At 62.6% G+C, this 56,585-nt stretch carries 51 protein-coding genes (1 of these 51 running past the window's edge); 22 read left to right on the top strand and 29 right to left on the bottom strand.

The features are described 5' to 3' along the window. Positions 1-142: 142 nt before the first annotated feature. The 5 genes from cysC to cysG form a co-directional block, all read right to left on the bottom strand. A complete protein-coding gene (gene cysC, locus G5134_RS19125; protein ID WP_421232133.1) occupies positions 143-736 on the bottom strand; it encodes an adenylyl-sulfate kinase in 594 nt (197 codons plus the stop codon). Positions 737-883: 147 nt separating this feature from the next. Then, entirely contained in the window at positions 884-2,608 is a 1,725-nt protein-coding gene (locus G5134_RS19130) for an SLC13 family permease (RefSeq protein WP_421232134.1), read from the bottom strand. A gap of 4 nt (positions 2,609-2,612) precedes the next feature. After that, a complete protein-coding gene (gene cysN, locus G5134_RS19135; protein ID WP_421232135.1) occupies positions 2,613-4,040 on the bottom strand; it encodes a sulfate adenylyltransferase subunit CysN in 1,428 nt (475 codons plus the stop codon). Between the two features lie 24 nt (positions 4,041-4,064). Beyond that, positions 4,065-4,973, bottom strand: a complete 909-nt coding sequence (gene cysD, locus G5134_RS19140; protein WP_054543456.1) for a sulfate adenylyltransferase subunit CysD — start codon at positions 4,971-4,973, stop codon at positions 4,065-4,067. Positions 4,974-5,077: 104 nt separating this feature from the next. Beyond that, a complete protein-coding gene (gene cysG, locus G5134_RS19145; RefSeq protein WP_421232136.1) occupies positions 5,078-6,496 on the bottom strand; it encodes a siroheme synthase CysG in 1,419 nt (472 codons plus the stop codon). A gap of 197 nt (positions 6,497-6,693) precedes the next feature. On the opposite strand from cysG, the gene G5134_RS19150 reads away from it, so the two are divergent. Both G5134_RS19150 and G5134_RS19155 read left to right on the top strand, forming a co-directional pair. Continuing rightward, the gene (locus G5134_RS19150) at positions 6,694-7,614 is read left to right on the top strand and encodes an SPFH domain-containing protein (RefSeq protein WP_011707311.1); all 921 of its coding nucleotides are present in this window, start codon (positions 6,694-6,696) and stop codon (positions 7,612-7,614) included. Beyond that, complete coding sequence (locus tag G5134_RS19155) at positions 7,611-8,066, top strand: NfeD family protein (RefSeq protein ID WP_029304862.1); 456 nt, start codon at positions 7,611-7,613, stop codon at positions 8,064-8,066. The genes G5134_RS19150 and G5134_RS19155 overlap by 4 nt, the downstream gene beginning before the upstream one ends. 82 nt (positions 8,067-8,148) lie before the next feature. Here the strand turns inward: G5134_RS19155 and G5134_RS19160 are convergent, their stop codons facing one another. Beyond that, the gene (locus G5134_RS19160; RefSeq protein WP_011707313.1) at positions 8,149-8,559 is read right to left on the bottom strand and encodes a CBS domain-containing protein; all 411 of its coding nucleotides are present in this window, start codon (positions 8,557-8,559) and stop codon (positions 8,149-8,151) included. A 153-nt stretch (positions 8,560-8,712) separates the two neighbouring features. Here G5134_RS19160 and G5134_RS19165 point away from each other — a divergent pair, with 153 nt between their 5' ends. The 3 genes from G5134_RS19165 to G5134_RS19175 are packed head-to-tail and all read left to right on the top strand — an operon-like array spanning position 8,713 to position 11,925. Further along, a complete protein-coding gene (locus tag G5134_RS19165; protein ID WP_421232137.1) occupies positions 8,713-10,623 on the top strand; it encodes an ABC transporter ATP-binding protein in 1,911 nt (636 codons plus the stop codon). Continuing rightward, the gene (locus tag G5134_RS19170; RefSeq protein ID WP_017785885.1) at positions 10,616-11,077 is read left to right on the top strand and encodes a DUF2390 domain-containing protein; all 462 of its coding nucleotides are present in this window, start codon (positions 10,616-10,618) and stop codon (positions 11,075-11,077) included. The genes G5134_RS19165 and G5134_RS19170 overlap by 8 nt, the downstream gene beginning before the upstream one ends. Next, a complete protein-coding gene (locus tag G5134_RS19175; protein ID WP_017780500.1) occupies positions 11,071-11,925 on the top strand; it encodes a 23S rRNA (adenine(2030)-N(6))-methyltransferase RlmJ in 855 nt (284 codons plus the stop codon). Before G5134_RS19170 ends, G5134_RS19175 begins: the two co-directional genes overlap by 7 nt. Positions 11,926-11,991: 66 nt before the next feature. On the opposite strand, the gene G5134_RS19180 is transcribed toward G5134_RS19175, so the two are convergent. Further along, positions 11,992-12,222 (bottom strand): hypothetical protein, encoded by a 231-nt coding sequence (locus G5134_RS19180; protein ID WP_421232142.1) that lies wholly within the window; start codon positions 12,220-12,222, stop codon positions 11,992-11,994. A 186-nt stretch (positions 12,223-12,408) separates the two neighbouring features. Between G5134_RS19180 and G5134_RS19185 the strand changes: the two genes are divergently transcribed. Continuing rightward, the gene (locus G5134_RS19185) at positions 12,409-12,771 is read left to right on the top strand and encodes a DUF2061 domain-containing protein (protein WP_323884863.1); all 363 of its coding nucleotides are present in this window, start codon (positions 12,409-12,411) and stop codon (positions 12,769-12,771) included. A gap of 117 nt (positions 12,772-12,888) precedes the next feature. Then, positions 12,889-13,500 (top strand): MliC family protein, encoded by a 612-nt coding sequence (locus tag G5134_RS19190; protein ID WP_065017842.1) that lies wholly within the window; start codon positions 12,889-12,891, stop codon positions 13,498-13,500. Positions 13,501-13,555: 55 nt separating this feature from the next. Here the strand turns inward: G5134_RS19190 and G5134_RS19195 are convergent, their stop codons facing one another. Then, positions 13,556-14,734, bottom strand: coding sequence for an aspartyl protease family protein (locus tag G5134_RS19195; protein WP_065017841.1), 1,179 nt, complete (start codon positions 14,732-14,734; stop codon positions 13,556-13,558). Between the two features lie 556 nt (positions 14,735-15,290). On the opposite strand from G5134_RS19195, the gene rdrA reads away from it, so the two are divergent. The 3 genes from rdrA to rdrD are packed head-to-tail and all read left to right on the top strand — an operon-like array spanning position 15,291 to position 21,443. Then, positions 15,291-17,861, top strand: coding sequence for an antiviral RADAR system adenosine triphosphatase RdrA (gene rdrA, locus G5134_RS19200; protein WP_421232138.1), 2,571 nt, complete (start codon positions 15,291-15,293; stop codon positions 17,859-17,861). Further along, entirely contained in the window at positions 17,861-20,626 is a 2,766-nt protein-coding gene (rdrB, locus tag G5134_RS19205; protein ID WP_065018813.1) for an antiviral RADAR system adenosine deaminase RdrB, read from the top strand. Before rdrA ends, rdrB begins: the two co-directional genes overlap by 1 nt. Positions 20,627-20,636: 10 nt before the next feature. Then, positions 20,637-21,443: an antiviral RADAR system accessory protein RdrD gene (gene rdrD, locus G5134_RS19210; protein ID WP_156560001.1), complete on the top strand. Its 807-nt coding sequence runs from the start codon at positions 20,637-20,639 to the stop codon at positions 21,441-21,443. A gap of 76 nt (positions 21,444-21,519) precedes the next feature. Here the strand turns inward: rdrD and putP are convergent, their stop codons facing one another. From putP to G5134_RS19260, 10 genes are all read right to left on the bottom strand, one after another. After that, complete coding sequence (putP, locus tag G5134_RS19215) at positions 21,520-23,037, bottom strand: sodium/proline symporter PutP (RefSeq protein ID WP_065018812.1); 1,518 nt, start codon at positions 23,035-23,037, stop codon at positions 21,520-21,522. Positions 23,038-23,327: 290 nt separating this feature from the next. Continuing rightward, positions 23,328-24,254, bottom strand: coding sequence for a L,D-transpeptidase family protein (locus G5134_RS19220; protein ID WP_065018811.1), 927 nt, complete (start codon positions 24,252-24,254; stop codon positions 23,328-23,330). A 186-nt stretch (positions 24,255-24,440) separates the two neighbouring features. Further along, positions 24,441-25,682 (bottom strand): mechanosensitive ion channel family protein, encoded by a 1,242-nt coding sequence (locus tag G5134_RS19225; protein WP_005304793.1) that lies wholly within the window; start codon positions 25,680-25,682, stop codon positions 24,441-24,443. Positions 25,683-25,805: 123 nt separating this feature from the next. Continuing rightward, complete coding sequence (locus G5134_RS19230) at positions 25,806-27,005, bottom strand: acetate kinase (RefSeq protein ID WP_005304795.1); 1,200 nt, start codon at positions 27,003-27,005, stop codon at positions 25,806-25,808. Between the two features lie 174 nt (positions 27,006-27,179). Beyond that, on the bottom strand, positions 27,180-27,650 hold the full coding sequence (locus tag G5134_RS19235; protein ID WP_065018810.1) for a YhcH/YjgK/YiaL family protein: 471 nt from the start codon (positions 27,648-27,650) through the stop codon (positions 27,180-27,182). A gap of 309 nt (positions 27,651-27,959) precedes the next feature. Beyond that, positions 27,960-29,066 carry a 1-acyl-sn-glycerol-3-phosphate acyltransferase gene (locus G5134_RS19240; RefSeq protein WP_005304801.1) on the bottom strand — a complete coding sequence of 369 codons (1,107 nt, stop codon included), beginning with the start codon at positions 29,064-29,066 and terminating at the stop codon, positions 27,960-27,962. A gap of 156 nt (positions 29,067-29,222) precedes the next feature. Next, positions 29,223-30,842, bottom strand: a complete 1,620-nt coding sequence (gene cueO, locus G5134_RS19245; RefSeq protein ID WP_065018809.1) for a multicopper oxidase CueO — start codon at positions 30,840-30,842, stop codon at positions 29,223-29,225. 126 nt (positions 30,843-30,968) lie between these two features. Beyond that, entirely contained in the window at positions 30,969-31,661 is a 693-nt protein-coding gene (locus tag G5134_RS19250) for an aspartate/glutamate racemase family protein (RefSeq protein WP_065018808.1), read from the bottom strand. Positions 31,662-31,790: 129 nt separating this feature from the next. Beyond that, entirely contained in the window at positions 31,791-32,381 is a 591-nt protein-coding gene (locus G5134_RS19255) for a LysE family translocator (RefSeq protein ID WP_010636219.1), read from the bottom strand. 124 nt (positions 32,382-32,505) lie between these two features. Further along, positions 32,506-33,102: a LysE family translocator gene (locus G5134_RS19260; RefSeq protein ID WP_005304811.1), complete on the bottom strand. Its 597-nt coding sequence runs from the start codon at positions 33,100-33,102 to the stop codon at positions 32,506-32,508. Positions 33,103-33,219: 117 nt separating this feature from the next. Here G5134_RS19260 and G5134_RS19265 point away from each other — a divergent pair, with 117 nt between their 5' ends. From G5134_RS19265 to G5134_RS19285, 5 genes are all read left to right on the top strand, one after another. Further along, positions 33,220-34,596: a PLP-dependent aminotransferase family protein gene (locus tag G5134_RS19265; RefSeq protein ID WP_421232139.1), complete on the top strand. Its 1,377-nt coding sequence runs from the start codon at positions 33,220-33,222 to the stop codon at positions 34,594-34,596. A 42-nt stretch (positions 34,597-34,638) separates the two neighbouring features. Next, positions 34,639-35,103 carry a hypothetical protein gene (locus G5134_RS19270; RefSeq protein WP_065018806.1) on the top strand — a complete coding sequence of 155 codons (465 nt, stop codon included), beginning with the start codon at positions 34,639-34,641 and terminating at the stop codon, positions 35,101-35,103. 93 nt (positions 35,104-35,196) lie between these two features. Then, positions 35,197-37,257, top strand: coding sequence for a hypothetical protein (locus G5134_RS19275; protein ID WP_065018805.1), 2,061 nt, complete (start codon positions 35,197-35,199; stop codon positions 37,255-37,257). Beyond that, positions 37,227-38,009 (top strand): DUF3142 domain-containing protein, encoded by a 783-nt coding sequence (locus G5134_RS19280; protein WP_065018804.1) that lies wholly within the window; start codon positions 37,227-37,229, stop codon positions 38,007-38,009. Before G5134_RS19275 ends, G5134_RS19280 begins: the two co-directional genes overlap by 31 nt. 67 nt (positions 38,010-38,076) lie before the next feature. Next, positions 38,077-39,702, top strand: a complete 1,626-nt coding sequence (locus G5134_RS19285) for a hypothetical protein (protein ID WP_024941675.1) — start codon at positions 38,077-38,079, stop codon at positions 39,700-39,702. Positions 39,703-39,733: 31 nt separating this feature from the next. Here the strand turns inward: G5134_RS19285 and G5134_RS19290 are convergent, their stop codons facing one another. Next, a complete protein-coding gene (locus tag G5134_RS19290) occupies positions 39,734-41,047 on the bottom strand; it encodes a sodium-dependent transporter (RefSeq protein ID WP_195879633.1) in 1,314 nt (437 codons plus the stop codon). A gap of 431 nt (positions 41,048-41,478) precedes the next feature. On the opposite strand from G5134_RS19290, the gene G5134_RS19295 reads away from it, so the two are divergent. Next, a complete protein-coding gene (locus tag G5134_RS19295; RefSeq protein ID WP_421232143.1) occupies positions 41,479-42,198 on the top strand; it encodes a substrate-binding periplasmic protein in 720 nt (239 codons plus the stop codon). A gap of 5 nt (positions 42,199-42,203) precedes the next feature. On the opposite strand, the gene G5134_RS19300 is transcribed toward G5134_RS19295, so the two are convergent. Both G5134_RS19300 and G5134_RS19305 read right to left on the bottom strand, forming a co-directional pair. Next, a complete protein-coding gene (locus tag G5134_RS19300) occupies positions 42,204-43,517 on the bottom strand; it encodes a sodium-dependent transporter (RefSeq protein ID WP_005304835.1) in 1,314 nt (437 codons plus the stop codon). Positions 43,518-43,731: 214 nt separating this feature from the next. Beyond that, a complete protein-coding gene (locus tag G5134_RS19305; protein ID WP_268009642.1) occupies positions 43,732-44,571 on the bottom strand; it encodes an isopenicillin N synthase family dioxygenase in 840 nt (279 codons plus the stop codon). Positions 44,572-44,780: 209 nt separating this feature from the next. Between G5134_RS19305 and G5134_RS19310 the strand changes: the two genes are divergently transcribed. Then, positions 44,781-45,344: a DUF2799 domain-containing protein gene (locus tag G5134_RS19310; protein ID WP_005304852.1), complete on the top strand. Its 564-nt coding sequence runs from the start codon at positions 44,781-44,783 to the stop codon at positions 45,342-45,344. Positions 45,345-45,404: 60 nt separating this feature from the next. Here the strand turns inward: G5134_RS19310 and G5134_RS19315 are convergent, their stop codons facing one another. Both G5134_RS19315 and G5134_RS19320 read right to left on the bottom strand, forming a co-directional pair. Next, positions 45,405-46,226, bottom strand: coding sequence for a Cof-type HAD-IIB family hydrolase (locus G5134_RS19315; RefSeq protein ID WP_268009644.1), 822 nt, complete (start codon positions 46,224-46,226; stop codon positions 45,405-45,407). Between the two features lie 379 nt (positions 46,227-46,605). Continuing rightward, complete coding sequence (locus G5134_RS19320) at positions 46,606-47,847, bottom strand: MFS transporter (protein WP_421232140.1); 1,242 nt, start codon at positions 47,845-47,847, stop codon at positions 46,606-46,608. Positions 47,848-48,000: 153 nt separating this feature from the next. On the opposite strand from G5134_RS19320, the gene G5134_RS19325 reads away from it, so the two are divergent. Further along, positions 48,001-48,624, top strand: a complete 624-nt coding sequence (locus tag G5134_RS19325; RefSeq protein WP_065018802.1) for a helix-turn-helix transcriptional regulator — start codon at positions 48,001-48,003, stop codon at positions 48,622-48,624. A gap of 307 nt (positions 48,625-48,931) precedes the next feature. Further along, positions 48,932-49,408: an Lrp/AsnC family transcriptional regulator gene (locus G5134_RS19330; protein WP_005304871.1), complete on the top strand. Its 477-nt coding sequence runs from the start codon at positions 48,932-48,934 to the stop codon at positions 49,406-49,408. 93 nt (positions 49,409-49,501) lie between these two features. On the opposite strand, the gene G5134_RS19335 is transcribed toward G5134_RS19330, so the two are convergent. From G5134_RS19335 to G5134_RS19345, 3 genes are all read right to left on the bottom strand, one after another. Beyond that, positions 49,502-49,819, bottom strand: a complete 318-nt coding sequence (locus G5134_RS19335) for a hypothetical protein (protein WP_005304873.1) — start codon at positions 49,817-49,819, stop codon at positions 49,502-49,504. A 145-nt stretch (positions 49,820-49,964) separates the two neighbouring features. Further along, positions 49,965-50,192, bottom strand: a complete 228-nt coding sequence (locus tag G5134_RS19340) for a hypothetical protein (RefSeq protein ID WP_005304875.1) — start codon at positions 50,190-50,192, stop codon at positions 49,965-49,967. A gap of 32 nt (positions 50,193-50,224) precedes the next feature. Beyond that, the gene (locus G5134_RS19345) at positions 50,225-50,650 is read right to left on the bottom strand and encodes a MarR family winged helix-turn-helix transcriptional regulator (protein WP_005304877.1); all 426 of its coding nucleotides are present in this window, start codon (positions 50,648-50,650) and stop codon (positions 50,225-50,227) included. Positions 50,651-50,854: 204 nt separating this feature from the next. On the opposite strand from G5134_RS19345, the gene G5134_RS19350 reads away from it, so the two are divergent. The 3 genes from G5134_RS19350 (at position 50,855) to chrA (ending at position 53,913) form a co-directional block, all read left to right on the top strand. After that, positions 50,855-51,859 carry an NADP-dependent oxidoreductase gene (locus G5134_RS19350; protein ID WP_065018801.1) on the top strand — a complete coding sequence of 335 codons (1,005 nt, stop codon included), beginning with the start codon at positions 50,855-50,857 and terminating at the stop codon, positions 51,857-51,859. 157 nt (positions 51,860-52,016) lie between these two features. After that, complete coding sequence (locus G5134_RS19355; protein WP_005304883.1) at positions 52,017-52,460, top strand: nucleotide triphosphate diphosphatase NUDT15; 444 nt, start codon at positions 52,017-52,019, stop codon at positions 52,458-52,460. Between the two features lie 292 nt (positions 52,461-52,752). Continuing rightward, positions 52,753-53,913, top strand: coding sequence for a chromate efflux transporter (gene chrA / locus G5134_RS19360; RefSeq protein ID WP_421232141.1), 1,161 nt, complete (start codon positions 52,753-52,755; stop codon positions 53,911-53,913). Positions 53,914-53,993: 80 nt separating this feature from the next. Here chrA and msrB read toward each other — a convergent pair whose 3' ends face one another. The 3 genes in view from msrB to glgB are tightly spaced (at most 56 nt apart) and all read right to left on the bottom strand, a layout consistent with a single transcriptional unit that may run on beyond the window. Beyond that, positions 53,994-54,386, bottom strand: a complete 393-nt coding sequence (msrB, locus tag G5134_RS19365; RefSeq protein WP_017780474.1) for a peptide-methionine (R)-S-oxide reductase MsrB — start codon at positions 54,384-54,386, stop codon at positions 53,994-53,996. A gap of 56 nt (positions 54,387-54,442) precedes the next feature. Next, on the bottom strand, positions 54,443-56,584 hold the full coding sequence (gene glgX, locus G5134_RS19370; RefSeq protein WP_017780473.1) for a glycogen debranching protein GlgX: 2,142 nt from the start codon (positions 56,582-56,584) through the stop codon (positions 54,443-54,445). Continuing rightward, positions 56,584-56,585, bottom strand: partial view of a 1,4-alpha-glucan branching protein GlgB gene (gene glgB / locus G5134_RS19375; protein ID WP_065018797.1) — a 2-nt sliver only. The gene runs 2,176 nt beyond the window's last position; a 2-nt sliver of its 2,178-nt coding sequence is all that appears in the window; its start codon lies beyond the right edge, outside the window; the stop codon is cut by the window's right edge — 2 of its three bases fall inside, at positions 56,584-56,585. The genes glgX and glgB overlap by 1 nt, the downstream gene beginning before the upstream one ends.

The raw sequence follows: 56,585 nt of genomic DNA on the forward strand, positions 1-56,585 counted from the left end.
TTGTTATCCGGTTTGAAGCCGTATGACCACTCCCTTTTGTGGGCAACTGTCAGGTGAATACCATCTCCATACAATCTATGAAATGCAATATCCGAGGGGCTCTTTCCCCTCGGATATTTATATTCGATATCAGCCATTCCCCCTAATCGATCAGCCCCCGCTGCCTCAGGGCAGTCAGCAACCCATCCACCAGTACCTCTACCGGCTTGCCGGCATTAAGCAGATGAATTTCCGGCTGCTCCGGTGCCTCGTAGGCGGAGTCGATGCCGGTAAAGTTGCGGATCTCCCCGGCACGCGCCTTCTTGTAGAGCCCTTTGGGGTCGCGCTCTTCACAGATGGCGAGCGGCGCATCGACAAAGACTTCGACAAACTCCCCTTCACCCACAAGATTGCGCACCAGGCCCCGCTCGGCACGGAACGGTGAGATAAAGGCGGTGAGCACGATAAGTCCCGCATCCACCATCAGTTTTGCCACTTCGCCGACCCGGCGGATATTCTCCTGACGGGCGGCGTCATCGAAGCCGAGATCACCACAGAGGCCGTGGCGCACGTTGTCCCCATCCAGCAGATAGGTGTGCTTGCCAGAGGCCGCCAGCGCCTGCTCCAAGGCTCCCGCCAGGGTGGACTTGCCCGCCCCGGAGAGGCCGGTGAACCAGATCACCAGCGGCTTCTGTCCCTTCTGCTCGGCCCGGCTCCGTTTGTCCACGGCATGGGCATGCCACACGATATTGCTCATCCAAAACTCCTTGCTTGGCGCTCGCGCCTCAATGCTGAAACGGTCTGGCTCCTTGAGCTCAGCCTCTGGCCACTCGCCACTGACGGGGGCCATGGTCGTCGTGTATTCCTATTCCCTGCAAGGCACCAGGCCCCCAATTGCGCCGCCTTAAAACGGAAACAGCAGGGGCACCATGACGATCACCCCGAGGCTGTAGGCCAGGGAGACCGGCAGGGCTAATTTAAGGTAATCCGGCATCTTGTAGTTGCCCGCGGCATAGACCATCAGGTTGGTCTGGTAGCCGTAGGGCAGGATAAAGCTGGAGCTCGCCCCGAACAGCACCGCCAGAATGAACGGCATGGTGGAGACATCCATGCTGAGCGCCAGCTGGTAACCCATGGGGAAGGCCAGCGCAGCCGCGGCGTTGTTGCTCATCAGCTCGGTCAGCACCAGGGTAAACAGGTAGATGCCGATAAAGGCGATGATGGGGCTGGCGCCGTTGAACTCCCCCATCAGCCAGTCGGCGATGAGCTTGGCCAGCCCGCTTTTTTCCAGTTGATCGGCGATGGCCAGCGCCCCGCCCACCACCAGCCAGATATCCAGCGGAAAGCGGCGGCGGATCTCGTCCAGGGTCAGGATGCGGAAGAACAGCAGCACCACCAGCATCACCAGCAGCCCCTTGAAGAGCGGCACCAGATCGAGCACCGACAGGGTCAGCACCCCAAGGAACCCCGCCACCACGGCGGCGCTACGCGTGGCATCGAGCCGGGTGGAGGCCTCCAGCCCGCTCACCACCACGAACTCGCGGGAGAGGGACTTGTTGCCCGCAAACTTGGGGCCGGGGGCCAGCAGCAAGGTGTCCCCTGCGTGCAATTCAATCTGGCCGAGGCCGCCGGTGAGCTGGGTCTCACCCCGGCGCACCGCCAGCACCACCGCATCGAAGTGGGTGCGAAACTCCGCATCCTTGATGGTCTGCCCCACCAGCCGCGAGCTGTGGCTGACGATCACCTCCACCAGGTGCTGGCCGTTGAGGCGGTGCTGGCCGTAGAGATCCAGCCCCTTGAGCTCCTGCAGCACGCCGACGCTCTCCACGTCACCGCAAAACAGCAGCATGTCCCCCTCATGCAGCTCGTGTTCCGGCTGCACCGGGCAGATCACCTGATTGCCCCGGATGATCTCGGCAAGATAGAGGCTTTTCAGGCTGCGCAGGCCGTTCTCCTTGACGCTGCGCCCGGCCATGGGGGAGCCGGGGCCCACCTTGGCCTCGAGAAAATAGCCGGATTCCCGGCTCATCTCGGTATCCTGCTCCGGCAGGTGGCGGGCAAACAGCAACACGGCGATGAGGCCGGTCAGCAGGGTCCCCGCCCCCACCATGAAGAAGTCGAACATGCCGAGCGGCTTGGCCCCCATCTTGATGAGGAAGCTGTTGACGATCAGGTTGGTGGAGGTGCCGATCAGGGTCAGCACGCCGCCAAAGGTCGCCGCGAAGCACATGGGCAACAGCAGCCGGGAGGGCGCATGGTTGGGGTTGCGTTTGACCGCCCCCAGCATGGACGCCACCACGGCGGTGTTGTTGACGAACGCCGATAGGAAGGCGGTGGAAAACCACACCTTCACCAGCACCTTGTTGAAGGAGCCGGTGCCCACCAGGTTGGCAAACCAGCTCATGACCCGGGTCTTCTCCACCGCGAGCGACACCAGCAGCAGCAACACCAGGGTCAGCAGGGCGCTGTTGGTGTAGCCCGCCACCACGGCGTTGATGTCCGCCAGGCCGCTCAGGTAGGTGATGAGCACGGCGCCTGAGAAGAGCAGCGCCGGCCGGAGTTTGCCCTGGATCAGCAGGGCGACGAGGGCAGCCAGCAGACCCAGCACCAGGGATTGTTGCCAGGTCATGGGCTTACTCCTTGCCGGAATCGTTGCTGATGGTCAGCGCCTGCCAGTGGGGGAAGTGCTTGCGCACCAGGGCGTTGAGTTCCACTTCGAACTCGCTGTATTGCCCTGCCATAACCTTGGTCGCCAGCCCTTCCACTATCATGCCGGCACCGACGGTGACGTTGGTCAGCCGGTCGATCAGGATGAAGCTGCCGGTATCGCGGATCTCCTGGTACGGGTCGAACGCCACCGGGTCGGTCAGGCTGAATTCGCACAGGCTGATCTCGTTGAGCTTGAGCTCGGAGGCCGGCAGCTCGTCGAGCTTGTTGATCTCGATGCGGTGGCGGATGGCCTCCACCTGACCGCGGCTCTTCTTGGTGGCCAGCTTGACGTCATAGACCCGGCCCGGTTGCAGGGACTCCTCCCCCATCCAGACGATGTGAGCCAGCACGTTCTGGGTCACCTGGGGCTTTTTCGCCGCGTCCACCAGCAAGTCGCCGCGGCTGATGTCAATTTCGTCCGCGAAGGTGACCGTGATGGCCTGACCCGGCAGGGCGTACTCCAGATCCCCGTCGAAGGTGACGATGCGAGTCACAGTGCTCTCCTTGCCGGACGGCAGCACCGCCAGCTTGTCGCCCACCCGCAGGATGCCGGAGGCCAGCGTGCCTGCGAAGCCGCGAAAATCGAGGTTGGGGCGGTTCACGTACTGCACCGGCAGGCGCACCGGGTGACGCTCCAGCTCGCGCTCCACTTCCGCAGACTCCAGCAAGGAGAGCAGGGTCTCGCCCTGATACCAGGCCAGCTTGTCGCTTGGGTTCACCACGTTGTCACCGTCCAGCGCCGAGACCGGCACGATATGGATGGTGTCGACGCTGAGCTTCTTGGCAAATTCGCGATACTCCAAGCTGATGCGCTCGAACACCTCCTGGCTGAACTCCACCAGATCCATCTTGTTGACCGCCACCACGAACTGCTTGATGCCGAGCAGGCTCGCGATAAAGCTGTGGCGACGGGTCTGATCCAGCACCCCCTTGCGGGCGTCGATCAATATGATGGCCAGATCGCAGGTGGAGGCGCCGGTGGCCATGTTGCGGGTGTACTGCTCGTGGCCCGGGGTGTCCGAGATGATAAATTTGCGCTTGGCGGTGGAGAAATAGCGGTAGGCCACGTCGATGGTGATGCCCTGCTCGCGCTCCGCCTGCAGACCGTCCACCAGCAGCGCCAGGTCCAGCTTCTCTCCGGTGGTGCCAAGCTTCTGGCTGTCAGACTCCAGCGCTTTGAGCTGATCTTCATAGATCTGCTGGGAGTCGTGCAGCAGGCGGCCGATAAGGGTGCTCTTGCCGTCGTCCACGCTGCCGCAGGTGAGAAAACGCAGCAGGCTCTTGTGCTGCTGGGCGTGCAGGTAGGCTTCAATGCCCTGTTCGCTGATGGCGGTCTGAATGTGGTTGTTCATGTTGCGATTCCTTAGAACATTTTTTTAGAAATAGCCCTGACGCTTCTTCTGCTCCATGGAGCCGGCCTGATCGTGGTCGATGAGCCGCCCTTGCCGCTCGCTCGAGGTGGTGATCAGCATCTCTTCGATGATCTCCGGCAAGGTGGTGGCATTGGATTCGATGGCCCCGGTCAGCGGGTAGCAACCGAGGGTGCGAAAGCGCACCAGCTCCTGCTTCACTTCATCTTCCGGGCCGATGGGCATGCGCTCGTCATCCACCATGATCTTGATGCCATTGCGCTCCACCACAGGGCGATGAGCGGCGAAGTAGAGCGGCACTATGTCGATGTTCTCGAGATAGATGTATTGCCAGATGTCCAGCTCGGTCCAGTTGGAGAGCGGGAAGACCCGGATGCTCTCACCCTTGTTGACCTGGCTGTTGTAGACGCGCCACAGCTCGGGACGCTGGTTCTTCGGATCCCAGCGGTGGGACTTGTCGCGGAAGGAGTAGACCCGCTCCTTGGCACGGGACTTCTCCTCGTCGCGGCGGGCACCACCGAAGGCGGCATCGAAGCCGTATTTGTTGAGCGCCTGCTTGAGCCCCTCTGTCTTCATGATGTCGGTGTGCTTGCCGCTGCCGTGCACGAAGGGGTTGATGCCCATGGCGAGCCCTTCCGGGTTCTTGTGAACGATGAGATCCAGCCCGTACTTTTTGGCGGTCTCGTCGCGAAACTTGATCATCTCCTTGAACTTCCAGTCGGTGTCGACGTGCAGCAAGGGGAAGGGGATCTTGCCCGGATAGAAGGCCTTGCGGGCCAGGTGCAGCATGACGGAGGAGTCCTTGCCGATGGAGTACATCATCACCGGGTTTTCAAATTCGGCAGCCACCTCGCGGATGATGTGGATGCTCTCGGCTTCCAGCTGCTGCAAATGGGTCAATCTTTCACGGTCCATGTCTGGGTCCTCGGTTCATTGCTATCGCGCCTGGTCGGTACGCGGTCTTGGTTCAGGTCGGTGCCGCCATGGCAACACCGTCAAATCGATTGCTGTCTCGGCCTTCAGGCCAGGCTCACCAGCTTGAGCTCGTGGCCGCTGTCGGCCCCCTGCGCCGTCTCGCCAAACCAGGCGAGTTGCTGGCGCAGGGCAACCACCTCGCCGATGACGATAAGGGAGGGGCTCACCGCCTGGGCGGCCAGTTCGGCCAGCTCCGCCAAGGTGCCGGTCAGCACGCGCTGCCGCGCCGTGGTGCCACGCTCTATGATGGCGATGGGGGTGGCGCTGCTGCGGCCATGGTTCACCAGCTGCTGCTGGATATGCTCGGAGCGCATCAGCCCCATGTAGATCACCAGGGTCTGGCTGGTGGCGGCGAGCTGCTGCCAGTCGGGCTCCTTGCCCTCCTTCTGGCAGTGGCCCGTGATAAAGACGGCGCTCTGGGCATGGTCGCGGTGGGTGAGCGGAATGCCGGCATAGGCGGTGGCACCGGCGGCAGCTGTGATGCCGGGCACCACGGAGAAGGGGATGCCCTCCTCTGCCAGCACTTCCAGCTCCTCGCCGCCACGGCCGAACATGAAGGGATCCCCCCCCTTGAGCCGCACCACCCGGTTGCCCGCCCTGGCGTATTCCACCAGCAGGCGGTTGGTCTCTTCCTGGGGCACGCTGTGGGCGCCGGCCTTCTTGCCGACCGACACCAGGGTGGCATCGCGGCGCACCAGGTCCAGGATCTCGGCGGAGACCAGCTGGTCGTAGAGCACCACTTCAGCCTGTTGAATTTGTTGCAGCGCCTTGAGGGTCAGCAGGCCCGGATCGCCGGGTCCCGCCCCTACCAACACCACCTCGCCCACTTCGCTTTTCGCATTGTCGAGCCCCTGGTTCAGCCACTGCTCGGCCCCCTGCCAATCGGCTTTCTCAATCAGGCCGGCCAGGGTGTTGGAGGCAAACGCCCGCTCCCAGAAGCGGCGACGGTCGGAAATGGAGGAGAGCACCCGCTTGGCCCGGTCGCGTACCCGACCGGAGAGCTCGGCCAGGCCGCCGAGGTGGCGCGGCAGCAGGCTCTCCAGCCGCTCGCGCAGCAGACGCACCAGCACAGGCGCCTTGCCGCCGCTGGAGACGGCCACCATGATGGGGCTGCGATCGATGATGGAGGGGAAGATAAAGCTGGAGCGCTTGGGGTCGTCCACCACGTTGACGAACAGACCGAGCTGGTTGGCGCTCTGATAGACCAGGGCGTTCACCTCGAGGTCGTCGGTGGCGGCCACCACCAGGATCTGGCCGGCCAGATGGGCCGGGGTGAAGCGCTCCGCCAGATGGGTGAAGCGACCGGCAAATTCATGGAAGTCGGGTTCCAGCTCGGGGGAGACCAAGGTCAGCCTGGCACCGGCCGCCAGCAGCAGGCGCGCCTTGCGCAGGGCCACTTCGCCCCCTCCCACCAGCAGCACCGGGCGACCGTCCAATTTGGCAAACATCGGCAAATAATCCATTTCGGCCCATCCCTCGGAACACGACTAATATGGGGCGACTATAGGCAGGGCTGCTTATCCCTCAAAATAATAAAAAATGCTTTTTAATGCATTTTAGTAATTAACAAAGCCGTATGATGGCAAAGGCGAAGCAAGGCGCTTGTGGTGCCAGGCGCAAGGCCATAGGCTAGTGAAAGTGTTTCATAAGGAGCTTAATAATGAATGAGTCATTGATTGTGCTGGGGATCTTCGTGTTTCTGGTGCTCGCGACCCTGAGCGCCGGCATCAAGATAGTGCCGCAGGGCTACAACTGGACCGTGGAGCGCTTCGGCCGCTACACCCGCACCCTGGTGCCAGGCCTCAACCTGCTGATCCCTTATGTGGACAGGGTCGGCCACAAGATCATCATGATGGAACAGGTGCTGGACATCCCGGCGCAGGAGGTGATCTCCCGCGACAACGCCAACGTCACCATCGATGCCATCAGCTTCGTGCAGGTGGTGGACGCCCGCAAAGCCGGCTATGAAGTCAACGATCTCACCAGCGCCATCCGCAATCTCACCATGACCAACATGCGGACCGTGCTCGGCGCCATGGAGCTGGACGAGATGCTCTCCCAGCGCGACACCATCAACGAGAAGCTGCTGCGCACCATGGATGCCGCCACCGCCCCCTGGGGCATCAAGGTGACCCGCATCGAGATTAAAGATGTACGTCCGCCGCTGGCACTGGTCGAAGCCATGAACGCCCAGATGAAGGCCGAGCGCCAGAAACGGGCCGAGGTGCTGGAAGCCGAAGGGGTGCGCCAGTCCAAGATCCTGAAAGCGGAAGGGGAGAAGCAGTCCCAGATCCTCAAGGCCGAAGGTGAGCGTCAGGCCGCCTTCCTCGCCGCCGAAGCGCGCGAGCGGGCCGCCGAAGCGGAAGCCAAGGCGACCCACATGGTCTCCAAGGCCATCGCCGAAGGGGACCTGCAGGCCATCAACTACTTCGTGGCCCAGAAATACACCGAGGCACTGGCCCGCATCGGCGAAGGCCCCAACAGCAAGGTGGTGATGATGCCGCTGGAGGCGGGCAGCCTGATCGGCGCCGTCGCCGGCATGGCCGAGCTGTTCAAGGATGGCAAGGGCGGCAAGTCATGACAGCCCTGTTCGAGGGGCTGACCCACTGGCACTGGCTGGGGCTCGGCTTCGCGCTGCTGGCCATCGAGGTGCTGGGCTCGGTGGGCTTTCTGCTCTGGACCGGCATCGCCGCGCTGGAAGTGGGCCTGCTGCTGCTGGTCTGGCCCTTCGGCTGGCAGGCGCAGTTGCTGCTGTTCGGCCTGCAATCCCTGCTCACCACCTGGGCCTGGTGGCGCTGGCAACACCGTCGGGATCGCTCCAGCCGGGATGCCGCCGCCCCCATCAACGAGCGGATGCAGGGATATCTTGGCCGCGAGCTGGTGTTGCTGGATGACGTGACTCAGGGGATGAGCCGGGTACACCTGGACGACACAGCCTGGACGGTGCGCTGCAACCAGCCGCTGAGCGCCGGCAGCAAGGTGCGGGTGACGGGGTACGACTCCCATATCCTGCTGGTGGAGCCGCTGCCCTGACACAGGGGCAAGGCGCCATGACCGCCAACGACAAAGGGCTCCTCGGAGCCCTTTTCGCTGTATTGTAAGCTGTGCTGGCGGGCTAGAAGGCGTCGCTGTCGAGGGCGGCGCGCAGCAGATCCTTCCAGCTGATGATGCCGACCAGGGCGCCGTTTTCCAGCACCGGCAGGCAGGAGACGTTCTTCTCCAGCATCATCTTGACCCCGTCCCGCACCGTAAGCTGGGGGGCGATGGTGATGGGGTGGCGGCTCATGATCTGGTGGGCGCGCCGGTTGAGGGTCTCGGTGTCTCGGCTCATCTCGGCCTCGGAGTCCAGATAGGGGCTGATGGCGCGGAACAGATCCCGGTCCGAAATGACCCCCACCAGCTCCTCCTCTTCCAGCACCAGCAGGTGGCGAAAGTGAGCCTGCTCGAAGATCTCCTTGATGACATTGAGCCTGTCATCCATGGAAACGGTGGCGACCCGGGTCGTCATGATGTCCCTGATAAGCATGCTAACCTCCCCAACCCTGACTGATTGCTCTGTTATGGCATGTTTTTGCCCCCCCAGCCAGTGGTTGCCCCCCGCCTCAAGTGCAAATCTGCGCCGTTTCACGTAAGATCCGCGCCAGTTTTTCTCCTCCATTTGAGCCAAGCAGACCAATCCATGATAGTTGCCAGTCAAATCGAACTGATCCGCGGCGGCCGCAAGCTGCTGGACAACGCATCCGCCACCATTCACCCCGGCCACAAGGTGGGTCTGGTGGGCAAGAACGGCTGTGGCAAGTCCACCTTTTTTGCACTGGTACGGGGCGAGCTGGCCATCGACAGCGGCAGCTTCAGCCTGCCCGCCGGCTGGCAGATTGCCGGGGTGGCGCAGGAGACCCCGGCGCTGGACTGCTCCGCCCTCGACTACGTGATCGACGGCGACAAGGAGTTCCGCGCGCTGGAGGCCGAGCTGGCCCAGGCCGAGCGGGATGACAACGGTCTGCTGGTGGCCGAGCTGCACGGCAAGCTCGACACCATAGGTGCCTACAGCATCCGCGCTCGCGCCGCCGAGCTGTTGCACGGCCTCGGCTTTGGCGACGAGCAGCTCGGCTCGCCGGTGCGCAGCTTCTCTGGTGGCTGGCGCATGCGCCTCAACCTCGCCCAGGCGCTGCTCTGCCGCTCCGATCTGCTGCTGCTCGATGAACCGACCAACCACCTGGATCTCGACGCCGTCATCTGGCTGGAGAAGTGGCTCAAGGGCTATCAGGGCACGCTGGTGCTCATCTCTCACGACCGCGACTTCCTCGACTCTGTGGTGACTCGCATCATTCATATCGAGAACGGCAAGCTCAACGAATACACTGGCGGCTACTCCGACTTCGAACTGCAGCGCGCCGAGCACCTGGCCCAGCAGCAGTCCATGTACGAGAAGCAGCAGCGGGAGATGGCCCACATGCAATCCTATGTGGACCGCTTCCGCTACAAGGCCTCCAAGGCCCGTCAGGCCCAGAGCCGGCTGAAGGCCATGGAGCGGATGGAGAAGATCCTGCCCGCCCACGCCGACTCCGAGTTCAGCTTCGAGTTTCGCGAGCCGTCGGCCCTGCCGACCCCGCTGATTGCCATGGAGAACCTCAGCGCCGGTTACGGCGACAAGGTGATCCTGGAGAAGATCAAGCTCAACCTGGTACCGGGCTCGCGCATCGGCCTGCTCGGTCGCAACGGCGCCGGCAAATCCACCTTCATCAAGATGCTGGCCGGCTCCAACCCGCCGCTCTCCGGCAAGCTGGAAGTGAGCGCCGGGGTGAGCATCGGCTACTTCGCCCAGCATCAGCTGGAGACTCTGCGCCTGGATGACTCACCCCTCGATCATCTGGTACGCCTCGCGCCGGACAAAACCGAGCAGGAGCTGCGCAACTATCTGGGCAGCTTTGGCTTTCACGGCGACAAGGCGCTCGACAAGGTGGCCCCCTTCTCCGGTGGCGAGAAGGCGCGGCTGGTACTTGCCCTCATCACCTGGCAAAAGCCCAACCTGCTGCTGCTGGATGAACCGACCAACCACCTGGATCTGGAGATGCGCCACGCCCTGACCATGGCGCTGCAAGGGTTCGAAGGCGCCATGGTGGTGGTCTCTCACGACCGTCACCTGCTGCGTACCACCACGGATGACTTCTATCTGGTGCACGGTGGCCGGGTCGAGGCCTTCGACGGCGATCTGGACGACTACCACAAGTGGCTCGGCGAGCAGGAGAAAGAGGCCAACGCCAAACAGGAGGACGGCGTCGTCTCCGCCAACTCGGCGGTGGCGCGCAAGGATCAGAAGCGGCGTGAGGCGGAGTTCCGGCAACAGACTCGACCGCTGCGCCAGAAGCTGGAGAAGCTCGAAACCAGCATGGAGAAGCTGCAGGCCAAGCTGGCCGCGGTGGAAGAGCAGCTGGCCGACCCCGCCATCTATGAAGAGAGCGCCAAGCAGAAGCTCTCCGAACTGCTCAAGTCCCAGGGCCCCATCAAGGAGGAGCTGGAAGGGGTGGAGCTGGAGTGGATGAGCCTCTCTGAGGAGCTGGAAACCATGGAGCAGGCCTTCCTTGCGTGACGAACAGCTGATGACGAGCGAGCGGATCGACGCCCACGAACTGCCGGGCCCGCTCGATTTCTGGCACTGGAGCGGCGAAACCTACGGTGCGCGCAGCCAGGATTGGCTCAGCGTGCAGGCGCTGGGGGGCAACGTCAACCTGGCCCTGTTGCTGCACCGGCTGGATCAGAGCAGCATCCCGGTGGATCTCACCGACCTGCAACCGGCGCTGGTGCAGACCGAGGCGGTGCTCGGCCCCTGGCGCACCCTGCGTTCGAGCGCCAAGGCGCGGCTCGGCGAGCAGGAGTATCAGGCCATGCTGGCCCACGAGCTGGAGCTGGAGCGGCTGCAACAGGGAGTCCTGCTGCAGACCCTGCGCAGCCTCACCCTGTTTCGCGGCAACAGCCGCAACCTGTTGAACTATCTATCGTTACTGGGGGCCCAGCAGGGCCCCCTCAGAGACCTAATATGCTGAGTTATCGCCACGCCTTTCACGCCGGCAACCACGCCGACGTGCTGAAACACGCCGTCCAGGCCCTGATCATCGAGTCCCTCAAGAAGAAGGAGAAACCCTTCATCGTGCTGGATACCCATGCCGGCGGCGGTCTCTACGACCTGCGCGGCGACTGGTCCCAGAAGAAGGCGGAATATGCCGATGGCATTGGCCGACTGTGGGATGAGCGAGCCCAGTGGTCTGCCATGGCCCCCTATCTGGACGTCATCGCCGATATGAATGTCGATGGTCAACTGCACTACTACCCCGGCTCGCCGGAGCTCTCCCGTCGCCTCGCCCGCGAGCAGGACAAGCTGGCACTGATGGAGCTGCACAACAACGAGGTGGAGGACCTGCGCGCCAACATGGGTTACGACCCCCGCGTCGCCGTGCACCATCGTGATGGCTTCGAGGGGCTGGTGGCCCTGCTGCCGCCCACTCCGCGCCGCGGCCTGGTGCTGATCGACCCCCCCTATGAGCTCAAAGAAGACTACTTCGCAGTGGTCGATACCCTGAAAAAGGCGCAAAAACGCTGGGCCACCGGCATCTACGCCCTCTGGTATCCCATCCTCGGCCAGGAGGCGGACAAATCCCGCGACATGCTGCGCGCCATCAAGCGGGAGAACTTCGGTAACGTCCTGGTGGCCGAGCTGGAAGTGGCCGGCCAGACCGCCGACTGGGGTATGAATGGCTCAGGCATGCTGATCATCAGCCCTCCCTGGATGCTGGACGAGCAGATTGAAGCCTTCTTGAAACCCCTGTGCGCCAAACTGGCCCAGGGCGCCGGCGCCCAGTACAAGGTGGAGTGGCTGAACAAGGCCGAGGCCTGATCGTTCATCCGTCACAAAAACGACAAAGCCCCGCGAGGGGCTTTTCTATTACTGCGGCAGTTGTGGCTAAAGGGACTGCAATTGCCGGGTGCCAACCTCTGCGGGGAGATCCCGCCAGAGCGCCAGAATAAGCAGCGCCAGCAGGGCGAAAGGCGGGGCCAGGCTGAGCAGCATGCACAGCACTGTGATCAGCGCCGGATGCTTGCTCTTGCGGCGGGCCAGTCGCCAGGCCACGACGCCGACGATGATCATCAACAACAGGATGAACTGCCCCATCAGGGTGGCGTTGATATTCATATGCATGAAAGCTCCTTTTTCATGGCAAAGGCTCACTCTAGCGCCGCAGTGGCCCCAGACAACTCCCAATCTGGTGAGGGTGCTCTCACTTGATAGGTCGTCCCTATCCAACCATTAGATGAGAATAGTTTTCATTTAATGCAATTTCGAGGGATACTCTGCTCATCACCAGAGGGAGCCGCCATCATGAAAAAGACCATCAGCTTTGCCGTTTTGCACTTCACCGTGGCCTTCACCGTGGCTTACCTGCTGACCGGTGAACTGCTCACCGCCAGCCTGATCGCCCTGATCGAACCCGCCGTCAACACGGTCGCCTTCTACTTTCACGACCTTGGCTGGCACAAGCTCAAGCCCCACCACAGCCTGCAGGCCAAGACCAGCAGCTTCGCCCTGGTGCACTTCTCGGTGGCCTTCGGCGTCGCCTACCTGCTGAGTGGCGAGCTGCTCACCGGCGGCGTGATGGCGATGATCGAGCCTGCCATCAACACGGTCGTGTTCTTCTTCCACGAACGGCTGTGGCGCGCCCGCCAGCAGCTGGTGCTGGCCTGAACCCTGGCTCCGGGCTTTACGCGCCAACTCATGCCGCCAGCGCCAAAAAAGCGCTCGGCGGCATGAGTGCTTTTGTGTTTTAGTGAAGCGATATCTCTCTTTTCAGGAACCGCTTCGATGACCCCGCTCAAGACTCTGCTGCTTGCCCCCCTGGCACTCTTTCCCCTGCTGGCCAGTGCCGCAACCCCCTCGTTCGATTGTCACAAGGCCTCCGGGGCGGTCGAGACGCTTATCTGCAAGGATGCGAAACTGACGGCGCTGGACAATGAACTGGCCGACCTCTATCACAAGGCGATCGCCCAACTCTCCCCCGAGCAGCGCAAGACGGAGCAGGCGACGCAGCGTGGCTGGATCAAGGGGCGCAACGAGTGCTGGAAGGGGCAGGATCTGCGCCAGTGCGTCGAGGATAACTACAAGCTGCGGATCGCCGAGCTGCAAGTCACCGGTGGCCAGCTGATGGTCACGGCTCCCGTCTTCTACCGCTGCGGCGACCAGCTCATGCTGGAGACCTATTTCTATCAGGATGCCAAGGTGCCGGTGGCCGTACTCAACCTGAGTGAAGGCAATCGCCCGCCTCTGCAGACCATCGCCTATCAGGAACCCAGCGCCAGCGGCGCCCGTTATGAAGGGCAGAACATCAGCCTGTTTACCAAGGGGGACGAGGCCAGGCTGGAGCGTTTCGGCCAGCCGGCGCTCGCCTGCAGGGTGAGCACGGCGCAAGGCAAATAACTCGCTCTGGGGGCCGGCCACCGTTTCGCCCTGACGGTGCCGGCCCTGTTATGTGCTAGATGGCGATATCCAGCGCCTTGCCTTCCCGCACCACCCGCACCTTGAGCGAACCCGCCTTGCTCTGGTTCAGCAGATCCCGCACCCTGTCTATCTGTAGCGAGTGATAGGGCACGCCGTTGATCTGCTCGATGACGTCGCCATTTTTCAGACCAAACGGCGCCAGATCCCGCTCGTCGTTGTAGTAGACCTGCAGATGCTGACCATCGAAGCGCACCGCAATCTGGCGCAGGTTTGGCTGCACCTGCTGCGCCAGCGTCTCTGCGTCATAGCAGAACATCATGCGCCCCGGGATGATGGCAAAGCGCTTGAAGCGACTCACAAAGTCCATGCCGAGGGCATACTTGTCGTTGTCATTCTCCGACACCCGCAGCTGACCGAGGGGGCGGCCGTCAAAGTGCAGGCCGGTGATGACATGATCGCCCAGGTCCTGCATGCCGCTCGCATCGACCCCCTTCATTGGCGTCGAACCATCCTTCAACAGCGCCTGCTGCGCGGCCATATGACCGATAAAGCTGCGATCGACATAGCTCTGATCGGCCCCGGTATCGAGGAGCATTCGCAGGCTGCCATCGCCCTGGGTCAGGTAGAGCGCCGGTGAACGGTTGTAGCTGTCGTCATAACCGATGCAGCGCTCGAAGCCGGCCGCCGAGGGGGCCGACGCCCAGGCGCTGATCTGGTGCTGCTCCTGATCAAACACCCAGTTGAAGCGACGGATGACCTCTATCCCGAGCACCCCGTCGATGCGCGTGCCAAGGGATTGGGAGATAAGCGAAAAATCCATGGTGCCCCACAGATCACTGTCATCGATCGTGACCGAGCCAACCGACAAGGGCACCGGCTGTACAAACCCGAAATGTTCACTCTCAATCTGACTCGAGACGCTGACCATATTGGCAAAATCGGCCTGGTAGGCACGGGGCAACTGACTCAGGGAGAGTGCCTTGAAGCGGCTGGCAATGCGGCGATCGAGCACAGTGATGCTGGCGCCGGTATCGAGCAGAAACTGGTACTGCTCACCGGCGATGGTGACAGGCACTATGGGGCTACGCTCGTAAGAGACGGCCAGCACGGGCTGGGACTTGCTTGCTGCATGGGCGGTATCCGGGGTACTGCAACCCTGGGTGCCAAACAGGGTCAAGATGGCGAGCGCCACTGCTTTTCGCTGCAATGTCATAAGACTCCTTTGCGATAGACAATGTGTCTGCGCCACCCCAGCTACAGCATCAAACACAAACTATCCTGTTGATTTATATGTAAATAAACCAGATTTTACGGGGCAGTCGACAATAACAAAGTGTTTTATGCCGACTCAAGCTGATTATGACCCCTCACCATCCAGGGATCCGGCAAGATCATCCCCCGAGTCCCCACCCCGCTACCGCTCAACTCATCCTATTGATTAATTTATTGATCTCGCTCAGGAAACCATCATCCCACTCTTCCCTCCCCGGCTTCGCTCGCTAACATAGCCGTTTGGCAACTGCCTCTCGGAGCCACCTATGAGCCTGGCCAACCCAACAGCGCAGGTTAAAAACAGCAGACTGGAGGCTGTCATTCAGGGGCGGTTGCCTTACCTGATGGAATTGATAAGCGATTAATGCCCACAACATGTTACTCAAAATGTAATTCCCCCAATTTCATTGCCGAACAATGATGGCAACGATGGGTGTCCATGTTAATTACCAACTTTGCCCTATAGAAATCTGCTAGCCGCTAGCTAGGTACCGCTCATGAGCCAGAACAAGTTATACATCCCTCTAAACGCCGGCGAATCCGCCGTCTTGCCCGATGCCAACACCCTGCTGCCACGCGCTGTGTACAAAAAACTGGCGACGATGATTAAAGAGGCTGTCAACAAGGCAGAAGCCGCCAAAGGCCAATCGCTCAATGAGCTGCGCGAACACAACGCCATCTCGATAGATGGCTCGCGCGGCACTGGTAAAACTGCGATATTGGTCAACCTGAAACGCTATCTGAATCAAGATGAGCACAAATCTATCCTAAGCAAAGTGCACATCCTCGACCCAGTAGACCCAACCCTGCTGGAAAATAGCGAATCGCTGTTTCTGCACATCATTGTCGCCGCGGTGCTACACGACAAAGAGGTTAAAGAAGCGCAAAGAAAAGAGCCCAGCAAAGCCCGTAGCCTGAACCAGACGCTGGAGAAACTGGCGCAGTCATTGGAATCGGTCGAGACCCAGCAACAGCGTCACGGCATGGACAAGGTACGCGCCATGTACAGCAACAAGCAGTTGGCCGACTGCGTGCAGGATTTCTTCCGTGACGTGCTGGATTTGCTGGAGAAAAAACTGCTGATCCTGCCCATTGATGACGTCGATACCTCGCTTAATCGCGCCTTTGAAAACCTCGAAATCGTGCGCCGCTATCTGGCCACGCCCCATGTGTTGCCCATCGTCTGTGGCGATCTGCCACTTTACGATGAAGTAACGTGGCGCGATTTCCATGGCCGCCTGACTAAGGATTCCAGCTACTGTAGAAAAGAAGCCTATAAAAAATCCGTAGAGTTGGCGGCAGAGTATCAGCGCAAGATCCTGCCATTCCCGCGCCGTTTGACCATGCCGGAAGTCAACAGCTATTGGCAGCAGAGCAATATCTACTTGCGCGATGATAAACAAGCCGACGTAATGCCGCTGCGCAACTTTATTGCTTGGCTGGAGATTTTTTTAGCCGGGCCGGTGAATGGTCTGGAAGGTAGCCAGCTGTCGCTGCCGATACCGTCCATTCGCGCGTTAACACAGCTCGTGAAACATTGCAGTGACTTACTTCCTAAATTACCACCATCGATTCGTTCTGCGAACAGCGAACTTGATGTTCGCAAAAACTGGCAAATGCCGCCTCAAGAAGATGCTACGGCATTATTTAACAGAAATGACATGGTGCAGCGGCTAGCGGGTTATTTTTGCTATGAGCCTAAGGCCGGCGCCGTTTATCTGCTACTGCTTGCCAAACAGCATTGGACAATAGCGGCGACCTCTGACTCATCCAACCAACGCGGCAGCATTTTCGATACCCCTTTATTCCAGCCGCTAACACAGGCTAACTATGAGCGTTTCGAGAAGACGAATGACCTTTCTTCATGGGCGATATCTTTGGCTAAGCGCTTGCCGGAAGAGTGGCTGGCCGGCATCAAATCACAAAAAACTATCCTACCCTATCCGGTGGCAGAAGTCGGGGTAAATTCAGGCAAGAAGTGGGATTACGCCAAGGAAATTCAAAAGCTTACGTTAGCGAATCTGGATGAAGAGAAGAAAAACAAGTCAATTTTTTTAATTGACCTGCTGGCGCAGCATAACTTCTACACCAATGCCAAGCAGACCATGCTGCTCAATATTGGCCGAGTATTTGAGTTGCTAATTGCCAGCCTTGTCGGCCCATTATCGGTTGAGGATATTCATGCGATATTAGGTAGAGCCCCTTTCTTTTCTACTGCAGCGATGGCACCGACAAAAACAATCACTTTTAACGAAAAAGAAAGTAAGTCGACAAGTGGTGCTGATGAAGGTTCGGAAGAGCCTCAAAGCGAAGAGTACGATTTAAAATTAATAGTAGAAAAACTTCATCAAGAGATAGAAACGTGGCGACATACCTGTCATGTTAATCAAGTCGAACTGGCGCCGTGGTTGGTTTACAAGGTGTTCAATAAGGTTTATAGCCAGGTGGCAAGTGATGAGTTCGTGCCAAATGGTATGAAGGATATCGGAACGGCACTGAATATGGTGGCTCATGTTTTCTATGCGACCTGGTTTGCATTTGGTAGCTTTGAAAAGGGGGAGCTTTTTACTTTGCCGAATGTGGTGGCGACAACCAATGTTAATCCGGAAAATCTAAAAAATTACGAACAACACGATCAATTCAAAACGAACGTCTTGCCATTCACCCCGACACTAAATCAAATTGCGAAAAAAGATGGTGAATATCAAAAGAAAGCTGCTTTTGGACAGAACGCCAGAGTGGTGAGCTATGTATTGACAGAGCACCCGCTGAAAAAGTGGATTGATGAAGTCATCAAGTTTGATTGGCCAAAGGATGAGCCAATTTCAAAACCCAAGAGTCAGAAGAAAGATGCAAGAGTAACTTCGGATAAGTGGTTAGCTGAACGATTAAATATTACAACAGCGCAAGCAATAGATGCCTCCGAGGTGGGGAAGGCTCTTGGCACGAAAGATCTGACAGAATGCAAAAAATTATGGGATGAAATGTCGAGCAGATTTACACGAATATCTCGGGCAAAAACTGCATTGCAAACAGCACTCAAGAATAACTTCCCTGGGCAATTCTGATGCTCAAGCGCACCCTAACTGAACACGCCGCCGAGTGTTTTTTTGGCGATCAACGGTTGGCCGGATGGCTGTGGGACACATTACTCACGCCCTCGGATGCTCTGGAGTCCGACCGCTGGCATCGATTACAGGACGATTTCTACCATTTGCTGGTAGAGGGGGTGGAGGCGCGTTATCCGCGCGAGCACCGGCTGACCGATGTGCGACAGCTGATGGGGCGGATGCTCGATGGTCATTTGCTGCTGACCCCCGCCCTTCCTTGGCTGAACGAGCTGCAACAGCGGCTATTGCAGCGCAATGGCGATTTGCTCTGCTACCGCGAGGGGGAAATTCAGGCTTATGTGCGGTTGGCGGCAGGGATTGACCCGACGCTACTAGCAGGTTGGCACTTGGCGCAGTGGCTGAATGAGATGCCGCCGCCACAGGCGCACGATATTCGTCGCGTTGTCTCGGCCCAAACCGCCTTTTTCGCCCCAACGGGCAACCCCTCACTGCCGTTTGCCGAGGGCCATGTCCATTTCTGGGGCGTTACCGCCGATAGCGCGATTCTCGATGACTATTTGCTGGCGCGGAGCGAGTTGACACCTAGCGGCGAGGCGAGTCTGTGGCAGCGCGAACAGCACGACAGCCTGCAACCCCTGTTGCAACGTGCGCGGCAACTGCTGGTGTTGTTGCTGGAACCCGATGAGCAGGCTAAGCAGCCCCAAAATATTAAGGACAAGCCGCCGTGTCGTCAGCAAGGTTGGCCGCAACATCTGGCACGGCTCAATCTTGCTATGCACACGCCCATCTGCAAGCCGGACTGGGATTTGCTGGCCGCCAATCTGTCTGCGACCAATCTTGGTAGTGCGGATTGGTTGCTGGGGGAGTTCGCAATGGCGATGGGCCGTGGTGAGGCCAATCGCTGGCTGTGGCTGTATGTCTATCTTTGCCGTCGCTACGACGAGCAGCACACCCACCCGCTGCAACGTGCCGCCATTTTGTGTTTTTGGCAGACCGTCAATCAGCTACGCCGCAGCCTGATCATGGATGGCCAAGGGTTGACCCGCTTTGCCGAGCGCTATTTTGGTTCAGCTTTGGAGCGCAAACCGAAGCGACATGACAATATGCGCCGTCTCTGGTCTGGTGCTTGTGATGTGGCTGAGATCAAGTCAAAACCTGCTGCGTTTTCGACATCATTTACACGACCTTTTGCCAAGGCTATGGCAAAGAATGCGGGGCTAAGTCAACCCAAGCCAACGTATATCTTTGGCGAGCATGAAATCCGGCCGGATGGCAAAACACAGGCATATCTGCAAAATCTGGAACGCTGGCAATTCTGTGGTCATTTCTCGCGCTCGCAACCCCACAAACAAAACCAACCCCCTAAGCCGGGAAGCAAGCAACTGTGGCAAGAGGCAGAGACGCTGATGCACAGTCTACAAAGTGCTTCTGGCTGGAACGTGCCCGAGTTTTTGGGCGGTAAGCTGAACCCCAATTTCCATTTCCAGCCAGCCAGATGGTTTCGTGGGCTGGATGTGGCAGGGGATGAGAACGGGCTGAAGATCGAGTGGTTTGCGCCGGTGCTGCGCTGGCTGCGTAGTGGTTTTAAACCACGGCCCGATGGCGAGCGAGCCAGCACAGGCTTTCACCTGAGTATTCATGCTGGCGAGGATTACGCCCATCCGGCATCGGGCATGCGCCATATCGACGAGACGGTGCGTTTTTGTGAGATGCGCGAAGGCGACCGGCTGGGACATGCACTGGCGCTCGGCATAGTGCCGAAACAGTGGGCTGCCCGGCAGGGCGAAATGATGCTGCCGCTCGATGAGCATCTGGATAATCTGGTCTGGCTGTGGCATCACGCCAGTGTACTGAGTGGCGTACTGCCGCTGGCGCAGCAGGTGCAGCCCCTGCTTGAGCGGCGCATTGCCCGTTTCTGGAGTTGGTCGCATTGGTGGAAAGTGCCGGATTTGATGGCCGATGATGGCTGTAGCTGCGACGGCAACGAGTCTGTAGATCCGCAGTCCCATTTCGAGCATGCCCCTTTGCGTGATGCCACTCCGAACGATCTCTATCAGGCGTGGTATTTGCGGCGTAATTGCCATTTCCGTCTGAAGTCTTTGAGTGGTGCCTGGCCGGTCGATTCGCGCGAGCTGTCCGCCTTGCCAGATCATCAAGAATTGAGCGAGCAACGCTCGTTGGCCAGCCAGCTGTATCAGGCTCGGCATACATGGCTGGCTAAGGTGACAGAAGCACCGCTGGTGATTGTGCGCATGGGTGACGAAGCGGCGGCCCATGACGGGTTTGTGCCCAAGAGTAGTACCAGAATTGGTCACAAGGCTGATGATAACATTCTGGAAGATGTGGACACGCCGGCCGAGCTGGAGTTTATGCACGCGCTGCAGGACTGGCTGCTGACCGAATACGACAAGCTGGGGCTGATCATCGAGGCCAACCCGACCTCCAATGTCTATATCGCCCGATTACAATCACACGCCGAACACCCGATTTTCCGTTGGTATCCGCCGGACGAATCGGCGCTGGAGCAAGGGGCTGCGGCCAACCTGTACGGCCTGCGCCGAGGCCCGGTGCGCGTGCTGGTGAATACCGACGACCCCGGCATCATGCCGACCACGCTGCGCACAGAGTTCTTGCTGCTGCGCGAGGCAGCACTTGAGCTGAAGATTGGCCGCACTGTGGCCGAACGCTGGCTGGAGACTTTACGCCATTACGGGCTCGAGCAGTTTCATCGCAATCATTTACCGGTGTTTGAACCGGTTTGAGGGGAATTTAATGACAGAAATAAATCCACCAAAGCAAATTACCAATTTTGATGAATTAACTCAGATGTATAGCTTTCATGCCATAGCTTTAAAAAACAAGGGGCGGGAAAGCTACTGGTTACGTTATCTTTTTCGTCGGCTTCCACTGTTTTCCGGGTTTGGTCTGATTTTCTTTTGTGTTTGCCTAGCGCTAGAGATGAATAATATGTTTAGTGGAAAGATTGACGATTTTTTTCATAGCTTGATACTGTTTGACAAGGGGTTTCGTGACCATATTTTGATTGGCAGCGTTGTGTTATTGCTGTTGCGAAGTTTTTTACCTTGGACGTTGTTTGTCGACAAATATGGTAAAGAAGCCGGAGCTGAAATCAACAACGAAAGCAATACTAAAAATAAAACTTTTCGAAAAATGTGGACTGAATACTGGGAGAAGCCAATTACATTATTGCTTGTATTGAGCGCGCTGATTTCCGGATTTTCTTGGATTATTTCCCACCCCCATGCTTTATTGTTAGGTTTGATTATTTTTTCCGTCGTAACGTTTGGATCTTTGCTAGCAGATCGCATGCTCGGTTTTACGCGTCGTAATGAGCGTTATCAGTTATTTGCTAATCGAGCGGAAGGTCTGATTGTCGAAAGTCGCTCTTGGGGGAAAATAGACGACAAGTCTGGTGACATGAACAATTTTAATGAAAAACATCTGCTTGAGTGTGCAGCTTTTTTTGAAGAATTAAGATTGGATAAACATAATGCGGCCATGCGAGATTCATTCTATTTATTACGTCTTAAAGAAAAATTGCTGGGGCGAGTAATTTAAAGGTACGCAGGGACATCCAGCATGCATGTATTAAAGCCCCGCATCGCGGGGCTTTTTTTTATCGGCAGTATCCAACTCAGTTGACGGTTGCCGGCTGACCCAGCGCATCCGGCGGGGTCTGGAACTCGCGCTCGGCGTCGTCGAAGCGCTCCAGCATGGCCTTGGAGGGAGCCTTGTCCAGCAGGCTGAACACCAGGATGGCGAGTCCGGAGAAGAGGAAGCCCGGGATGATTTCATAGAGTCCCAGCCAGCCGAACTGCTTCCAGACGATGACGGTCAGGGCGCCCACCAGCATGCCCGCCAGGGCGCCGTTGCGGGTCATCCGCGACCAGAGCACGGAGAGCAGCACCACGGGACCGAAGGCGGCGCCAAAGCCGGCCCAGGCGTAGCTCACCAGCCCCAGCACCCGGTTTTCCGGGTTCATGGCGACGGCGATGGCGATGAGCGCGATCACCAGCACCATGGCACGACCGACCCACACCAGCTCTTGCTGGGAGGCGTTCTTGCGCAGGAACGGCTTGTAGAGATCCTCGGTGATGGCGCTGGAGCAGACCAGCAGCTGGCAACTGAGGGTACTCATCACCGCAGCCAGGATCGCGGAGAGCAGCACGCCGGCGATCCAGGGGTTGAACAGGATCTTGGAGAGCTCGATAAAGACCCGCTCAGGGTTGGCCGTCACGCCGCCAGCCTGCTCGGTGAAGGTGGAGAAGTAAGAGAGGCCGAAGAAGCCGATGGCCACGGCGCCGCCCAGGCACAGCACCATCCAGGTCATGCTGATGCGACGGGCATTGGTCATGGAGTGGTGGGAGTCCGCCGCCATGAAGCGCGCCAGGATGTGGGGCTGGCCGAAGTAGCCCAGGCCCCAGGCCATCAGCGAGATGATGGCGATGAAGTCCAGGTTCTTGAACATGTCGAGGTTGCCGGCGTTCTGCGCCGCCACCTGCACCATGGCGGTGTCGATGCCGCCCACCGCGATGATGACGAACATCGGGGTGAGGATCAGGGCGAAGATCATCAGGGTGGCCTGCACGGTATCGGTCCAGCTCACCGCGAGGAAGCCGCCGAAGAAGGTGTAGGTGATGGTGGCCGCGGCACCGACCCAGAGGGCGGTGTCATAGCTCATGCCGAAGGTGCTCTCGAACAGGCGGGCGCCGGCCACCACGCCGGAGGCGCAGTAGATGGTGAAGAACAGCAGGATCACCAGGGCGGAGAGGATGCGCAGTACCCGGCTCTTGTCCTCGAAGCGGTAGGTGAAGTAGTCCGGCAGGGTCAGGGCGTTGCGGTTCTTCTCGGTATGTACCCGCAGCCGGCCGGCGACCCAGCGCCAGTTGAGATAGGCACCCAGGGTGAGGCCGATGGCGATCCAGCTCTCGGAGATGCCGCCGATAAAGACGGCGCCCGGCAGGCCCATCAGGAGCCAGCCGCTCATGTCGGAGGCGCCGGCGGAGAGGGCGGTCACCCAGCTCCCCATCCGGCGGCCGCCGAGGATGTAGTCGTCAAAGTTGCGGGTGGCGCGATAGGCGATAAAGCCGATCAGGACCATCCCGAGGATGTACACCAGAAAGGTGATAAGCATGGGTGTGCTGGCTGTCATTCAAAACTCCGTTATGTGACGTGTGTGCCCGTTCTGACGACGGACTCTTCCTTAAAAAAACCGCCCTAGCTTAATCAGCAGATCCCATGACCTCAACCTTTTTTAACAAACAGAAAACACAATATAAACGTTTCATATTTAACCAACAGACCAGCTTTGCCCCGTTCCACCAGATTTTATCCTGACGCAGCAACTGCTTATCCACCGGGCATGTTCAGAGGCCCGATCCCGCCACGGCCGCAAAAAAAAGCCCCGACCAGAAGTCGGGGCCATGTCGGCAAGTGTGCCAATCAGCGATTGATCGCGATCGGCATGCCGCTGCGCTGCTCCAGCGCCTGCTTGACCAGCTGGGAGTCGCTGTCGGCGTGGGCGATGAAGCGGGTCACCGCCGGGGTCATCGGCAGCGGCGCAGGCAGGCTGGAGTTGAACTCCTCCTGATTGCGGGAGAGCGGCTGATGCACTTCCAGGTAGCGGCGGCCATCCGGCTCGACACTGGCCTTGATCGGCTGGTTGACGAACTGGACACGGGTACCGACCGGCACCTTCTTGAACAGGTACTCGATGTCGTCGTTGCGCAGGCGCACGCAACCGTGGCTCACCCGCAGGCCGATGCCGAACTGGGCGTTGGTGCCGTGGATGGCGTACATCTTGCCGATGTAGAGCGCGAACAGCCCCATGGGGTTGTCCGGGCCGGCCGGCCATACTGCCGGCAGGGTCTCGCCACGGGCGGCATATTCGGCATGCATTTTGGCGGTCGGGGTCCAGGTCGGGCCCGCCTTCTTGCGCTGCACGCTGGTCACCCAGTTTTCCGGGGTGTCGGTGCCAAGCTGGCCGATGCCGATGGGCAGCACTTCCACCACCTTCTTGCCTTTCGGGTAGTAGTAGAGGCGCATCTCGGCCACGTTCAGCACGATCCCTTCACGGGGCGCATCCGGCAGGATCAGCTGGTGCGGCACGATCAGCTTCTCGCCGGTCTGCAGCAGCAGGGGATCCGCCTTGGGGTTGGCCTCCAGCATGTTGGTCAGCCCCAGCTGAAATTTGGCGGCGGCGGCCTCCAGCGGCTGGCCGTTTTCTTCGGCCGGGACCACGTATTCCAGATTTTCACCCACCAGGCGGCTGTTGGCCGCAGGCAGGGCGTATTCAACCGCGAGCGCAGGCGTGGCGCCCAAGAGGAGGCTGCAGCACAGCGCGGCCGCAGTAGTGTGGAGGAGCTTCATAACTTTCCTGTAATGGATGACGTGGTTCAAGACTCTGGGCTGACCCGGGAGCGGCAGGCGATCCGGGGGCGAAGAGAAGGCCGCCATTTTTCTCCTCTGCCGGGCAAATTTCAACTGACAAGTGGCGGCGGGTCAGCGATTAATATCGCTTTTTTTATCCGCCGCCAGCCCTTGTCTGATGGCCGTTCACCCCTTTTGCCAGGCGCGCATATCGTAACCTGTGGGAGATTGGTGCAACCGCAGATGAAATTGCTCGATGATGGCAAAAATGTGGTCGAAAATGTCGGCCTGGATCCCTTCGTAATCGGCCCAGGCGGTGGTCGCCGTGAAGCAGTAGATCTCCAGAGGCAGGCCGTCCGTGGTCGGTGCCAGCTGGCGCACCATCAGGGTCATGTCCTTGCGAATGCCGGGGTGGGCGCGCAGGTAGGCGTCCAGATAGGCGCGCAGGGTGCCGAGGTTGGTGAGGTGGCGGCCGTTGATGGGGCAGCTGATGGCGTCGCTCAGCTGCTGGTTGTAGGCGCTCAGCTCCTGCTCCTTGCGGCTCAGATAGGGCGCCAGCAGCTGAGCCTGCTTGAGCTGCAACTGTTCATCTGCCGTCAGGAAGCGCACGCTGGTCATGTCGATGTTGACGCTGCGCTTGATGCGCCGCCCGCCCGACTCCGTCATCCCCTGCCAGTTCTTGAAAGAGTCGGAGATGAGGGCATAGGTGGGGATGGTGGTGATGGTCTTGTCCCAGTTCGACACCTTGACCGTGGTGAGGCCGATGTCGGTCACCTCGCCATCCGCGCCGTACTTGTCCATCTGCAGCCAGTCGCCGACGCTCAGCATCCGGTTGGCGGAGAGCTGGATACCGGCCACCAGGCCGAGGATGGGGTCCTTGAACACCAGCATCAATACCGCGGTCATGGCACCTAGGCCGCTGAACAGGAACAACGGTGACTTGCCGAGCAGCAGGGCGATCATCAGGATGCCCACCAGGATGCTGCCCACCAGCTTCACCCCCTGGAAGATGCCGCGCAGGGGCAGATCCCGCCCGAGCCGGGTATAGCGGCTCACCGACAGCAGGCAGTCGAGCAGGGCGAACAGCGCCAGCAGCAGGAACAGCAGGATCCAGAGCTGGGCCACCGTCTCTATGAGCTGCAGGCTTTCGGAGTCGCGCGGCAGCCAGATCTCGGCCTGCCCCAGCAACACGGCCCCCTGCAACACGAAGGCGAGCCGGTAGAACAGCCGCTGCTGCAGTTGGGGCGGCAGCCACACCTGCATGGTCTTGCCGAGCACGCCCACCAGCCGCACCAGCAACACCCGGTGCAGCAGCATGTGCAGCACCAGCGAGGTGAGCACGATGAAGCCGAGGGCGATCACCAGCCCCGTCATGCCGGTCACCTCCAGTCCGAGCCCGGCCAGCCAGCGAAAAATCGTCTCCTTCATCCCATCCTCCTGTGCGTGAAACTGCGGTCAGGGTACGTATCTGCCACCCCATGTCAAATGGGCACCGGCCCACAAACGACAACGCCCGGCAGGGGCCGGGCGTTGTCTGGGAGCGAGGGGGCGTTAACCGACCAGGCTCAGGGCATCGCGGGCGATGACCAGCTCTTCGTTGGTGGGCATCACCAGCGCCAGGCGGCTGCCTTCGGCGGTGATGGGGCCCTCGCCACCCAGCACGGCGGCGTTGTTGGCTTCCTTGTCGACCTTGAAACCGAACAGGGCCAGACGATCCAGCACCATCTCGCGCACCATGGCGGCGTTTTCACCGATACCGCCGGTGAATACCAGGGCGTCCAGACGACCGTCCATGGCGGCGGCATAGGCACCGACATACTTAGCCACCCGGTAGGTGAACACGTCCAGCGCACGCTTGGCACCGGCGTCGGTGGCGTAGTTGGAGGTGACGTAGCGGCAGTCGCTGCTCGCCTCGGTCATGCCCAGCAGGCCGGACTCGCGGGTCAGGGTGTGGTTGATCTGCTCCACGCTGTAACCAAGCTGGTCGTGCATGAAGAAGACCACGGCGGGGTCTATGTCGCCGGAGCGGGTACCCATCGCCAGCCCTTCCAGCGGGGTCAGCCCCATGGAGGTGTCGACGGATTCGCCGCCACGGATGGCGCAAACGGAGGCGCCGTTACCTAGGTGGCAGTTGATGATGTTGAGCTCTTCGAGCGGCTTGCCCAGCGCCTTGGCGGTCTCTTCCGCGATGAAGCGGTGGGAGGTGCCGTGGGCGCCGTAACGACGGATGCCGTTCTCTTTGTAAAGCTTGTAGGGCAGCGCGTAGAGGTAGGCTTCCTCTGGCAGGGTCTGGTGGAAGGCGGTGTCGAACACGGCCACATTCTTCTCTGCCAGCGCCGGGAAGACCTTGAGGGCGGCACGGATGCCGATGAGGTGCGCCGGGTTGTGCAGGGGAGCGAACGGAATGGCGGCTTCGATGCCGGCGATCACGCTGTCATCGATGCGAACAGAACGGGAGAACTGCTCGCCGCCGTGCACGATGCGATGGCCGATGGCCACCAGCTGCTCGGCCAGGGTCGGATCCTGCGGCAGGATGTGACCCACGATGTGGTCGAGGGCTTCCTGGTGCGCGGCACCCGCGCCCAGCATGGCCTCGCCCTTGACGCCGTGGAGTTTCCATTTGATACGTGCATCATCCAGATTGAAGCATTCGGCCAGGCCGGACAGCATGTCCTCACCTGTTTCGGCGTCCATTACGGCAAATTTCAGGGAAGAGCTACCGCAGTTAAGGATCAATACCAACTTGCTCATGTTCTACATCTTCCTGTGCTTCGGCTTTATGCCGACAGTGTCGTGTCATCCAACATGGATGGGATTCCCCTGCCGGGGGCTTATGGTCGCAGGAAAGTGCGCCCAATTTTTCAATATGTTAAGTGCAAATCCGGACGATTCCGGCCACTCGTCTCAGTCAGGCTGCGCCAGCGGTTACAGGCCGGCCAGCAGATCCCGGTGCACCTTGACCACCAGCTTCTTCACCTTGGCCGGCGGGTTGGGGGTGCAGAGGGGGCGATGCAGTTCTCCCGGCCAGAAGATGGCGAAGTCGCCGGGCTGCAACGCCAGATAACTGGTCTGTTCATCGTCGACGAACCAGAGATCGGGATGGGGGTGATCCGCCCCTTCGCTCGCGTAGGTGTGCGGGCCGACCCCGATCCACTCCTCGCCGGCGAGCAGCAGCTGGATGTCCAGGTACTGCTGATGGAACTCGCCACGGCGATCCGCCGCCGGCTCGGTCAGCTCTTCGCTCACCAGGCAGAACAGCTTGAGGCCGTCGACCTCCTGCTTGCCGAGCGGGGCATGCCGCCACCGGTCGACGCTTTGCACCACCTCGACCAGGATGCGGTCGAGCGGGGCGGGCAGCGGCATACGCTGCAAGGTATTCAGACTGCCGGTGATCATGGCGCTTCCTTAGGTGTATTCAGGCGACATCTTAGCCGCAAAATGAAAAAGGACCCGTTGAAGGTCCTTGTGTCACACCGTCTGCTATCCGTGCAGACCGGGATGGAGCCATGGCTCTCTCCGGCGTGGTGAGTGCACTGTTACACACTCATCCTCGGCTTGCCAAGCGGGGCAAGCGCGTTCGCCGGGTGATCGTACCAGCTGAAACAATATTATTCACTACTCCATTGCCGGCGACTTTGACCAGACGCAAAAACGGGAGCATCAGCTCCCGTTTTTTTCGCATCACCTGGTCAAAACCGGTGTCATTCAAGCCTTGGCGGCGTTCTCCACCGGTTTGGCGTACATGGCACGCCAGATGGCCTTGTGCTCTTCCGGCACCTCCGACTGACGGCTCAGGAAGGCGGCCTGTTCGATGGTATTAGCATGGCCTGCCACATCCGCAGCCAGGTAGTTGCCCGGGAAGAGGCGGTAGTTGCCCCAGATCGCCTTGTCGATGAGCGCAGCCAGCTCGTCCGGATCGCTGAAGCCTTCGGTGATGGGGGCGCCGAAGGAGACGTGTACCCGCCCCTTCTGGCCGACGATGCCGGCGACTATGCTCTCAATATCCTCGAACTCGCCCTTCTCGTAGCTGCCGTTGACCGACTTCTCGTACAGCTCGCGCGCCTTGGCCTTGTCGGTGGGATCCAGCTCATAGCTGATGCTGACCGGCACGATATTGAGGCTGCGCATGTAGTCGACGAACTCGATCTTCTGCTTCTTGCCGTCCACGTAGAACATCTTGAGGATGGCCGGATCCGTCTTGTCATCGCCGTTCTTGGCGCGCCCTTCCTTCTGGGCAATCCAGATGGAGTGCCCTTCGTGCACCGACTGGCCGATGTAGGCCGACAGCTCGCCGAGCGCCTTCATCATCTCCCGCGGCCCCTTGGCGGAGCGCTTGACGATGAAGCTCTTGTTGAGCTTCATCAGCTCGGTGGCGCAAGGCTTGCGCAGCAGGTTGTCGCCGATGGCAATGCGCACGGTATCGAAACCGTGGGTGTGCAGACCCCAGTTGACGAACGCCGGATCCATGGCGATGTCCCTGTGGTTGGAGACGAACAGGTAGCCCTGCTCTTTTTTAAGATGCTCAAGCCCGGAGAAGGTCACCCCCTGGGTGGAGGTGGCGATCATCCGGCTCATGTAGCGGGTCACCCCCATCTGCACCTGATGGATGGTGGTCACCTTGGACCACTTGTAGCGCAGGAACTGGCGGATCAGCGGGCGAATGGCCCAGCCCAGCCAGCTCATCAGGGAGCCGAAGCGATACTTGGCGATGGCGCCGATGAATTCATCATCCCGGATCAGCCGCTCGATGGCTGCCGGTACTTCCTCATCGCGGTAGGGGCGAATGTCCGCGAATCTATCTACTTCTGTCACAATGTCAGCCTTGCGTGTAAGGAGTCGCGGCCGGCGTGCGCCGGCCGGAAAATTCAGGGCGCAATTTTACACGCTTTTATGCCGAGGGGTATGCGGCGCAGCCAGATAGTGAGATCTGACCAGTAAAAAAACAATGGCCCCGAACGGGCCATCATTTCACTCTTCCACCGTGAACGAGAGCATCATTCCGGTGTCTTCATGCTCCAGCAGATGGCAGTGAGCCATGTAGGCCCGCTCCTTCGGTGCCGTGTGATCGAAGCGCACCAGCACCTCGCTGCGCCCGCCCTCCACCTTGACGATATCCTTCCAGCCGGCGCGATGGGGGGCCACCGGCTGACCGTTCTCGCTCAGGATCCGGAAACGGGTGCCGTGAATGTGGAAGGGGTGCAGCATCATGTCCCCCTCCCCCGAGATGATCCAGCGCTCGGTGCGGCCGCGCTTGACCGCAAACTGCGGGTCGTTCATGGCGAAGGCCTGGCCGTTGATGCGGTTGCCGCCGTGCAAGTCCAGCGCGCCGCCCGCTTGCTTCATGTCGGCCATGTCGCCGTGATCCATCCCCGCCATCGACATCCCGGCCATCCCGTCGCCTTGACCGTCCATCTTCATCCCGGCCATGCTGCCCGTATCGCCGTGCTCCATGCTCATGCCCGCCATGGCGCCGTGGCCGTAGCGGCTCATCAGCGCCTGCATCCCCTGCCGGTCCAGCTCGGGATCCATCGACAGGGTCAGGGTGCGGCTCGGCAACTCTTGAGTTGCGGGCAGCGCAGGCAGCCGGGCCAGGCTGTCCGGCAGGCGTCCCTTGCCCTCGATCAGGGAGGGCCGGATCCGCAGCAGCGGCAGGGCCGCATCGAACGGCGCCAGGGTCATCCCCATCTGGCGCACCGGCAGGGTAAGCAGGTCGAACGCCTGGCCATTGCGGGCATCCACCATCACCTCGAAGCGCTCCCCCGGCAGCAGCGCCAGCTCGCTCAACGCCACCGGCTCCGCCAGCAGGCCGCCATCGCTGCCGATCACATACAAGGGGCGGCCATCGCTGGTCGCCAGCCTGAGGGAGCGAGCATTGCAGCCGTTGAGCAACCGCAACCGCAGCCAGCCGCGGGGGGCGTCGTGGGTCGGATAGACGGCGCCGTTGGTCAGCATCAGATCGCCAAACCAGCCGACCGCTGCGCTCATCACATCCAGCTGGTAGTCCACCTGATCCCGCCCATCGAGCCGCTTGTCCTGCAGCACCAGCGGGATGTCGTCCACCCCCCAGCGCTGGGGCAGCGGCAGCCGCAGGCTCTCCTCGTCGTCGAGGATGAAGAGCCCGGCCAGTCCCATGGCCACCTGATGGCCGGTCTGCCCATGGGTGTGGGGGTGATACCAGCAGGTGGCCGCCGGCTGCTCGATGCGAAACGCCGCCTGCCACTCTTTGCCGGAGGGGATGCTGGCCTGCGGGCCGCCATCGGCAGTGCCCGGCACCTCCAGCCCGTGCCAGTGCACCGTGGTGGTCTCCGCCAGCTGGTTGGCGACCCGGACTCGCACCGCCTGCCCCTGGCGGGCACGCAATGTGGGGCCAAGCAGGTTGCCGTTGTAGCCCCAGCTGCGGGTCGGCTGGCGTCGCCACTGCATCTGGCCCGGCTGGGCCCTGAGCTGAAACACACCGCTGGCGTCCGCCTCCAGCAGCGCAGGAATCGGCAGGGCTGGCCGCTCGGCGGCAAGCGCCCGCCCCCACCAGGGCAGGGCACCGGCGACACCGACGGCGGTGGAGAGTTTGAGAAAATCGCGACGCTGCATAAGTCACTCCTCGTTGGCCAAAGCGGACCTTCAGCCTAAGCAGCAACCCTGCGGCAAGGTCAAGCCCTGCCGAGCCGGCGGCCGGACAGTTTCTGGCTTATCCGCTTGCCAGCAGAGCCATGGTCGTCAAGCCAGCGCCAGAGTGACTGCCGCCTCGGCGTGAATCGAAGTGGTGTCGTAGAGCGGCACCGCTGCCTCGGCGTCCCCCACCAGCAGGGCTATCTCGGTGCAGCCCAGGATCACCGCCTGGGCGCCCGCGTCGGCCAGCGCGCTGATGATGGCCAGGTACTCGGCCCGCGAGGCGTCGCGAATGTCGCCGAGGCACAGCTCGTCATAGATGATGCGGTGCACCCGCTCCCGCTGCGCCTCGCCCGGCACCAGCACCTCCAGCCCGAACTTCTCCTGCAAGCGCCCCTTGTAGAAGTCCTGCTCCATGGTGAAGCGGGTGCCGAGCAGGCCGACCCTCTGGATCCCGTCCGCTTGCAGCTGACGCGCGGTGGCATCGGCGATATGGAGCAGCGGGATGTCGATGGCGGCCTCGATCTCGGGCGCCACCTTGTGCATGGTGTTGGTACCGATCAGCAGAAAATCGGCGCCGCCGGCCTGGATGGCCTGCGCCTCAGCCGCCAGCAGACGAGCGGTGGCGGGCCAGTCGCCGATATGCTGCAGCCGCTCTATCTCGGCAAAGTCGACGCTGCTCAGCAGCACCCGCGCCGAGTGCAGGCCGCCGAGCCGCTCGCGCACGCCCCGGTTGAGCGCCTGATAGTAGCTGACGGTGGACTCCCAGCTCATGCCACCCAGCAGACCGATACATTTCATGGGACCTCCTTCTGTAAACCGCTCGTGCAAACCAGACAGGGGCGGCGCGCGTCAACGCACCGCCCAGGAATAAAAAAGGCCCCGCAGGGCCAACAAGACAGCCAGTAAAGGCCCGGGCGCAGGCCCGGACTAAATCCAGATCATCAGCACGCAGGCCGCCGTGGCGACCCCCATACCGAGATTGAAACGACGCCAGCCTCTGGCGGTGCGAATGAGGCGGCGCACCTGGGCACCGAACAGCACCCAGAAGGCCCCGGTATAGAGGCCGGTAATAAAGAAGATGGCGAGCACCCAGATGGCGGAGGGCCAGTAGGCCTCCCCCGCCAGGGTGAAACCGCTGATGGCGGAGAGCGCCATCATCCACGCCTTGGGGTTGAGCAGCTGCAGCATGGCCCCCTGATGGGCCGGGATCAGCGGCCGATTGCCCTCGGCCGGGCCGCTGGCGGTCGCCACCTTCCAGGCCAGCCAGAGCAGGTAGGCCGAGCCGATAAGCTTGAGCCCGTCGTGCAGCAACGGCACCTGCTCGAACATCACCCCCAGCCCCAGCGCCGTGGCCAGGATCATCAGGTTTATTCCCCCCACCACCCCCACCAGCAGGGGCACGCTGCGGCGAAAGCCCTGGGCCGCACCGGCGCTGGTGAGCAGCATGTTGTTGGGGCCCGGCGTGCCGCAAGTGATGAGGGCAAAGCCCGCCAGGGGAAGCAACCAGTTCAGATCCATCTCAACCTCTTGATGATGCAGGGCGCCGACTCGGCGACAAGCCTTCTAATATGCAGAGCCGGTGCCCGTCAGACAAGGCCGCAAATGCACTTTCTTCGCATCTTTATGCGGCCTCTGGCAAGGCTCAGTACCAGAGCATCACCACGCAGAGCGCAGTCAGCGCCCCCAGGCTGCCGTTGAGCCGGCGCCAGCCCCGATCCGTGCTGATCCAGTTGCTGAGCTGATGGCCGAACAGCACCCAGACAAAGCAGACCGGCAGCGCCACCAGCACGAACATGGCCATCACCGCGAACTGGCTCGGCCAGTAGCTGGCACCGGGCAGGCTGAACAGACTGATGGCGGAGATCCCCATCATCCAGGCCTTGGGGTTGAGGAACTGAAAGCCCAGCCCCTCCAGCAGGGTCAGCGGACGGGCGCGCCGGGCCGGATCACCGGGAGCGCCGGCCACCGCGATGCGCCATGCCAGCCACAGCAGATAAAGGCTGCCGAAGATCTGCAAGCCAAGGCGCAGCAGCGGCCAGCGCTCGAACAGGGGGTAGAGCCCCAGCGCCAGCACCATCTGCAGCACCGGCTGGCCCACCGCCACCCCGATCAGATGGGGCAGGGTGCGGCGCACCCCGAAGTTGGCGCCGGAGGCGGTCAGCATGAGGTTGTTGGGGCCCGGTGTGCCACAGGTGAGCACCGCAAAGCCAAACAGGGTGGCATACCATTCGATCGTCATCTTTGTACTCCTGAACTGCACACATTGTATCGATACAATGTGCTGTTTTTGATTGTTATCGGTTTCAAAATCACGCTATATTGCCGATACATTTCGATCAATGGATTTATTGTCACCATGACAATCTGGACCCCAGACCTCACCCCCTTCGCCGGCCCGCTCTACCTCAAGCTGGTGAAGGCCATCGAGCAGGCCATTCAGGACGGCTCTCTGCCGCCCCAGACCCGGCTGCCCACCCACAGGGCGCTGGCGGACAGGCTGGGGGTCACCGTCGGCACCGTCACCCGCGCCTATGGCGAGGCGGAGCGGCGCGGGCTGCTGGCCGCCCGGGTCGGCCATGGCACCTGGGTCAAGGGGGAGAATGAGGATCCGGCCAACGCCTGGGTGATCCGCAAGGAGGAGGGGCACCGCATCGAGTTGTGGCAGAACCTGCCAGTGCAGCTGGATCGAGCCGCCATCATCCGGCCCATGCTGGCGGAAGTCGCGGACGGGGATCTCAACGCCCTGCTCGGTTATGACAAGGAGGCGGGCCAGCCCAGCCAGCGCCAGCTCTTTATCGACTGGCTGACCGAGCAAGGGGTGGCGGGCAGCGAGGAGTATCTGCTGTTCAGCCACGGCGCCCAGCACGGCATCATGCTCTCCCTGCTGGCCACCGGCTGCGTGGGGGAGACCCTGTTCTGCGAAGGGCTCAGCTACCCCGGCATGCTGGGCAACGCCCGCCAGCTGAAGAATCAGGTGTTGGGGCTGGCGATGGACGAGGAGGGGCTGCTGCCCGACGCGCTGGAGGCGGCCTGCCGCACCCGCCGCGCCAAGCTGCTCTACCTCACCCCCACCCTGCAGAATCCCACCACCGCCACCATGAGCCTGGCGCGGCGCGAGGCCATCATCGCCATTGCCCGCCGTCACGATCTGCTGATCATCGAGGACGACGTCAACGGCCTGCTGCCCCAGCAGCCGGTGACGCCGCTGGTCAACCTGGCGCCGGAGCGGGTCATCTACCTCGGCAGCCTGGCCAAGATCGCCTGCGGTGGCCTGCGGGTCGGCTTCGTGCTGACCCCGCCCCACTTGCGCGGCGCCTTCGCCCAGGCGATGCGACTGTCGAGCTGGATGGTGAGCCCGCTGCTCATCGAGCTGGCCTGCAAGCTGGTGAGCCAGCGCCAGATCATGCCTCTTGTAGAGCAGCAACGGCAGATCCTGGCACGTCGCGGCGAGCTGCTGCGCCACCTGTTGCCGGAGGCCTGCTGGCAGGCGGGCTCCATGCACGCCTGGCTGCCGCTGCCGGAGCCCTGGCGCAGCCAGGAGTTTGCCGAGGCCGCCAACGCCCTTGACGTCGGGGTGGCCAGCGGGGAACACTTCGCCGCCGGCCAGTTCGCCGCGCCGCAGGGCGTGCGCCTCAGCCTGAGCCAGCCGGCCACCGACGCCCGCGTCGCCGAAGGGCTGGAGCGGCTCGCCGGTCTGCTGCGCGCCGCGCCGCCCACCAATACCCTGCTATAGTCAGCCCCGGCCCAGCCCATCCGTGCGCTCAAAGGAGAGCCCATGCACCCGACCCGCCCCCCCTTGTTGCTTCTCACCCTGCTGCTGGGGGGCTGCGCCTCCCCCGGCCATCAGCAGCTGGGGGCGGCGCTGAGCGGGCTGGAGGGGGAGTTGCAACGGCTGGAAGAGGAGCTGGCGGCCATGAACGGCCTGCACTACCAGAAGGCGATCGATGCCCCCCTCAGCCTGCGCCGCAGGCTGAGTGCCCCCGTCCCCACGGCACAAGGGCTGCTGCCCAGCCGAAGCACACTGACAGACGGCCCCCTGCTGCGCTACGACTACCGGCTGCCGGCCGGCATGGCCAGCCTGCCCCTCACCGACCCCTGCCTGCGCTACGAGTTCGAGCTGCGCCACCTGGGCCGCCTCGGCCAGCTCGCCCTGCACTGGCAGGGGGCGGCGGGCTCGGGAGAGCAGTTGATCCAGCAGCGCGACTGCCCCTTTTCGGCCAAAGGGCCCGGCCTGCAGTAGGCCCGCCGCCGGCCGACCTGCCCCTATGGTCAGTTGAAAGGGGCGAAGGCATCTTGTAGCGTGCCAGCATCCCGACTCCTGCTGGAAGCGCCCATGAAACTGACTCCCCTGTGGCTGGCCCTGTGCAGCCTGCCCGTCCTGGCCTGCGGCCCGGATGGCTGCGAGACGCCGCTCACCCTGCAACTGACCGCCGCCCAGTGCCACCTGAACGGGCTGCCGTTCCTCTCCCCCGACAACGACACCCGCACCAACCTGGCGCTGCTGCTGGCCGATGAGCAGGCCTTCTCGCTGCCCAAGGCGCCGCTGCCGCTGCCCTTCGCCATCGAGGATCTGCTCAACCCGGCCCTGCTCAACCCGCCCCAGGCCGATCCGGCCCCCGCCGGGCCGGATCCCCTGCTGGCACTGGCCGCTGGTCTTGGCATCGAGCAGAGCACCACCCAGGCCGCCCTGGAGCGGGCCGCCGGCTGGAGCGAGGGGCGCTGCATCAGCAACAACCTCGTTTCTGCCGAAGCCTTCCTGCAGGCGCTGGTCGACACCCCGGCCCTTGGCGCCGACGAGCGCAGCCAGCTGGCCCGCCAGCGGCTGGCCATGCTGGGCCAGTGCGCCCAGCAAGCCGAAACGGCGCCGGAAGACAAGGCCGTACCGCTGTCGGCCGCCGGCCAGGGCTTTGCCGACTACCTGGCCGCCAGCCAACGCTTCTATCAGGGGGAGTTCGCGCAGGCCGATGCACAATTTGCCGCCCTCGCCGGGCAGGATCAGCCCTGGCTGAGAGAGACGGCGGACTACATGCGGATCCGGGTCGCCCTCAACCAGTCCCAGCAAAGCGCCTTCGATGACTGGGGCACCCTGGATCGCAACCAGATTGACCAGGCTGCCGTGCAGCGCGCCGAGCAGTTCATCGCCGACTATCGCAGCCGCTATCCAAAGGGGCGCTATCTCGGCTCCGCCAACGGGCTGCTGCGCCGGCTCGCCTGGTTCAAGGGGGACGAAGCGACGCTGGCCGGCCTGTTCCAGCAGGCGAGCCGCCAGCCGGGCAACCCGGAGCTGCTCAACGAAATAGACCTCAAGCTGCTGATGCAGCCCGGCTTCACCGGCTCAGCCGCCATGCCGCAGCTGACCCTGGTGCAGGATCTGCGCAGGCTGCGATTGCACGAGAGCTGGGACGAGTGGCAGCCGCTACAAAGCGGCGAGCTGGCCCAGCAAAGCGCCCAGTTTGCCAGCAACCCGGCCTGGCTCGCCTATCTGCAGCAGGCCGAGCGTTATTATCTGGCCAAGGATTATGCCGCCGTCATCGCCGCCGCTCCCGCCCTTGGCAAGGGGCCACTCGACAACCTGGCATTCAGCCAGCAGGTGCTCAAGGGCATGGCGCTGGCGGCCAATCAGGCGCTGCCCGAGACGGAGCAGCAGTGGCGCGCCCTGCTCGCCAGCCAGCCCACCCCCTTGCAGGATCAGCTGCTGCAGCTGGCGCTGGCCATGACCCTGGAGCGGGCCGGTCGGCTGGAGCAGGTGTTTGCCAAGGAGAGCCCCATCCAGAGCGATCACTACCGCATTCCGCTGCTGGAGTACGTGGCGCCGGCCCCGCTGCTGCGCCGCATGGTGCAGGATGAGCAGGCTTCCGCCACCCTGCGCCAGCGCGCCGGCCACACCCTGCGCTACAAGCAGCTGACCCACGGCGACTACCGGGGCTTCCTGCAGGATCTGGCGCTTGCTCCGCTGGCCGCCCCGTTCGACTGGCAAGGGAGCCAGGAGTATCAGTGCCCGGCGCTCACCGCGGTGGTCACCACCCTGGCGGACAACCCCAAATCTCCCAAGGCGCTCAACTGCCTCGGCGAGTTCTTCCTGAGCAAGGGGCTGGACTGGGATCCGCTCCTGCAGCGGCCGGGGGCCGACACCCTGGCGGGCAGCCGGGATCTGTTTGCCGGTCAGCAGCGCAGCCGGCTCGACTGGTATCAACAGGTGATCGCCAACCCCAAGGCCGCCAAGGAAGATAAGGCTTACGCCCTCTACCGCGCCATCAACTGTTACGCCCCGAGCGGCAACAACAGCTGCGGCAGCCAGGAAATCCCCCTCAGTCAGCGCAAGGGCTGGTTCAACACCCTCAAACGCCAGTACGGAACGAGCCAGTGGGCCAAACAGCTCAAATATTACTGGTGATGCTGGCGCTGCTGAGCGCCGAGGCCAGCGCCGCCGTCGAGGCGAGCCACTACCGCCAGTTCTGGCTGTGGGCCGGGGTCAGGCCCCAGCCGGTGCTGCAGCAGGCCCAGCGGCTCTATCTGCATCAGGGGGAGATAGGCCCCCTCGATGCGCGCCAGCCCGTGCGTTTTCAGGGGCAGGGCATAGCGCCGAGCAAGCTGCCGGTAAAGGAGCTCTGGCTCGCCTACCGGGTGGAGCGGCTCGACTGGGATGAGGCTCTTATCAAGAACCTGACCAACCAGCTGGCGGCCTGGCAGCGCAAGGGCAATGAGGTGCGCGGCATCCAGATAGACTTCGATGCCCGCACCCACCGGCTGGCGGACTATGGCGACTTCCTGCGCAAACTGCGCAGCCAGCTGCCCGCCGGCTGCGCCATCAGCATCACAGGCCTGCTGGACTGGACCCGCACCGGCGACGTCGCCACCCTCAACGCCCTCGCCGGCACGGTCGACGAGCTGGTGGTGCAGACCTACCGTGGCCGCCGCACCGAGCCGGGCTACGCGCGCTACCTGCAAACGCTGACGCGGCTGACCCTCCCCTTCAAGGTGGGGCTGGTGCAGGGAGGTGAGTGGGATCAAACGTGGGAAAGCAGGCTGGCCGACTCGGCGGCCTATGGCGGCGTGGTGGTGTTTCTTGTCAATCCGTCGCCCTCCCCCCACCGCAGTGAGCTCGGACGAGGGGTTGACCGGCACGGCACCTCTGTAACAGAGTAATAGCTCTTTTTGACTCCATCACATGCCATACTTGTTCCGATCCTGAACCGGCCAAGGAGTGCCAAGGATGCAGATCCTCCTGATCGAAGACGACACCATGCTCAGCACGGCGCTCTCCCAGGGGCTGAGCCAGCAGGGCATAGCATCAACCCAGCTGACCCACTGCAAGGAACTGGCAACCCTGCCAACCCTGCTGCGCCAGCAGTCGTTCGACGCCATCATCTGCCACCAGAGCCATCACCAGGACCTGGAGGGAGTGCGCATGCTGCAGGAGGCTCACTATCTGGGGCTACTGGAGCCGGGCTGCGTGCTGTTGTTGCTCAATGCAGACCCGGAGCCACTCCACTATCCCCCCTCGGATCTCTACTTTTCCCTGCAGCTGACCATCCCCTTTACCCAGGAGCAACTGACCACCCGCCTGCGCGAGCTGGTACAGCTGACCGGGCTGACCCGTGCCCTGCCGGCCCCGATGCGGCTCAGGGAGTGGCAACTGAGCTGTGCCCTGTGCGAGGACCTGCTCTATGAGCAGCAGAAGTATCGGGAGCTGGGACAACAGCTGGACCGGAGCAAGGGCTACATGCTGCTGCAATGGCAGGATCACTTCCACGCTGCCCAGCACTACGCAGTCTGTACCACGGAATATGATGCCTGGTGGCCGCGCAAGGGATTGATCTACGCCCTGCTGGGACTCGGCAGGCTGGAGAGCGCGCGCAAGGATCTGGCCCGCAACCGGGAGCGGCTGCCGCCGGCCCTGCAGCTGGAGCTGGCGCTGGCCTGTCTGCTGCACGAGGGGCAGTGGGAGGCGGCCTGGGACGTGCTCGGCCATCTGCTGCAAAAAAATGCCTGGCAACCGGAGTGGCGCCAGGCGGCCATCCTGCTGGCACTGCTGATCAAGGATGAGGGCAAGGCGCTGGAGCAGGCCAACGCCCTCAGCCTGCGCTTCTTTGCCGATCACAAGCTGCGGGTATCCATCGAGAACTTCATCCTCAATGCCAGCCTGGCGGTGCTCTGGCACTACCCCAGCGCCGCCAGGATCAGCTCACTGCAGCAGGAGTATCGCTACCTCAACCAGGCCGTCACCCTGCGAGCTCATGAGGACGCCCTGCTCAAGGCGCTGATGCTGAGCCTGGACTACCGCTTCGACGAGGCCCTGCTGCTGCTGGCCAAGCACCCACCGGAGAGCGCGCGGGACAACCACCTCAACCAGCTGCTCGGCTTCGCCGTCAGCCAGTTCTGCGGCCTGCCCCACCACGCCAAACGCTACCTGACCCAGCTCGGCCAGTATCAGGCCAGGGTCGCCCCGGCCCCGCTGCTGCAACAGTTGTTCAAGCAGGTCGTCATCGACTTGACGAAACAACTGGAGCGGCGCGAGCTGCGGCTGACCTATCTGCGCCAGGAGCGGCAGCGGGCCAGCGCGGCAGGCCAGCACCAGCTGGCCGTGCAGTATGCGCTGACGCTGCAGGAGGAGTTCCCGGCCCTGCCTGGCGATGCCTGGCAGTTGCTGGAGCTGCTGCAACTGTGCTGGCCGGCCGGCATGGCAGCCCCCAGGGTGGCGCTGCTGGTAGACCGGCTGGAGCGGCGCCTCAACCACAGCGCCTCCTTCATGGAGCATCATGCCGAGGAGTACCAGAAGACGCTGCTGCAGATCCGCTCACACCTCAATACCCGCCTGCCCACCACGCCCCCCAACTAGGCCCTCAGGCCCGGCCAGCGCCGGGCCGCTCTTACAGCAATCCCCGCACCAGGATCCCGCCGATCAGCAGCGGGGCCACCAGCCGCCAGCACCAGAGCAGGCAGAACCGCAACACTGGCGAGAGATCCGCCGGCACCATGCGCTCCCCCAGTCGCCAGCCCAGCAGCAGGGTCAGCACCAGGCCGAACAGCGGCATCATCAGGTTGGAGGTGAGGTAGTCCAGCACATCGAAGATGGTCTTGCCGAACAGGGTGTACTCGGCCCAGGGGCCGAACGACAGGCTCACCGGAATGCCGCAGGCCATGATCAGCAGGGTCAGCACCCGGCAGGCGCCACGGCGCGACCAGCCCCACTCCTCGGTGGTGAAGCGCACCAGGTGCTCCAGCATGGAGATGGAGGAGGAGAGCGCCGCCACCAAGAGCAGCAGGAAGAAGACCACTGCCAGCCCCTGGCCGAACGGCAGGTGGTTGAACACCGCCGGCATGGTCATGAAGGTGAGGCCGGGGCCGGCGGTCGGATCGATGCCGGTGGAGGCGAGCACCGGGAAGATCATCAGCCCCGCCAGCACCGAGATGAGGCTTGCCAGCGTCACCACCCAGACGCCGGAGCGCAGCACGCCGTCACTGCTGGGCAGATAGGCGCCGTAGGTGGTGTGTACCCCCAGGCCAATGGAGAGGGAGAAGAAGGCGAGCCCGAGAGCATCCAGCACTCCCTGGCCGGTGAGCTGGCTGAAGTCGGGCAGCAGGAACTGGCGCACCCCGGTCATGGCCCCCGGCATGGAGAGGCCGGTTACCACCAGCAGCAGCATCATCACGAACAGGGCCGGCATCATCCAGCGCAGCGCCCGCTCCACCCCCTTCTGCAGGCCCCCCTGCACGAACCACCAGGTGAGCCCGGCAAAGATGAGGTGGGTGATGGCCGGCCAGAGAGGATCGCTCACGTAACCGGTGAAGAGGGCGGTGAGGGCGCTCGCCTCACTCAGGTTGAGCTCGCCACCGATGGCCAGGGCCGCGTATCCCACGGTCCAGCCCCCCACCACGCTGTAGAAGCTGTAGATGAAGAAGCCGCACAGGATCCCCATGTAACCCATCCAGCGCCAGTTCGGCCCCACCAGCTTGCGGAAGGCACCGAGCACCCCGCGCTGGCTGTGGCTGCCGAGCAGGGTCTCCCCCACCTGCACCGCTACCCCCAGGGTGAAGCTGAACAGCAGAAACACCAGCAGGAAGGCGCCGCCGCCGTTGGTGGCGGTCACATAGGGGAACTTCCAGATGGCGCCAAGACCGATCGCCGAACCGGCGGCTGCCAGCACATGACCGAGACGGGAAGACCACTGAACCTGGCTCATACAACCTCCGGGCAAGACAACATCACATCGATACTCCATGGATAACCGCACGGTGCGGGCAACAAAAAAGGCCGCCTGGTGGCGACCTTTGCAATGAACATTCAGACAAGCTGTGCGTGCAAGGTCACCTCTCTTGCGAGCCAAAAAATCGACCGAACAGTGCGCAGCGGGGTGACATGAATAAGCGGGCCTGAATGCCAAACGGGATCACAGCCTAAACCATGGAAAGAAAAATTGACACAACGCGATCAACTTTTTTTCATCCCCCCCTTCAAAACGGAATTCTCTGCCGCCGCCGGCAAAGATCATCAGGCAGCCCAATCCCTTGAGCAATAATAGAGTTAGCCTCGGCAGGCCGGTCAGCGACCGCCCGTGGCGACCCCCTTGCGCAACATGGATGCACCGACGTGACGCACCTGACCGGATACTGGATGAACTGGCTGCTGCCCTGGCTACTGCTGCCCGCCCTGGCACTGGCCACGCCGCAATCCCCGCTGACCCTCATCAGCCACGAGCTGCCCCCCTTTACCCACACCAGTAACGGCAAGCTCGGCGGGCTGGCGGTGCAGCTGGTGCAGGAAGTCCAGCAGGAGATGGGGGTTCACTACCCCATCAAGATCTACCCCCTCAAGCGGGCGCTCGCCCTGACCCGGGTCGAACCCGGTTTCGCCCTGTTCGTCATCCTGCGCACGCCCCATCGGGAGTCCCAGTTCAAGTGGGTGGGGCCGCTGTTTCCGAACCGGGTGGTGATCTACCAGACCAGAGGCAGCAAGCCGCTGACCGACCTGGCCCAGCTGCGCAAGCTGCCGCGGGTCGGCGTGCTGCTCGGCAACGCCGATGACGAGCTGCTCACCCGGGAGGGTTACACCAACCTGGTGCGCTGCCAGACCATCGAGGATGCCATCGAGCTCCTGGTGCTCGGCAAGATAGACGCCTTCCCCATGGGGGATCAGATCATGCCGGCCATCCTGGCCAAGATGAAGTTCTCCCCCCGCAGCGTGGTGAACTCCGGGTTGCTGCTGCAGGAGAACTGGCTCTACATCGTCTTCTCGAAGAGCGAGGATGATGCCGTGATCGCCCGCTGGCAGGCCGCCGTCGACAAGGTGCGGGCCCGCCACCCGCAGGCGACGCCGGCCCCCCTTCATCCCTGAGCCGGTTATACCAGCCCGCGTACCAGGATGCCGCCGATGAGCAGCGGCGCCAGCCAGCGCCAGCAGCCCATCAGCAGGGTGTGCCAATGCAGGGCCAAGCCGGCAGGCAGTGCCTGGCGACCGAGCCGCCAGCCCAGCAGCAGGGTGAGCGCCAGCCCGAACATCGGCATCATCAGGTTGGAGGTGACGAAGTCGAGCAGCTCGAAGATGTTCTTGCCAAACAGGGTCACGTCCGCCCAGGGGCCGAACGACAGGCTGACCGGAATGCCGTTGGCCATCACCAGCACAGTGATCAGGCTGCAGGCGGCCCGTCGCGACCAGCCCAGACTCTCGCTGACGAAGCACTGCAGGTGCTCCAGCAGCGAGATGGCAGATGAGAGTGCCGCCACCACCAGCAGGGCGAAGAACACCACCGCCAGCCCCTGGCCGAACGGCAACTGCTGGAACACCGCCGGCATGGTCATGAAGGTGAGACCCGGGCCGGAGGCGGGATCGATGCCGGTGGCCGCCAGCACAGGGAAGATCATCAAGCCCGCCAGCACGGCGATGAGGCTTGCCAGCAATACCACCCAGAGGCTGGAGCGGCCGACCCCCTCGCTGGAGGGCAGGTAGGCGCCATAGGTGGTGTGGATGCCCAGACCAATGGAGAGGGAGAAGAACGCCAGCCCCATGGCGTCGAGCACGCCGGACATGCCGAGCTTGCTGAAGTCCGGCATCAGGAAGTGGCGCACCCCGGCCATGGCGTTGGGCAGGGTGAGGCCAAAGGCCACCAACATCAGGATCATGATGAAGAGGGCTGGCATCATCCAGCGCAGGGTGCGCTCCACCCCCTTCTGCACGCCCCCCTGCACGAACCACCAGGTGAGCCCGGCAAACAGCAGGTGGGTCAGCACCGGCCAGAGCGGATCCCCCACATAGTCGTTGAAGCGGGCGGTCAGGGCCGCGCCATCGCCGTGCTGCAGGCTGCCCGCCAGCGCCATGCCGGTGTAGCCCAGGGTCCAGCCGCCCACCACGCTGTAGAAGCTGTAGATGAGCAGGCTGCTGAGCAGCCCCATGGCGCCGACCCAGCGCCAGCGCTTGCCCATCAGCTCACCGAAGGCTCCCACCACCCCGCGCCGGCTCAGGCTGCCGAGCAGCGTCTCTCCCATCAGCACAGCCACCCCCAGGGTGAAGCTGAACAGCAGAAACACCAGCAGGAAGGCGCCGCCGCCGTTGGCGGCCGTCACATAGGGGAACTTCCAGATAGCGCCGAGACCGACTGCGGAACCGGCGGCGGCCAGGATATAACCGAGCCGGGATGACCATTGGGACTGCTTCATAAGAACTCCAACCGTGGGGCCCGCCACAAGGGGCCCAAAATGACGCTCAGAGTACGGGGGGGGCTGCGCAATCACAACGCCGTTTATCTGGATAAAACGCGAGTTATTGGCATCATTACCCAATTAAATTCTATTTTACGCGCAATCCTGCCAACAAATAAAAACCGGAGCAATTTTGCTCCGGTTTGGCACTGTGGTGAGCCCGGTTCGGGAACTAGATCACCCCCAGCTCCCGCAGGCGCTCCATCAGGTAGCTGTGGGCGGTATGACGCTCGGAGAGCACCACGTCCGGCCGCGGGTGGAGGAACAGCGGCAGGGAGATGCGTGACTTGGCGGCGCTGCCGCCGGTCGGGTTGATGACGCGGTGGGTGGTGGAGGGGTAGTAGCCGCAGGAGGCCTCCTGCAGCATGTCGCCGATGTTGATGATGAGGGTGCCGAAATCGCACGGCACGTCCATCCACTCGCCATCGGACCCCTTCACCTGCAGGCCAGGTTCGTTGGCGGCGGGCAGTATGGTCAGCAAGTTGATGTCTTCGTGGGCGGCGGCGCGGATGGCGCCCGGCTCCTCGGTGCCGTCGAACGGCGGGTAGTGCAGCACCCGCAGCAGGGTTTTCTGGCTCTCTTCAATCATGGAGGAGAGCGGGCAGCTGTAGTGGGCGGCGATGTCGCTCGGGGTGTACTGCTCGACCCAGCCCAGCAGCTCGGCCGCCAGGTCGTTGGCGAGGCGGTAGTACTCCATTGCCTGCTCTTTCAGCTCGGCAGGCATCTGGCCCCAGGGATAGATGTGGAAGTACTCCTTGATGTCCTTCTGGCTGTGGCCCTTGGCCACTTCGGACACCGACGGCGGGAAGTAACCGTCCTGGGTCTCGCGATTGAACAGGAAACCCTGCTTCTGCTCGCTCATGAAGAAGCGATACCAGTTGTCATAGATGGACTGCACCAGCTCTTTCGGGATGGGGTGATTGGTCAGCACCCCGAAGCCGGTGGTCCGCAGGGATTCGGTGAAGCGCTGCGCCGCGTCGGGCGAGCGGTAATCGACGGTCAGGACTTTCATTGTTTTTGTTACGCGCCAGTTAAAAGATGGCGCAGTTTACCCCGTGACCGGCGACAAGGAAAGGGTGCGGGCCGCCACGTCGCCAGCCTGCGCAAATAGTGACAAACCGCTCAAAAAACGGCGCCGGCCGACGCCGCTTTTCATTCCTTGTCCTGCCCCGGCATCCTCTCTAGAATGCCCCCCATCATCTCTCTCGGAGCCCGTCGTCCATGTCCCCCAAGATCCTGTTGCTGACCCTGCCTTTCCTGCTCGCCGGTTGCAGCTCGCTGTCGGAAGAAGAGTGCCGCACCATGAGCTGGTACAACCTGGGTTATCAGGACGGCGAGCAGGGCAAGACCCGGGCCGCCACCCGCGACTACGTCTCGACCTGCGGCGAATACGGCCTCAAGGTGGACGAAGCGGAGTGGAAGCGGGGTTATGCCAAGGGGCTGGAGCTCTACTGCATTCCCGAGCTCGCCTACAGCAAGGGCAAGTCCGGCGCCGAGTACCTGGGGGTCTGCCCCAACGATGCCAGCTTCCTGACCCAGTACGATCGCGGCCGCAAGGAGTACCTGGTGGAGAAGCAGCTGAGCGATCTCAAGAGCGAGATGGAGCGGACCGAGCGCGACATCGAGACTCTGGAGCGCCAGATCCGCAACGAGAACGACAGCAAGCAGCGCGACTACTACCGCGCCCAGCGCGAGCGCGCCATCCGCCACTACGAGGGGCTGCGCCGCGACTACAACCGGATCCGCTTCCCGGATCGGGTGATCCAGTTCACCTTCGGGAACTGACAAACATAAAAGGGGCCGACATGGCCCCTTTTTGCTTCTGCCACTCTCTGTTTCTGCCCCCTAGGCGGGCAGAACCCAGCGCTGCAGCGCCAGCGCGATGCCGTCCTCGTTGTGATCGGCGGTGACCCGATCCGCCAGCGCCTGGATCTGTGATGCCGCGTTGCCCATGGCCACCGCCAGCCCCACCTGTTCGAACATGCTGATGTCGTTGTTGTTGTCACCAAACGCCACCACGTTCTCCATCGAGATCCCTTCACTCGCGGCCCACTGGGCCAGCCGGTTGCCCTTGCTGCAGCCGGGCTGCACCAACTCCACCGCATAGGGCGCCGCCCAGTCGCAGGTGAAGGGCAGCTGTGCGACCACCTCTGCCATGAAGTGATGGAGCAGGGCGGGATCCTGGTTGAACAGCTCCAGCTTCCAGACCGGCCGGCTGAGCCAGCTCGCCAGATCCTCCGCCGGCAGCAGGGAGATCTTGAGATGATCCGGCTGGGCCGCCGACCAGTGGCGCATCCGGGTCACATGCTCCTCGCAGCCGAGGTAGCCGATCCCCTCGTCCAGGTGGAACAGGGCACCCATCTGGTGCGCCTGCACCTCGGCCAGCAGCCGGCCGAGGGGGGATACCGCCAGCGGATCACCGCTCAGGATCCTCTCCTGCACCGGATCATAGAGGTAGGCGCCGTTGCTGCAGATGATGGGGGTGTCGAGGGCCAGCTCGTGATGGAAGGGGCGAGCCGTCATGAAGTGGCGCCCGGTCACCAGCAGCACCTTGATGCCGTGGGCGCGGGCCTGGGCCAGTGCGGCCCGGGTGGCGGACGAGATCTTGTGATCCCGGGTCAGCAGAGTGCCATCCATATCCAGTGCAATGGCCTGAAAACGACTCATATCACCTCCAAAATGTCGAAACGAATGCGGTGCCATACCTACCCGCTTCCAACGCCAGGGCCTGATAACAACTCATATCACCGCCAAGCGTGTCGAAACGAATGCGGCGCCATACCTACCCGCTTCCAACGCCAGGGCCTGATAACAACTCATATCACCGCCAAGCGTGTCGAAACGAATGCGGCGCCATACCTACCCGCTTCCAACGCCATGGCCTGATAACGATTCATGCCACCGCCAAAGGCTGAGCATCGCAAGGTACAGATGAAGCAAGGGAGCACCGGGCGATCGGGCAAGCGAAGCAAAGAGCCATACCGTCCCAGAGTCGGCGCCACGATGCAAGCGCCGGCAGCCCCCTCCGTCTCGTTCTGTGATCCCGTCAGCCGGCTTCCATCTGGACGTCGAGCCGCTGCCGCCGATCCGCCGCCCGGCGCAGGCCATAGAAGCCGGCTGCGCAGAGCAGACCGCACAACGCCGCCAGATAGAAGGGCCACTCGGTACCCGCCAGCAGCACCAGGCTGCCGACCACTACCGCCAGGATCTCGCTGCCCACCGCCAGCCCGCGATAGAGCCCCATCGCCTGCCCCTGCTGCTCGGCGTGGCTGCGGTTGGAGACGGCCACCGAGGTGGCCAGCTCCCCCAGGCTCATGCCGATGCCGACCGGGATGAAGGTGAGCGCCAGCCCCCACCAGTGGCTGGGCAGGATGAAGAGCAACATGCCCGCCGCCATCACCAGATGACCGACGATCCCGAGGGAGCTGCCGCGCCAATGGCGAGCCAGACGGGAGCCCAGCCAGGATCCCGCGATCATGGGCACGCTCACCAGCACGGCGGCCTGCGCCAGCTGCACCGGATCCCAGGCCAGCCGCTCCACCAACCAGACGTTGAAGTAGGTGAAATAGAGCTGCACCGCCCCGTAACTGAGCAGGGTCAGCACGAAGTAGGGCAGCAGCACCGGCTGCAGCAACAGTTGACGGGAAGAGAGGGTCGGTGCCGGCTGCTCACTGCGGACCTCTGCCGGTCGATTGGGCAGCAGCCAGAGCACCAGCAGCAGGTTGACCAGGGTCATGGCCACCGCCAGCCAGGCCGCCAGGCTGTAATCACCGGACACCACGGCGGCATAGCCACCGATCATGGGGCCCACCACCCAACCCAGGTTCATGCCGATATTGATCCAGGCGAAGCTGCGCGCCTTGGTTTTGGCGGTGCTCATGTCAGCCGCCATGGCCTGCACGATGGCGATGTCGCCGTTGAAGAAGCCCTCCACCACCCGGCTCAACAACAGCAGCGGCAGGGAACGCCAGGCGATCCCCAGCGCCATCAGGGCATAGCCCACCAGCACCCCCACCAGACAGAGGGTCAGCACCGGCTTGCGGCCATGGCGATCGGAGAGCTTGCCCAGCCAGGGGGAACCCACCAGCTGGAACAACGGATAGAGCCCCATGATGACCCCCAACCACACCTTGCGACTCCAGTCCGACGCTTCCGGCGTCAACATGCCCTGGGCCGGATCCAGCAACAGCGGCGCCAGCACCGGGGATGGCAGGCTGAAGCCCGCCACCGCCAGCGTCACCGTCATCACCAATACCCACAAGCTGGCCTGTCCCTTGATCCTCTCCATCTTCGCCCCATTAAATAAAGTTATTGGTTTATTTATGTTGGCCAGTGAACGTGATTAAGTAAAGCGAATTGTTGATTTAAAAAATCCCTCTCCCCATAATGGGTACCTGAGCGCCACCCCTCTGGCGTGCCTGCCGATCACGAGAGCCGCCCCATGAATGCCAGCACCGACAAGATACTCCACCTGTTGAAGACCCAAGGCCCCCAGAGTGCCGCCGAGCTTGGGGAGCAGCTGCAGATGACCTCCATGGGCGCCCGCCAGCACCTGATGACGATGGAGGCCGACGGCTGGGTGAGTTTCAACGACGAGGCCCGCGGGCGCGGCAGGCCGGTGCGGCTGTGGCACCTCACCGAGCAGGCCTGGCAGCGCTTCCCCGACAGCCACAGCGAGCTGACCCTGCAGCTTATCGACAACATCCAGCAGCTGTTTGGCGCGGTAGGCATGGAGCGGCTGATCGACCAGCGGGAACAGCAGCAGCTGGCCCGCTATCAGGCCGAGCTGAACCAGCCGGCGCTGGCCGACCGGCTGGCCAGGCTCAAGGAGCTGCGCTGCCGGGAAGGCTATATGGCTGACTTTCGTCAGGAGGAGGATGGCAGCTGGCTGCTGTGGGAGAGTCACTGCCCCATCTGCGCGGCGGCGAGCGCCTGCCGGGGCTTTTGTCGCAGCGAGCTGGCGCTGTTTCGCCGCTTGCTGGCGCCGGCCGAGGTGGAGCGGGAAAAGTATCTGCTGGAGGGGGATCACCGCTGCCTCTACCGCATCAAGCCGCAGCAGGGCTGAACGCCGCGCACAAAAACAACAAAGCAGGCGCCGGGATGCCTGCTTTGTTGCCTTCGGGGAGGGGATGTCCTCGTTCCAGCCCGTCGTAGCCCGATAAGGTGGGACGGCTGATGGGGCTCTTGACCCGGTAAAGTCATTTGCCACAGAGACCGGGTTGGGTTTCTGTCTTGCCACCGGAAGATGTAACCATGGTACCCCTGCCGGCCCGGTGAGTGGTTGCGAAGTAGCATGTATTTTCAGTTGTTTTTGCAATAGTTCACCCTTAATCTAGGAAAAGTGAATTAGTAATTGCAACGAGGAACGGAGAATGCTGAAACTTGATCGCATTGACAGGCATATTCTGGAGTTGATGCAGGAGAATGGCCGCATCAGCAACCTGGAGCTAGCCGAGCTGGTCGGGCTCTCCCCCTCCCCCTGCTCCCGCCGGGTCAAGGCGCTGGAAGATGCCGGTCTCATCGACACCCACGTCACCCTGCTCAACGCTCGCCAGCTGGGGCTGACCCTCACCGCCTACATTCATATCTCCATGGATCGGCACACCCCGGAGCGGTTCGAGAATTTCGATCGGGCCATCAGCGAACTACCCGAAGTGCTGGAGTGCGACCTCATCACCGGCAATGACGCCGACTACCAGCTCAAGGTGGTGGTGCGGGACATGGAGCACTATCAGCACTTCCTGCTGGACAAGCTGACCCATATCCCGGGGGTGACCGGGGTGCGATCCAGCTTCGTGCTGCGCCGGATCAAGCACAAGACGGCGCTGCCGCTCAATCACCTGGGTTGATTGCCAGCCACTCAGGTCAGCGCAAGATCAAAAAGAGGAGGCCCAAGGGCCTCCTCTTTTTACATGTTCAAACTGCTGGTGCTGGCAGGGTACTCAGACCGCCACCTGGCTCACGTCCTGCACCTGCAGGAGCCAGCCGGCCTGCTCCTGCTGCGGCTCACCGCTGACCCGCAGCCGCTCGCCGGTCGGCACCCACTGCCCCTGGGGCAGGGAGACCAGCAGGCTCTCGCTGCCGTTGTCGAACAGCCAGCGATCCTCCCCCAGCGACTCAATCAGATAACCTTCCATCTCCACTCTGGACTCGGCTTGCCAGGATGGCGCAACGGAATCACGGCTCTCGATGAAATCCCCCTGAACACCAAAACTGGCCAGCCCCCACAGAATGGAGAGCCCAACCAACGATGATTGCATCTCGTCTCTCCTCTTTTGGAACTGTAGGGCCAGTATGGGAAGAGAAAACTGAGCGCACCATGAACAAGGTGGCAAAGTGCCGGCGGGATCGCGAAAAAAACCGGCCAATCGGCCGGTCGTGTCATTTTATGGCGTCTGGATCACACTATTTGGCGGCTTCCTCTGCCATCCGTGCGGCCCTTGGCTTATTCGTCCACATGGCAACACCGCGATGATCCGCGCAGATCCCCTCCTCCACCACGGCCCGCACCCGGGTGCCATCCTTGCAGATCGCCTGCCAGGCATCGGCATCGTCGATGGCCATCGACGGGGAGTGGGAACTGGTGCTGCAGGCACCCAGCAACAGGGCAAACAGGGGCAACAAGATTCTCATGGAGGACTCCTCAGACGGATGGTCGGTCGAACTCAACGCCCCAGCTGGGCCGAGATGCGATCGCAGAGCTGCTTGAGCTGGGCCAGTTCAGCATCGGCCAGATCCACCTGATTGCGCAAGCTGTCTGCCAGACAGCAGCCCTGCACCTCTTGCTGCAACTGGCGGCCCGCCTCGGTCAAACGAATGCATTTTTGCCGCTCATCCTCGCGGGAGACGGTGCGGGTCAGCCAGCCCTTGCTCTCCAGCCGCTTGACGATGGGGGTCAGGGTCCCCGCATCCAGCCCGGTCTCCTGGCCTATCTCCTTGAGGCTCACCTCGTCCCGCGCCCACAGCGACAGCATCACCAGATACTGGGTGTAGGTGAGATCCAGCTTGTCCAGCAGCGGTCGGTAGGCCCGCATCACGGCATTGGAGGCGCTGTAGAGGGCAAAACAGACCTGCTTTTTCAATTCACTCATGGGGCACCTCGCTGACGACTGGGGCCAGTATACCCCAGGAGCATGAGGGGCTGAATAATTTGCACACAAAACAGTTGTCAGCCCTCCGTTTCAGGATTAACCTGATTTTAGTTTGCACGCAAACAAAATCATCCAGCGCCGCCGACACACAGGGCCCGGCCCGTCGCCGGCGAGGCTTGCACCAGATTCAACGGGAGAACCGCCATGAATGCCACCAGCCATCAAATCCAACTGCTGCGCCGCCCGGTCGGCCTGCCCGCCGCCGCCGACTTCGCCCTGGTCGAGGTGCCGCTGCCCCCCTTGCAGGAGGGCGAGGTGCAGGTCGCCAACCAGTGGCTGTCGGTGGATCCCTACATGCGCGGTCGCATGAGCGAGGCCAAGAGCTATGTGCCCCCCTTCCCCCTCAACGGCCCCCTCGATGGCGGCGCCATCGGCGTGGTGGAGGCCTCGCGCCACCCGGATTTCGCGGTGGGTGACCGGGTGAGCAGCATGCTGGGCTGGCGCGATCGCTTCGTCGCCAACGGCGCCCAGCTGACCAGACTGCCCGACACCCGCCTGCCGCCCCAGCGCTTTCTCGGCGCCCTCGGCATGCCGGGCATGACCGCCTGGACCGGGCTCAACCGCATCGCCAGACTGCAGGCCGGTGAAACCGTGCTGGTGTCGGCCGCCTCCGGCGCCGTCGGCTCCATGGTGGTGCAGCTTGCCAAACGGGCGGGGGCCCGCGTCATCGGCTCCACCGGGTCGGCCGACAAGGTGGCCTACCTCAAGAGCCTGGGGGCCGACGAGGTGATCAACTACCGCGAGACCCCGGATCTCGATGCCGAGCTGGCCCGGCTGGCGCCGGAGGGGATCCACGTCTACTTCGAGAACGTGGGGGGTGCCATGCTGGACGCCGCCCTCAACCATATGGTGGTGCACGGCCGCATCGTGATGTGCGGCCTCATCGAGCAGTACAACGGCCAGAGCGAGGCGAGCGGCCCGCGCAACCTCTCCCAGGTGATCCGCAAACGCCTCACCATGCAGGGGCTGATCGTGTTCGACCACTGGCTGCACTACGGCGAGTTTCTGGCCGAGGTGACCCCGGCCTTCGACGCCGGCACCCTGCAGGCCGAAGAGACCGTCTATCAGGGGCTCGCCAGCATGCCGCAGGCCTTCATCGGGCTGTTCGAGGGGCGCAACACCGGCAAGATGCTGGTCAAGCTGGGGTGATCCGCAGCTCTGGCGCCTGACGCCGCAGACTGCTTGCATGACGGGCCCATCCGACCTAAGGTGGGCCCGTTTTTTATGGTGCAATTCGCCGTTTGTGCAAGGAGCCGCTCATGGGTTCCCTGCTTGTCCCGCGTCATCCCTGCAAGGAGCCCTTCTTATGTCAACTCCCTATCCCCGCGTCGGTGTCGGCGTGATACTGACCAACCGCCAGGGCCAGGTGCTGCTTGGCAAGCGCAAGGGGAGCCACGCCCCCTACTGGTCCATCGCCGGCGGTCATCTGGAGCTGGGAGAGACGTTCGAATCGGCAGCCATCCGGGAGGTGGCCGAGGAGACCGGTTTTCGGATCAGCAATCCCAGCGTCATCGCCGTCACCAACAATCTGGAGACCTGGCGCGAGAGCGGTCTGCACTATGTCTCGGTCACCCTGCTGGCCGAGGTAGAGGGAGAGCCCCAGCTGCTGGAGCCGGAGAAGTGCGAAGGCTGGGTCTGGTGCGACCCGCGCAACCTGCCCGAACCCCACTTCGATGCCAGCCGCCAGTCCATCGCCTGCTGGCTTGCTGGCCGTTGCTACCTGCCGACCCCGAGCCAGCCGGCCCCATAAGCCATCGTCTGCTGGCTGGCGAATCGTTGCTACCTGCCGACCTCGAGCCAGCCGGCCCCATAAACCATCGCCTGCTGGCTGGCGAATCGTTGCCACCTGCCGACCTCGAGCCAGTCGGCCCCATAAGCCATCGCCTGCTGGCTGGCTGGCCGTTGCTATCTGCCGACGCCAAACCAGCCCACCCCATAGACCATCGCCTGCTGGCTGACAAGGCGCAGCTACCTGCCAGCAGCCCCCTGATTTGTCATAAAAAAGTCACCGCTTTGTCATATCATCTCCACCGTCTGATGAAATGCGCGAGGGGAGCGACGAGGTGGGACAGGTATTCATGCAATTTCTGTGGCTGGGCTGCATCAGCTTTGGTGGGCCGGCCGCTCATATCGGCTACTTCCAGCGCACCTTCGTCGAGCGGCTGGGCTGGCTGACCCAGGCCGAATTCGCCCAGTTGCTGGCCCTCTGCCAGCTGCTGCCGGGCCCTGCCTCCAGCCAGCTCGGCTTTGCCATCGGTCGCCAGCGGGCCGGGCTTGGCGGAGCGCTGGCCGCCTTCGCCGGCTTCACCCTCCCCTCCTTCCTGCTGTTGCTGGCCGCCGCCATCGGCCTGGGCCAGCTCGGCAACAACCTCTGGCTCGATGCCGCCCTGCACGGCCTCAAGCTGCTGGCGCTGGTGGTGGTCGCCGATGCGGTGCTCACCATGAGCCGCCAGTTCTGCAAAACAGCGCAGAGCCAGGGGATCATGGTCGCCACCGCGGCCGCCCTCTGGTGGCAGCCCGGCCTGCTCACCCAGCTCGTCATGCTGGCGGGCGCCGCCCTGCTCTGTTCCCGTCAGGCAGACCACAGCGGCACTCCCTTGTCGTCTGCCGGCGCTGTGAGCCGACCCCACTGGCCCACCCTGCTGCTGTTCGCCCTGCTGTTTATCGGCCTGCCGCTGCTGGGGGGCCCCGTCGGCCAGCTGGTCGCCGACTTCTACCGGGCCGGCAGCCTGGTGTTTGGCGGCGGCCACGTGGTGCTGCCCCTGCTGGCGGAGAGCGCGGGGCACAGTCTCAGCCAGCAGCAGCTCCTGACCGGCTACAGCCTGGCCCAGCTGGTGCCCGGCCCCATGTTCACCCTGGCGACCTATCTCGGCGCCCAGTTGCTGCCGGCCACCCCGTTGGGCGGTGCTCTGCTGGCGACCCTGGCGCTGTTTCTGCCCGGTTTTCTGCTGCTGTGGGCCATGGGCCCCTGCTGGCAGAGCTGGCTGGCCCGCCCTCGCCTCGCCGGCGCCGTGGCCGGCATCAACGCCGCCGTGGTGGGTCTGCTGCTGGCGGCACTCTATCAGCCGGTCTGGCAGAGCGCCGTGCTGGCCCCCACCGATCTGGCGCTGGCCGCCGTCGGCTTCTACCTGCTGCGGGCACTCAGGCTGCCCATTCTGGCGCTGGCGACCCTGTTGATGGGCGCCACCCTGCTGCTGGCCTGAGCGACCCTGGCGGCGACCACAAAGAAACGGCCCCCTGCCAAGGCAGGGGGCCGTTTTTGCATGCATGTCTATCGCCAGGCTCAGGGCTCGGGATCGAAATCCAGGCTCAGGCTGTTGACGCAGTAGCGCTGGCCGGTCTCGGTCGGCCCGTCCGGGAAGACGTGACCGAGGTGGGAGCCGCACTGGCTGCAGGTGATCTCCACCCGTTTCATGCCGTGGCTGTTGTCCTCTGTGTAGGTCACGGTCCCGTCGATGGCCCGATCGAACGAGGGCCAGCCGCAGCCCGAATCAAACTTGGCATCCGAGTGAAACAGCACCTGCTTGCAGCAGACGCACAGGTAGTCGCCGCTCTTGCGGTTGTGGAGCAGGGCGCCGCTGTAGGGACGCTCCGTGCCCTTCTCCCAGCAGACGTGATACTGCTCGGCGCTCAACTGCTTGCGCCACTGCTCGGGGTTGGGGGTGTTGCCGCTCATACTGACTCCTTGCCGTGAATAACGGTGCCCAGCATACCCAGTCAGGGCGCCGCACTCTACCCCGCCAGCGGGAACTGTGATCCCGTTGGCAACACGGCGGCAACATCCGCAGTGGCCAGCGCCTCTTCCTCCGCCAGCGCCACCGCACTCAGGGCTACCCGCTCCAGCAGCTTGAGGGAGTGGGCCCGGCCCACCGCCACCTGCCGCTTGATGTCGTCGGGCAGGAACGGCAAGCCGTCATTGGTGGCGGTGTCAATGGTCTGGATCCACTCCATGCCATCCCCCGGCGGCGGCAGGCGGAACTGGATGTCGTAGTCGCTGGCGTTGAACAGCACGAACCAGCGCTCCCCGCCGCAACCAATCATCCCTATATCCATGGCAAAAGCCTGCCCCATGGGGGCGTGCCAGTCCTGATCGGTGAGCTGATGGCCATCCGGGTGATACCAGTTGACCTGGTGGCAGCTGCTGGGGGCGCCATTCCAGCTGTCGTCGCTCAGCTGCAGGTTGGAGAAGACGGTGGACTCCGCCCGCAGCGCCATCATCTGCTGGGTGAAGGCGAGCAGCCGCTCGTCCTCCGGTCGCCACTGCCAGTTGACCCAGCTGATCTGGTTGTCCTGGCAGTAGGCGTTGTTGTTGCCGAGCTGGCTGCGGCCCATCTCGTCGCCGGCGAGGAAGTGCGGTGTCCCTTGTGACAGCAGCAGGGTGGCGATCAGATTACGCTTCTGCTGCTGGCGCAGGTTGTTCACCCTGGGGTCGAGCGTCGGCCCCTCGACGCCGTGGTTGCAGGAGAGGTTGTTGCCGTGGCCGTCCCGGTTGTCCTCGCCGTTGGCCTGGTTGTGGCGCTGGTTGTAGGAGACCAGATCCTCCAGGGTGAAGCCGTCGTGATAGCAGAGGTAGTTGACGCTGGTATGGGGGGAGCGCCAGTTCTTCGGGAACAGATCCCGTGACCCCACCAGCCGGGTGGCAAAGTCCCCCATCTTGCCCGCATCGCCGCGCCAGAAGGCGCGAACCGTGTCGCGGTAGCGGTCGTTGATCTCCAGCCACTGGCTCGGAAACTGGCCGAGGCGATAACCGAAGGGGCCGATATCCCAGGGTTCGGCGATGAGCTTGACTCGCGCCAGCACGGGATCCGCCATCATGGCCTTGAAGAAGGCCCCCATGGGGTCAAACTCCCCCGCCTCCCGCGCCAGGGTAACCGCCAGATCGAAGCGAAAGCCGTCCACCTGCATCTCGGTGACCCAGTAGCGCAGGGCATCGAGCACCAGCCGCAGGCTGTTGGGGTGATCCAGATTGACGCTGTTGCCGCAACCGGTGACGTTGGCGTGGCGAGTGTAATCGGGGCCGTGGGCCCCCGCCTCGAAGGCGTAGTAACCGGCGTTGTCAAAGCCCTTGAAGGAGAGCACTGGACCGTCGAAGCCCGCCTCCGCGGTGTGGTTGTAGACCACGTCCAGGATCACCTCGAGCCCGGCTCTGTGCAGCTCGCGCACCATGGTCTTGAACTCGGTCACCGCCTCCTGCGCCGCATAGCGCGGCTCGGGGGCGAAGAAGGCGATGGGGTTGTAACCCCAGTAGTTGGTGAGCCCCAGCTGCTCGAGCCTGGGCTCGGACATGAAGGCCGCCACCGGCATCAGCTGCACCGCGCTAACGCCGAGGGACTTGAGATGTTCGATGATGAGCGGGTGGCAGATCCCCAGATAGGTGCCGCGCAGCTCGCTCGGCACCCCCTGATGCTGGCGGGTGAGGCCCTTGACGTGGGCCTCGTAGATGACGGTGCGGGCTGGCTCGATGGCGGGCTTGCCCACCCCCTGCCAGTCGAAGGCATCATCCACCACCACCGATTTGGCCACCATGGCCGCGCTGTCCCCCTGATAGAGGGCATCGTCCCAATAGGTGGGGCGGCTGAGTGCCTTGGCATAGGGGTCGATCAGCAGCTTGTCCGGGTCGAACAGCATCCCCTCCTGGGAGATGCCGTGCACCCGGTAGCCGTAACGCTGGCCGGCCCTAACCCCGCGCACATAGCCGAAGCGGTACTGGCCGCGCCGGCCGGGCAGCTCGAGACGAGCCAGCTCCCGCTCCTGCTCGTCGAACAGGCAGAGCTCCACCTTGTCCGATTGCGGCGCCCAGACGCAGAAGTGACAACCCGTCTTGTCGAGCAGCACTCCCAGCGGGTAGTCCTGCCCCTTTTCCATTGCAAACATC

Origin of the sequence: Aeromonas sp. 600276 (assembly GCF_049175815.1) — a bacterium.
Lineage (GTDB): Bacteria > Pseudomonadota > Gammaproteobacteria > Enterobacterales > Aeromonadaceae > Aeromonas > Aeromonas dhakensis.

What these genes read in the sequence shown, in the direction of transcription:
- cysC (WP_421232133.1), bottom strand. Translation starts at nt 736, where the DNA reads ATGAGCAATATCGTGTGGCATGCCCATGCCGTGGACAAACGGAGCCGG.
- G5134_RS19130 (WP_421232134.1), bottom strand. Translation starts at nt 2,608, where the DNA reads ATGACCTGGCAACAATCCCTGGTGCTGGGTCTGCTGGCTGCCCTCGTC.
- cysN (WP_421232135.1), bottom strand. Translation starts at nt 4,040, where the DNA reads ATGAACAACCACATTCAGACCGCCATCAGCGAACAGGGCATTGAAGCC.
- cysD (WP_054543456.1), bottom strand. Translation starts at nt 4,973, where the DNA reads ATGGACCGTGAAAGATTGACCCATTTGCAGCAGCTGGAAGCCGAGAGC.
- cysG (WP_421232136.1), bottom strand. Translation starts at nt 6,496, where the DNA reads ATGGATTATTTGCCGATGTTTGCCAAATTGGACGGTCGCCCGGTGCTG.
- G5134_RS19150 (WP_011707311.1), top strand. Translation starts at nt 6,694, where the DNA reads ATGAATGAGTCATTGATTGTGCTGGGGATCTTCGTGTTTCTGGTGCTC.
- G5134_RS19155 (WP_029304862.1), top strand. Translation starts at nt 7,611, where the DNA reads ATGACAGCCCTGTTCGAGGGGCTGACCCACTGGCACTGGCTGGGGCTC.
- G5134_RS19160 (WP_011707313.1), bottom strand. Translation starts at nt 8,559, where the DNA reads ATGCTTATCAGGGACATCATGACGACCCGGGTCGCCACCGTTTCCATG.
- G5134_RS19165 (WP_421232137.1), top strand. Translation starts at nt 8,713, where the DNA reads ATGATAGTTGCCAGTCAAATCGAACTGATCCGCGGCGGCCGCAAGCTG.
- G5134_RS19175 (WP_017780500.1), top strand. Translation starts at nt 11,071, where the DNA reads ATGCTGAGTTATCGCCACGCCTTTCACGCCGGCAACCACGCCGACGTG.
- G5134_RS19180 (WP_421232142.1), bottom strand. Translation starts at nt 12,222, where the DNA reads ATGAATATCAACGCCACCCTGATGGGGCAGTTCATCCTGTTGTTGATG.
- G5134_RS19185 (WP_323884863.1), top strand. Translation starts at nt 12,409, where the DNA reads ATGAAAAAGACCATCAGCTTTGCCGTTTTGCACTTCACCGTGGCCTTC.
- G5134_RS19190 (WP_065017842.1), top strand. Translation starts at nt 12,889, where the DNA reads ATGACCCCGCTCAAGACTCTGCTGCTTGCCCCCCTGGCACTCTTTCCC.
- G5134_RS19195 (WP_065017841.1), bottom strand. Translation starts at nt 14,734, where the DNA reads ATGACATTGCAGCGAAAAGCAGTGGCGCTCGCCATCTTGACCCTGTTT.
- rdrA (WP_421232138.1), top strand. Translation starts at nt 15,291, where the DNA reads ATGAGCCAGAACAAGTTATACATCCCTCTAAACGCCGGCGAATCCGCC.
- rdrB (WP_065018813.1), top strand. Translation starts at nt 17,861, where the DNA reads ATGCTCAAGCGCACCCTAACTGAACACGCCGCCGAGTGTTTTTTTGGC.
- rdrD (WP_156560001.1), top strand. Translation starts at nt 20,637, where the DNA reads ATGACAGAAATAAATCCACCAAAGCAAATTACCAATTTTGATGAATTA.
- putP (WP_065018812.1), bottom strand. Translation starts at nt 23,037, where the DNA reads ATGACAGCCAGCACACCCATGCTTATCACCTTTCTGGTGTACATCCTC.
- G5134_RS19220 (WP_065018811.1), bottom strand. Translation starts at nt 24,254, where the DNA reads ATGAAGCTCCTCCACACTACTGCGGCCGCGCTGTGCTGCAGCCTCCTC.
- G5134_RS19225 (WP_005304793.1), bottom strand. Translation starts at nt 25,682, where the DNA reads ATGAAGGAGACGATTTTTCGCTGGCTGGCCGGGCTCGGACTGGAGGTG.
- G5134_RS19230 (WP_005304795.1), bottom strand. Translation starts at nt 27,005, where the DNA reads ATGAGCAAGTTGGTATTGATCCTTAACTGCGGTAGCTCTTCCCTGAAA.
- G5134_RS19235 (WP_065018810.1), bottom strand. Translation starts at nt 27,650, where the DNA reads ATGATCACCGGCAGTCTGAATACCTTGCAGCGTATGCCGCTGCCCGCC.
- cueO (WP_065018809.1), bottom strand. Translation starts at nt 30,842, where the DNA reads ATGCAGCGTCGCGATTTTCTCAAACTCTCCACCGCCGTCGGTGTCGCC.
- G5134_RS19250 (WP_065018808.1), bottom strand. Translation starts at nt 31,661, where the DNA reads ATGAAATGTATCGGTCTGCTGGGTGGCATGAGCTGGGAGTCCACCGTC.
- G5134_RS19255 (WP_010636219.1), bottom strand. Translation starts at nt 32,381, where the DNA reads ATGGATCTGAACTGGTTGCTTCCCCTGGCGGGCTTTGCCCTCATCACT.
- G5134_RS19260 (WP_005304811.1), bottom strand. Translation starts at nt 33,102, where the DNA reads ATGACGATCGAATGGTATGCCACCCTGTTTGGCTTTGCGGTGCTCACC.
- G5134_RS19265 (WP_421232139.1), top strand. Translation starts at nt 33,220, where the DNA reads ATGACAATCTGGACCCCAGACCTCACCCCCTTCGCCGGCCCGCTCTAC.
- G5134_RS19270 (WP_065018806.1), top strand. Translation starts at nt 34,639, where the DNA reads ATGCACCCGACCCGCCCCCCCTTGTTGCTTCTCACCCTGCTGCTGGGG.
- G5134_RS19275 (WP_065018805.1), top strand. Translation starts at nt 35,197, where the DNA reads ATGAAACTGACTCCCCTGTGGCTGGCCCTGTGCAGCCTGCCCGTCCTG.
- G5134_RS19285 (WP_024941675.1), top strand. Translation starts at nt 38,077, where the DNA reads ATGCAGATCCTCCTGATCGAAGACGACACCATGCTCAGCACGGCGCTC.
- G5134_RS19290 (WP_195879633.1), bottom strand. Translation starts at nt 41,047, where the DNA reads ATGAGCCAGGTTCAGTGGTCTTCCCGTCTCGGTCATGTGCTGGCAGCC.
- G5134_RS19295 (WP_421232143.1), top strand. Translation starts at nt 41,479, where the DNA reads ATGAACTGGCTGCTGCCCTGGCTACTGCTGCCCGCCCTGGCACTGGCC.
- G5134_RS19300 (WP_005304835.1), bottom strand. Translation starts at nt 43,517, where the DNA reads ATGAAGCAGTCCCAATGGTCATCCCGGCTCGGTTATATCCTGGCCGCC.
- G5134_RS19305 (WP_268009642.1), bottom strand. Translation starts at nt 44,571, where the DNA reads ATGAAAGTCCTGACCGTCGATTACCGCTCGCCCGACGCGGCGCAGCGC.
- G5134_RS19310 (WP_005304852.1), top strand. Translation starts at nt 44,781, where the DNA reads ATGTCCCCCAAGATCCTGTTGCTGACCCTGCCTTTCCTGCTCGCCGGT.
- G5134_RS19315 (WP_268009644.1), bottom strand. Translation starts at nt 46,226, where the DNA reads ATGAGTCGTTTTCAGGCCATTGCACTGGATATGGATGGCACTCTGCTG.
- G5134_RS19320 (WP_421232140.1), bottom strand. Translation starts at nt 47,847, where the DNA reads ATGGAGAGGATCAAGGGACAGGCCAGCTTGTGGGTATTGGTGATGACG.
- G5134_RS19325 (WP_065018802.1), top strand. Translation starts at nt 48,001, where the DNA reads ATGAATGCCAGCACCGACAAGATACTCCACCTGTTGAAGACCCAAGGC.
- G5134_RS19330 (WP_005304871.1), top strand. Translation starts at nt 48,932, where the DNA reads ATGCTGAAACTTGATCGCATTGACAGGCATATTCTGGAGTTGATGCAG.
- G5134_RS19335 (WP_005304873.1), bottom strand. Translation starts at nt 49,819, where the DNA reads ATGCAATCATCGTTGGTTGGGCTCTCCATTCTGTGGGGGCTGGCCAGT.
- G5134_RS19340 (WP_005304875.1), bottom strand. Translation starts at nt 50,192, where the DNA reads ATGAGAATCTTGTTGCCCCTGTTTGCCCTGTTGCTGGGTGCCTGCAGC.
- G5134_RS19345 (WP_005304877.1), bottom strand. Translation starts at nt 50,650, where the DNA reads ATGAGTGAATTGAAAAAGCAGGTCTGTTTTGCCCTCTACAGCGCCTCC.
- G5134_RS19350 (WP_065018801.1), top strand. Translation starts at nt 50,855, where the DNA reads ATGAATGCCACCAGCCATCAAATCCAACTGCTGCGCCGCCCGGTCGGC.
- G5134_RS19355 (WP_005304883.1), top strand. Translation starts at nt 52,017, where the DNA reads ATGTCAACTCCCTATCCCCGCGTCGGTGTCGGCGTGATACTGACCAAC.
- chrA (WP_421232141.1), top strand. Translation starts at nt 52,753, where the DNA reads ATGCGCGAGGGGAGCGACGAGGTGGGACAGGTATTCATGCAATTTCTG.
- msrB (WP_017780474.1), bottom strand. Translation starts at nt 54,386, where the DNA reads ATGAGCGGCAACACCCCCAACCCCGAGCAGTGGCGCAAGCAGTTGAGC.
- glgX (WP_017780473.1), bottom strand. Translation starts at nt 56,584, where the DNA reads ATGTTTGCAATGGAAAAGGGGCAGGACTACCCGCTGGGAGTGCTGCTC.